This is a genomic window from Limnohabitans sp. Bal53 (assembly GCF_003063355.1).
Lineage (GTDB): Bacteria > Pseudomonadota > Gammaproteobacteria > Burkholderiales > Burkholderiaceae_C > Limnohabitans_A.
Window position 1 is genome coordinate 959448 of record NZ_NESH01000001.1, and the last position, 57671, is coordinate 1017118.

The window sequence follows — 57671 nt, forward strand, 5'->3', positions numbered from 1 at the left end:
ACCATGGTGAAGGTGTTGTACCCCTGACCAATGCCCAGCGAAATGGTCTCGCCACCGAACCACTTCTTTTGCTCGGGTCGCTTGAAGTAATTGCGCTTCCATTCGGTGCTGGGCAAGATGCCACGCACCTCACCGGGCAGGTCGATGCCAGTGATTTGGCCAAAGCCCAGGGGCTTCATGAAATCGTGGATTGCATCCACACCCATGTCATTGGCCAGCGAATAGTAATAAACGTTGCTCGACAGCACGATGGATCGCACCATGTCCACCGGCCCCAAACCTTGGTCGCCGTGGCTGCGGAAAGTGTGCCCACCATAAGTCCAGGAACCTGCATCGTAGGTAATGGCCGAGGCACTTCTTTTACCCGTCGCCAAAGCTGCCATCGCCATGAAAGGCTTGTAGGTGGAGCCCGGCGGGTAGGTGCCTCGCAAGGCCCGGTTGAGCAAAGGCTTGTCGATCGATTCGTTGAGCATCTGCCAGTTTTCAACATCGATGCCGTCCACAAACAAGTTGGGGTCGAAAGTGGGCTTGCTCACAAAGGCCAGCACCTCGCCATTGTTCGGGTCCAGCGCCACCAAGGCACCGCGCCGGTTTCCAAACAGGTCTTCGACCATTTTTTGCAACTGAATGTCGATGGACAAAACCACGTTTTGACCCGGTATGGCCGGACGGTTGGACAAGCTGCGCGTCGCCCGCCCCCCAGCGGAAGTCTCTACCTCGTTGACGCCCGTGATGCCATGGAGCTCGCGCTCGTAGCGCTGCTCTACCCCCAGTTTGCCGATGTACTCGGTGCCCCGGTAGTTGGCCGCATCGTCGTTTTCTTCCAGGCGATCCTTGTCGCGCTGATTGATGCGGCCGATGTAGCCAATGACGTGGCTGGCCAACTCGCCATACGGGTACTGACGAAACAAGCGGGCCTTGATCTCCACCCCCGGAAATCGGTAGCTTTGCGCGCTGAAGCGGGCCACCTCTTCGTCCGTCAAGCGATTGCGTATGGGCAGCGAGTCAAAGCTTTTGGACTCCTCGCGCAGGCGTTTGAAGCGGCGACGGTCGCGGGTCTGGATGTCCACCAACTCCGACAACTCGTTGATCGTGGCTTCCAGGTCCTTGACCTTGGAGGGCGTGATCTCCAAGGTGTAGGCCGAATAATTGCTGGCCAATACCACGCCATTGCGGTCCAAAATCGTGCCCCGCGGCGGCACTGTGGGCAAGATGGCCGTGCGGTTGTTTTCGGCTTGAGCCAACAAGTCCTCATGGCGCACCACTTGCAAATAAGCCAGTCGACTGGCCAGCAGCAAAAAGCAGCACAGCACCACCCATTGCACCACCACCACCCGGCCTTGAAAGCGCTGGATCTCGGCGCGGGAGTCGCGCAATTCCGCAAGCGAGGGCAGGTTCAATGACATGCTCAAAGCGGCCGGATGTCATCGCGATCGAACGCGCGCCGCTGCGGAGCCAAGAGCAAGGCGCCCAGCAAAGGCCACAAGGCCGCTTGCAGCAAAGGCGCAGGCAACTGACTCCATGCGGGCCACACACCGTGCGCCACCAAGCGGGTGAGCCACTCCACCACAGCCGCCACGACAAAGAGCGGCAAAATTTGCAACGCCTGTTCGCGCAAAGGAAACCACAGCATGCGCCGCTGCGCGACCGTGGCAAGCCACGACAGCACCACATAAGACAGCGCGTTTTGGCCCAGTAATGCCGACTCGTGCACATCCAGCGCCAAACCCAGCAAAAAGGCCAGCACCAACCCCACACGGCGCGGCTGGTGCACAGTCCAGAAGACCATCACAATCGCCAGCACATCCGGCACCCAATACCACCCCAGCAAGCCCAATAGCATGTGCAGCAAGATGGCTAGCACGAAGCTCAACGCGATGAATTGGGGGTTGGCCGGCAAGAGCAGGGGCCGCCCTGCGGGCATGATCATGGCTTGCCTCCTGTTGCGGGCATCGCGGGTGCTGCGCCCTTGGGTTTGGCCCCTTTGCCCACTTCCGGCGCTGGAGGTGCTGGCCAATCCTTGAAAGGCAGCAACACCAGCAAATGACGTCCCCGCTCCGTGGCCATGGGCTCGGCATGCACCCGGGCAAACGACGAGTCCACGCGACGGTCAATGCGGGCAATGCGCCCCACGTGCAAACCAGCTGGATACACCCCATCGATACCGCTGGTGGTCAGCAAGTCGCCTTTTTGCATGTCTGCGCCCGCGGGCACAAACTTCAAGTCGAGTGAGCCACCGAGAGTTTGCGGGTCCCCATTGGCCACATACCGGCTGCCGGTGCGGGCATTCATGACCGGGATGCTTTGCGCTCTGTCGGTCAGCAGCGTGACCTCGCTGACCAAGGGGTAAACACGGGTGACCTGCCCCACCACCCCGGCCGTATCAATGACCGCCGAGCCTTGCGCGATGCCGGCCAGGAGCCCTCTGTCCACCACCACGCGGCGGGTGTAGGGGTCGGAAGTGTCGTAGAGCACCTGAACAGCTTTGGCCGGGCCCGCCACTTGGGCGCGCAAATCGAGCAACTGCCGCAAATGGGCGTTTTCCTGGCTGAGCTGCTCCACCTGCTGCAAACGTTGGGCCTGACCGATGGTGCGGGTCTGAAAAGTCAAGGCCGCATCCTGAGCTTCTTCAAGATCGCCAAAGTAACGCGCCAGCGCATTGACAGCATTGACCGGCTGCAGCGACAGCCATTGCAAGGGCGACAGAACCAAAGCCACACCCGAGCGAATCGGCTGAGAGATGTGCATCCGGTGGTCTGCCGCCATCAGCAACACGGCCAGAAGCCCCAGCAACAGCATCTTGGAAGTCGCAGACAGGCCTTGCCGAAAGATCGGTGGCGCACTGCGTTCAAGCGTATCCAGGGCCATGGTTCAACTGCACCGGATGGTGGTGAAATGAAAGGGTGAGGATGCGGCCTCGCCGCACCCGACAAGGGCTTATTCGCTGGTGAAAATGCTGCCCAGCTGGTCCATGCGCTCCAGCGCCATACCGCACCCACGCGCCACGCAGGTCAGCGGGTCTTCAGCCACCAGCACCGGCAAGCCGGTCTCTTCAGCCAAAAGGCGGTCCAGGTCGCGCAACAAAGCGCCGCCACCCGTGAGCATCATGCCGCGCTCAGCAATGTCAGCGCCCAACTCCGGTGGGGTGTGCTCCAGGGCGGTTTTGACGGCCGAGACGATCTGGTTGAGCGGATCGGTCAGGGCTTCGAGGATTTCGTTGGAGCTGATGGTGAAGCTGCGCGGCACGCCTTCGGACAGGTTGCGACCCTTGACTTCCATCTCCTTGACTTCGCTGCCGGGGAAGGCCGAGCCAATGTTCTTCTTGATCGATTCAGCCGTAGGCTCTCCGATCAACATGCCGTAGTTGCGGCGGATGTAGCTGATGATGGCTTCATCAAACTTGTCGCCACCCACGCGCACACTGCCTTTGTAGACCATGCCACCCAGCGAGATCACGCCGACTTCGGTCGTGCCGCCGCCGATGTCGACCACCATCGAACCCGATGCCTCCGACACGGGGAGGCCCGCACCGATGGCTGCGGCCATGGGCTCTTCAATCAGGTACACATCCGAGGCACCGGCACCCAGCGCCGATTCGCGAATCGCACGGCGCTCCACCTGGGTCGAGCCACAAGGCACACAAATGATGATGCGAGGGCTGGGGCGGAAGGTGCTGCGGGGGTGCACCATGCGGATGAACTGTTTGAGCATCTGCTCAGTCACAGTGAAGTCGGCGATCACGCCGTCTTTCATCGGGCGGATGGCTTCGATGTTGCCGGGCACCTTGCCCAGCATGGCCTTGGCTTCATGGCCAACGGCTTGCAAGGTCTTTTTGCCCTGGGGGCCACCTTCATGGCGAATGGCCACCACCGATGGCTCATCGAGCACGATGCCCTTGTCACGCACAAAAATCAGGGTATTGGCAGTGCCCAGGTCGATGGCCAGGTCACTGGAAAAATAACGACGGAATGAGGAAAACATGGGAGTCCTTTGGTGCTCCAACCCGGGGCAGCCAAACAAAACTGCAAGGGGGCGGCACAGCGGTCAAATGAGGTGTATCGAAATGGGTGCTTAGCAGGGCATTCTGAGCCCTTCAGCAAACACAGGATAATACCCGATACCCCCGTCATTGGACTGGCCAAAGCCTGCCCAATGCACCGAAATACACCCCATCAAAAGCCTTTTTTAACCATGTCGTTGACCCCACAGGATATTGCCCGGATTGCGAATCTCGCGCGTCTGGAACTCAAGCCCGAAGAAAGTGAGCGCATGCTCACGCAAATCAATGGCTTTTTCGGCATCGTGCAAGCCATGCAGGCTGTCGACACCACCGGCATCACCCCCATGGCCCACCCTGTGGCAGCCATTCAGGACATCACGCTGCGCCTGCGACCCGACGTGGGCAGCGAGCCCAACCAACGCGACCTGAACCAGCAAAGCGCCCCAGCCGTTGAGCGCGGCTTGTTCCTGGTCCCCAAAGTCATCGAGTAAGCCATGAGTGAACTGCACAACCTCAGCGTGAAAGCGCTGGCCAGCCTTTTACAAACCAAAGAAGTCAGCGCCGTCGAAGTAGCGACCCGCTTTTTGGCCCGCATGGGCGGCAACCCGCACAACGCCTATCTGGACATCGACAGCGAAGTCACGCTGGCCCAAGCCCGCGCCTCGGACGCCAAACTGGCGGACGGCACCGCCGGCCCACTGGAAGGCGTGCCTGTAGCGCACAAAGACGTGTTCGTCACCCGCGATTTCGCCACCACCGCCGGCTCCAAAATCCTGAGCGGCTACCGCTCACCCTTTGACGCCACCGTGGTGCAGCGCCTGCGCTCGGCGGGCATGGTCAGCTTGGGCAAGCTCAACTGCGACGAGTTCGCCATGGGCTCGGCCAACGAAAACTCGGCCTACGGACCGGTGCAAAACCCTTGGGACACGGCCCGCGTGCCCGGCGGGTCTTCTGGCGGCAGCGCAGCGGCTGTGGCCGCTGGCCTGGCGCCTGCAGCCACAGGCACGGACACCGGCGGCTCGATCCGCCAGCCGGCCAGCTTTTGCGGCATCACTGGCATCAAACCCACTTATGGCCGCGCCAGCCGTTACGGCATGATCGCCTACGCCTCCAGCCTGGACCAAGCTGGCCCCATGGCCCGCAGCGCCGAAGACTGCGCTTTGCTGCTCAGCGCCATGTGCGGCGCTGACCTGGACCGCGACTCGACGTCGCTGGACATGCCCACAGAAGACTTTGCAGCATCGCTGAACAACTCGATTGAAGGCCTGCGCATTGGCATTCCCAAAGAGTTTTTTGGCGAAGGCCTGGCCGCCGATGTGCGTGCCGCCGTGGATGGCGCTTTGCGCGAATATGAAAAGCTCGGCGCCAAACTCGTGCCCATCAGCCTGCCGCGTACCGAGTTGTCAATTCCCGTCTACTACATCATTGCCCCGGCCGAAGCCAGCTCGAACCTCAGCCGCTTTGACGGCGTGAAGTTCGGCCACCGCGCGAAGGACTACACCGACTTGGTGGACATGTACAAAAAAACCCGCGCCGAAGGCTTTGGCAACGAGGTCAAACGCCGCATCATGACGGGCGCTTATGTGCTCTCGCACGGCTATTACGACGCCTATTACCTGCAAGCGCAAAAAATCCGCCGCATGATCGCCGACGACTTCCAAAACGCGTTCAAGGAATGCGACGTGATCGCTGGCCCCGTGGCGCCATCTGTGGCCTGGAAGTTTGGTGAAAACGCCAACGACCCGGTGGCCGACTACCTGGCCGACATTTTCACCTTGCCCGCCTCGCTGGCCGGCCTGCCCGGCATGAGCGTGCCCGCAGGCTTTGGCGCAGGTGGCATGCCTGTGGGCTTGCAGCTGATCGGCAACTACTTCAAAGAAGCCCAGTTGCTGAACGCCGCACACCGACTGCAACAAGCCACCGATTTCCACCTGCGCAAGCCGCAAGGCATTTGAGCCATGCCCTGCCCCCTCTCAGCGTTCGCCCGCCCATCGATGACTGCTTCGTCATCGCGAGCGAAGCGTGGCGATCCATGGACTGCCGCGTCGCATGCGCTCCTCGCAATGACGGCCAATGGCCACTTGTGATTCACCGGATAAACACACCATGAGCAAACTCGTACAAGGCTACGAAGTCGTCATCGGCTTTGAAACACACGCCCAACTCTCGACCCACAGCAAAATCTTCAGCCGCGCGCCCACCGCCTTTGGTGCAGAAGCCAACACACAAGCCTGTGCGGTGGACATGGCCCTGCCCGGCACGCTGCCCGTGATGAACATCGGTGCCGTCGAACGCGCCATCGAGTTCGGGCTGGCCATCAACGCGCACATCGCCGAGCGCAGCATCTTTGCGCGCAAAAACTACTTCTACCCCGACCTGCCCAAGGGCTACCAGATCAGCCAGTTCGAGATCCCGGTGGTGCAAGGCGGTGAGGTGTCTTTCTTCCTTGAAGAAGGCAAAGAGACGGTGCGTAAAACCGTGCGCTTGGAGCGCGCTCACTTGGAAGAAGACGCGGGCAAATCGCTGCACGAAGATTTCATTGGACAAAGCGGCATTGACCTGAACCGTGCAGGCACCCCGCTGCTGGAGATCGTGACCCAACCCGACATCCGCAGCAGCGACGAAGCCGTGGCCTACGCCAAAGAGCTGCACAAGATCGTGACCTGGATCGGCATTTGCGACGGCAACATGCAAGAAGGCAGCTTCCGCTGCGACGCCAACGTGTCGGTGCGCAAGCCTGGCGCTCCTTTGGGCACCCGCCGCGAGATCAAGAACCTCAACAGCTTCAAGTTCATGCAGCAGGCGATTGACTTTGAAGTGCGCTGGCAAATCGACCAGATCGAAGACGGCCACACCATCCAGCAAGCCACCGTGCTGTTCGACCCCGACACGGGCGAGACCCGTGCCATGCGCACCAAAGAAGACGCCGCCGACTACCGCTATTTCCCAGACCCCGATCTGCCGCCCCTGGTGATCGACCGTGACTGGGTTGAACGTGTCAAAGGTGAGATGGCCGAGCTGCCTCGTGTGATGGCCGAGCGCTTCGTCAAAGACTACGCACTGCCCGAATACGACGCCACCCAGCTGACGCAAAGCAAGGCGGTCGCGGCCTACTTTGAAGCCACGGCCAAAGCCTGCGGCCAAGCCAAACTGGCCAGCAACTGGATCATGGGCGAAGTCTCACGCCGCTTGAACGCCAGCGAGTTGAGCATCGATCAATCGCCCGTCAGCGCCACCCAACTGGCGGCATTGATTGGCCGCATCAGCGACAACACCATCAGCAACAACGCAGCGCGTCAGGTGTTTGAAGGTCTGTGGAACCAAGAAGGCGAAGTCGACGCCCTCATCGAAGCCAAAGGCCTCAAGCAGATGAACGACACCGGCGAGCTGGAAAAAATCATCGACGAGGTGCTGGCCGCCAACCCCAAGAACGTGGAAGAGTTCAAGGCCGGCAACGCCAAGGCCCTGAACGGCTTGGTCGGCCCGATCATGAAAGCCAGCAAGGGCAAGGCCAATCCGGGGCAGGTGAATGCCTTGTTGATGAAGAAGCTGGGCTAACCGATATCTTCACCATGGGCCGTTTGCGCTTCAATCGTGAAGCGTAAATGGCTTTTTTACGCTTCACGCTGCTTCAATAACGCGTCACGGCTGAACCAATGGCACGATTTCCTGCTCAATCGCCCCAAACAAGCTCTCCCCGTTTTGGCCCTTCATCTCGATGCGGATCGTGTCACCGTACTTCATGAATTCGGTGCTGGGTTTGCCGTCCAGGATGGTTTCGATGGCGCGTTTTTCGGCGATGCAGCTGTAACCTTTGGGCCAAGTTTTTTGACCGTTGACTTCTTCGCTTTTGTTGCTCACCGTGCCGCTGCCCACAACGGAGCCAGCACGCACATTGCGGGTTTTGCAGATGTGGGCGATCAGTTGGCCGAAATGAAAAGTCATCTCGGGGCCAGCTTCGCACATGCCCACTTTGCGGCCGTTCCAGGTGGACTGCAGCGTCAGGTGCACGCGGCCGCCTTGCCAGGCGTCGCCCAGTTCGTCGGGGGTGATGGCCACGGGGCTGAAGGCGGTGGCGGGTTTGCTCTGGAAGAAACCAAAGCCTTTGGCCAGCTCGTTCGGAATCAGGTTGCGCAGGCTCACATCGTTGGCCAGCATGAGGAGGCGCACGGCCTCGATGGCGTCGTCGGCGCTGGTTTGCATGGGCACGTCGCCGGTGATGACGGCGATTTCGGCCTCGAAGTCGATGCCAAAAGCTTCACTGGCACAGACCACCGGGTCGCAAGGGCCAATGAAGTCATCGCTGCCGCCTTGGTACATGAGCGGGTCGGTGTAGAAGCTGCTGGGCACTTCGGAGTTGCGCGCCGCACGGACCAGCTCCACATGGTTGATGTAGGCTGACCCATCGGCCCACTGGTAGGCGCGGGGCAGCGGGGCCATGCAGCGCTCTGGGTCGAAAGGAAAAGCGTGCCGTGCTTTGCCTTGGTTGAGGGTGCTGTACAGGTCTTCCAACTGGGGGGCTAGAAAGTTCCAGTCGTCCAGCACTTGCTGGAGTTTGCTGGCGATGCCGGTCGCATAATGTGCGGTGCTCAGGTCGCGCGAGACCACCACCAGTTGTCCGTCGCGTGAGCCGTCTTTGTAGGTCGCCAATTTCATGATGTTTGCCTGTTTGTCCCGTGATTCAAAGCCGCATGCAGCGGGGCCGAGCCATGCATTCAATGGGGCATCAAATTACGCATTGTTAAACTCGTTTAACTAAACGAAACCTGATTCTAGAGCATATGGCCACCGAAAGCACCTTGGACACGACCCCGGATGGGGACAAAGCACGCGCGGGCATCCAGTCTGTGGAGGTGGGTTTTGCCCTGCTGGACGTGCTGGCTCAGGCCCCTGGCCCCTTGATGCTGCGCGACCTGGCCAGTGCCGCCGGCATGAGCGCCGCCAAGGCGCACCGCTACCTGGTGAGCTTCCAGCGCCTGAACTTGGTGGTGCAGGACGCCAATACCCGCTATGAACTGGGCCCGGCCACTTTGCGGCTGGGCTTGGCCACGCTGTCCAGGCTGGACGCTGTCAAACTGGCGCGTGAGCGCTTGCCAACTTTGATGGACCAAACCGGCCACACTCTGGCACTGGCCGTCTGGGGCAACCGGGGCCCGACCTTGGTGCACTGGCAGGAGACGCCGCTGGCCATGCCCGTCAGCCTGCGTTTGGGCGATGTGATGCCGCTTTTATCCTCAGCCACCGGCCGGTGTTTTGCCGCCTTCATCAGCCATGGTGGTGCGGCCGACAAGGCTTTGCCCATGATCGAAGCCGAGCTGGCCCTGGCCCGCAAACTGGGCCGCAGCGATTTGCCATCCACACCAGCGCAGGTGCAAGCCATGATCAGCGAGTCCCGTGCGCAAGGTCTGGGCCGTGTGGTCAATGTGCTGCTGCCGGGCATTTCAGGCCTGTGTGCGCCCGTGTTCGATGCAGACGGACACCTGGCTTTGGGGGTGGTGTCGTTGGGATCGTCGGCCACCTTGGACGCCGATTGGCAAGGCCCAGTAGCCCGGGCGCTGCGCGCATTTGCCGGGCAGTTGTCGGCAGACTTGGGTTGGCGACCGGCCTGAATGGGCCCGTGTGCGACCCCGCCCAAGTGACCCTTCATGGTGTCCCGCCTGCCCTCACCCTAGACCCTCCACTTGACCAACGCTTTGTGACCCCATGAGCACGGCCTCTCCTGCGCAACACACGGCATCTCTGTCCGGTCGGCCTCAGACGCGCAGCTTGCTGCGTTGGGGAGCGCTGGTGTTGTTGCTGCACTTGCTTGTGCTGCTGAGTCTGACGGGCACACTGAACTGGCAGCTGAGCCCGTCCCAGACGCTGCGCACGGGGCCGATGCAGACACGCACCATCGCATCACCTGCGGCTGCGCCCATGGCAAGCGAGCTGAAACCCACACCTGCAGCAAGCACCCGCGTCGCCTTGGTCGAAAAACCCAAACCCGCAACAAACCAGAAGCCCACCACACCAACAACGGTGACGGCCCCTCAAAAGCCCCCAACCGTTGCCGCCATCGAAACCGCCCCCCCGGCCGAACACAGCACCGACAACCCTCTTGCTGCCGCCCCTGGCCCGCAGACCTCGGGCACACTTTTGGCCAAAGCGCCAGCGCCCACAACCCCAACAGAATCAACGGCACAGGCATCACCAGATACCGCACCTTCTGTTTCAGCGCCTGACGCAGCGGCCCCATCAAACGGGGACCCAACGCTCACCCCCACGCCGCTGCCCAGCGGCGAACCCCAGCTCAGCAACAGCACCGCGCCCAGCCCGACAGCGGCCAACCCACCAACGCCCCCTGCAACAGAGCCGGCGAGCTTCGACTCCACAGCGCCCGACGCCACCGGCGACGCCGCCGACAAAACTGCCACGCCCACGCCCACGCCCGCGCCCACGCCCACGCCCACGCCCGCGCCCGCGCCCACGCCCACGCCCGAGCGCATCGCCAGCGCCACCTTGGCTTTGCCCGAGCTGGCCTTGGCCTCGCTGCCGCCTTCGGTCTTGCTGAGCTACAGCCTCAGTGGCCAAGAAAAGGGCCTCAACTACCAAGCGTCGGGCGAGCTGCGCTGGCAACGCAATGACAACGCATATGCCATGAGCCTGTCGGTCAAAGCTTTTTTGCTGGGCTCCCGCCATTGGCGCAGCGTGGGCCAGATCAACACCACCGGACTGGCGCCGACCCGCTTTTCAGACAGCTGGCGCAGCGAACGAGCCGCCCACTTTGACCGACCGAACCAGCGCATTGTGTTCAGCAACAACGCACCCACGGTGCCTCTGCAGCCCGGCGCGCAAGACCAGGTCAGCCTGTACGTCCAGCTGGCCGCCGCCATGGCCCAGTCAGGCCAGCAGATGCCGCCCGGCACACGCTTGCAAATCCAGACGGCGACCGTGCGTGACGCTTTGCCCTGGCTCTTGACGCTGGACAAACTGGAAACTTTGCAAGTGGGTGGCCAAAGCCTTCAAACGGTCAAATGGGTGTGTCAGCCGCGCAACCGTTTCGATGCACAGGTCGAGTTCTGGGTCTCGGCCGCGCACGACTGGCTGCCCGCACGCATCCGGATCACACAAGTCAGCGGTAGCTTCATCGACCTGCAACTGACGGGGCGTGAAGCCTTGACCGATTTGTCGCCCGCCCAATGATTCGGCCCCCAGGTGAAAAACCGACAAAAACCACACCCACTTGAAGTTGTTACATGTGAACCCACTTGCAGGCCACAAGTTGAGGGAGAATGAACGCATGAACCTGTTGTACGAATCTGAAACCTTTGCCGTGATGCACATGCTGGCCAATGCGCCGATCGAAGCATCGGCCGCCAGCAGCCCACCCCAGTTGGAGCGTCATGGTTTCGAAATCGTGGACAAACGCTCTGGCAAAGAGGTTTACCTGGACGGCTCTTGGGCCGAGATGTTCCAGCAGCAAATTCAGGCCTGGCAGCAGCACACGCCCACGCAGGAAGAAGTCGAAGACACGCTCGAAGGCTACACGGGCCTGGCCCAGCAACCTGTCGTGGTCCACTGAATCCACCGTAGCCTGCGCATCGGCAAACGACCTGCTGATTGCCGACAAAAACACGACCCTGCACCCCCTCCTCCAGCCCGATTGCAAACTTGCACCCTCATAATCGGGTCGCATGGACAAGCTCAAAGCCTTCGAAACCTTTGTCTCGGTTGCCACCAAAGGCAGCCTGACCGCTGCGGCACGGGCGGAGGGCGTGGCCCCGGCCATCATCGGCCGCAGGCTCGATGCACTGGAAGAAAGCCTGGGCGTGAAGCTGCTGGTGCGCACCACACGGCGCATCACCCTGACCCATGAAGGCAGTGCTTTTCTGGAAGATTGTCAGCGCTTGCTCTCTGATGTGGCCAATGCAGAAGCCAGTGTGTCAGCGGGCGGCGTGAAGGCCAGCGGTCATTTGCGCATCACCGCCCCGGCCGGGTTTGGCCGCCGCCATGTTGCTCCGCTGGTGCCACGCTTTCGCGAACTGCATCCCGATGTGTCAATTTCGCTCAATTTGAGCGACCGGGTGGTGGACCTGGCCGCCGAAGGCTTTGACTGCGCGGTGCGTGTGGGCGACCTGCCCGACAGCTCACTGGTGAGCGTACGCATGGCCGACAACCGTCGCCTGTGCGTGGCCACCCCGGCCTATTTGGCGCGGCGCGGCACACCTGTGCAGCCTTCCGATTTGCTGCAGCACGATTGCCTGACTTTGTCGAGCGACGCCTCGCAGACCCGGGGCTGGGCTTTTCGCAATCTGGCCGACGGCGGCCAGGATGTGATGCACCTGCGCCCGGGCGGGCCGCTCGACTGCTCGGACGGACAGGTGCTGCACGAGTGGTGCCTGGCCGGATACGGCATCGCCTGGCGCAGCACCTGGGAGGTGGAGGGCGAAATCCGCTCGGGTCAATTGGTGGCTGTCTTGGAAGACTTTGCAGCGCCGCCCAACGGGATTTTTGTGGTTTTCCCTCAGCGCAAGCATTTGCCACTGCGGGTGCGGCTGTGGATCGACCACCTCAAACACCACTACGCGCAGCCCGGTTATTGGCAAACGGCCCACCACTGAACCCGAAAGCCATGGCGACCGGCACTGGCACCCAGCGTCCTCGGGTCCAAGCCGTAAAATTGCGCCCTATGCTTTCTGCCAAACAACATTTGCTCGCGGCCCTGGCCGCTGAGCTTGAAAAACTCCAAACCGGCGCGGGTGCGCGTGCGGCCTTCGAATCCCCCAAAGTGGCCGCCCATGGCGACTTGGCCTGCACCGCCGCGATGCAGCTGGCCAAAGCCCTCAAGCAAAACCCTCGGCAGCTGTCCGAAACCTTGCGCAGCGCCTTGCTGGCCACGCCCGCTTTTGAGCGCTGGGTCGACGCCATCGAGATCGCCGGGCCCGGCTTCATCAACATCCGCTTGAAAGACGCAGCCAAACAGGCCGTGGTGCACGAAGTGCTGCAAGCGGCCGAATGCTTTGGCGAGCAGCCCGCCCAGCCCAACAAAGTGCTGGTTGAGTTCGTCTCGGCCAACCCCACTGGCCCCTTGCATGTGGGTCACGGCCGCCAAGCGGCTTTGGGCGACGCCATTTGCAACCTCCTCGCCACACAAGGCCAGCAGGTCTACCGCGAGTTCTATTACAACGACGCTGGCGTGCAGATCGGCACCTTGGCCAAGAGCACGCACATGCGGGCCCAAGGTATCCAACCCGGCGATGCCACTTGGCCCACCGACCCGGACAACCCCGAAAGCAAGGCTTTCTACAACGGCGACTACATCCAGGACATCGCCACCGATTTTCTGGCGGGCAAAACCGTGCAGTCCGACGACCGCAGCTGCACCGCCAGTGGCGATGTGAACGATGTGGACGGCATGCGCGAGTTTGCCGTGGCCTACTTGCGCCGCGAGCAAGACTTGGACCTCAAAGCCTTTGACGTGCGGTTTGACAATTACTACCTGGAGTCGAGCCTCTACACCAGCGGCAAGGTCGATGCGGCCGTGCAAAAGCTCAAGGACGCGGGCAAGACCTACGAGCAAGACGGCGCCCTGTGGCTCAAATCCACCGACTACGGCGACGACAAAGACCGCGTCATGCGCAAAGGTGACGGCACATACACCTACTTTGTGCCCGATGTGGCCTACCACATCGCCAAATGGGAGCGCGGCTTTTCGCGCGTGGTGAACATCCAGGGCACCGACCACCACGGCACGATTGCCCGCGTGCGTGCGGGATTGCAAGCGGCCAATGTGGGCATCCCCGAGGGCTACCCCGACTACGTGCTGCACACCATGGTGCGCGTGATGCGTGGCGGTGAAGAGGTCAAAATCTCCAAGCGTGCTGGCAGCTACGTCACGCTGCGCGACCTGATCGAGTGGACCAGCAAAGACGCGGTGCGTTTCTTCTTGCTCTCGCGCAAGCCCGACACCGAATACATCTTTGACATCGACTTGGCGCTGGCCCAGAACAACGACAACCCGGTGTACTACGTGCAATATGCCCATGCCCGCATCTGCTCGGTTCTGGCGGCTTGGAAAGAAAAAGACGGCGGTGACACCGCCAGCCTGACACACGCCGGCCTGTCACCGCTGCAAAGCCCGCAGGCCCACGCGCTCATGCTGGCCCTGGCCAAGTATCCCGAAATGCTGACGTCAGCCGCCAACGACTTTGCGCCGCACGACGTGACGTTTTACTTGCGCGACCTGGCCTCGCTGTACCACAGCTACTACGATGCCGAACGCATTTTGGTCGATGACGAAGCGGTCAAAAAAGCACGCCTGGCTTTGGTCGCGGCCACCGCGCAGGTGCTGCGTAACGGGCTGAAGGTGCTGGGCGTGTCGGCCCCACAAAAAATGTAAAGGGACGGGTCATGCAACTCCACAGCCAACGCGGCGGTACTTTTCTGGGCTTCATCATCGGCTTGGTGCTGGGATTGGGCGTGGCCTTGGCCGTGGCCGTTTACGTGACCAAGGTGCCCACACCCTTCTCCAACAAAAACCAGCCCCGCACCAACGCACAAGACGTGCAGGAAAGCGAAAAAAACAAAGGCTGGAACCCCAACAGCGTGCTGCAACCCAAAGCACCGGCTGAGCCGCCTGTGGCGCCGGATGCCAGTGCGGCAGTGACCACGCCCCAGGCCACGGACAATGCAGTCACACCGCACCGCCCCGCTGTAACGGCCGACCCCTTGGGCGATTTGGCCAAGGCCAAATCGGGGCTGAGCACTTCCGCTTCGCCTGCGGCGCCCGCCGATGCCAACGACCCTTTTGACTATGTGGTGCAGGCCGGCGCTTACCGCACCAGCGCCGATGCCGACGCCCAAAAAGCCAAGCTGGCCTTATTAGGCCTGGACGCCAAGGTTTCTGAGCGCGATCAAGCCGGGCGAGTCGTATACCGCGTACGCTTGGGGCCTTTCAGCGACAAGAACGCTGCCGAACGCCTGCGCGCACAGCTCGAGAGCAACGGCATCGAGAACACCCTGGTTCGCATGCAACGCTGACCACACCCTCCGCATCCTCCGGGGTGCACCGTCTAAGGAGCTTTCATGAAACGACGCCTTTTCTCTACCGCCATGCTGTCTGCAACCGCCTTGCTGGGCGCTGCATCTTCTTGGGCACAACAAGCTTTCCGCTCGGGCAAGGACTACATCACCCTGGACCGCCCCGTGGCCACCGAAGCGGGCAACGGCAAGATCGAGGTGCTGGAGTTCTTCTGGTACAGCTGCCCCCACTGCAATCAATTTGAACCAGCGTTCGAGCAGTGGGCCAAAAATGCGGCCAAAGATGTGGTGATCCGCCGCGTCCCTGTGGCCTTCCGGGACGACTTCGTGCCGCAGCAGCGCCTGTACTTCACACTCGAAGCCATGAACTTGGTGGAGAAGATGCACAACCGCGTGTTCACCGCCATCCATGGCGAAAAACAAATGCTCAATACCGACGCGGCTGTGCTGGCCTGGGCTGCAAAGCAAGGCATCGACAAAGCCAAATTTGAGCAAACCTACAAGTCCTTTGGCGTGGCGACCAAGGCCAAACGTGCCGTACAGCTGCAAAACGACTTCAAGATCGAAGGCGTGCCCTCGCTGGGCGTGGCAGGCCGTTACTACATTGACGGCACCCTCGCTGGCAGCATGCCTCGTGCCTTGCAAGTGGCAGATGCACTGATCACTCAGACCCGCCAGGGCCGCTGAGCCACGGGGCATTGCGTACCCCGCAGGCCCCTGTTGCTTGAAGCATCCCTGAAGCCCGCCGCTGACCCGTGCGGGCTTTTTTGTGATCACCCTTTGCTTTTTTGCCGCGCTGCGGGCGCCAGGCGTGACGCTTGCACCTACAATGGAACGGATTCACAGCAAGATTCATGCCCCATAAAACCAAATCCTTCCTTCGCTTGACCCTTGGGTGCCTATTGGCCGTTTGCGCCAACTTGCTGGCCCTGCCCAGTCAGGCCGAAAAAGCAGACCGCGACCAGCCCATGCAAATCGAAGCCGACAGCATGCGCCACGACGAAGCGCGACAGCTGACCCAGTTCACCGGCAAGGTGCAAGCGACCAAAGGCACCCTGTTCTTGCGTGCTGCCCGCATGGAGGTTCAGCAAGACGCGCAAGGCCGTCAAGTGGCCCGGCTCTGGGCGGCCCCGTCCGATCGGGTTTTTTTCAGGCAAAAGCGTGAAGGCGTGAACGAATTCACCGAAGGCGAGGCCGAACAGGTCACGTACGACAACCAGACAGACATCATCACACTGAGCCAACGCGCCGAAGTGCGCATCTTGCGAGGCAACCAGGTGGCAGACCAACTGAACGGGCACACCATCGTGTTCAACAACACCAGCGAAGTCATGACCGTGGACGGCCAGGCCACCAACGAATCGGGCCAACGCGTGCGCGCCATCCTCACGCCCCGCAACACGACGCCAGCGCCAGCAGCCAACTCAGCCAGCGCTCCCGCCTTGCGCACCAGCCCCGGCCTCAAGCCCAGCCAAAAGCCATGAGCACAGCCGCTGCCACCGACAGCCGCCTGCAAGCGCGGCACCTGAAAAAAGCCTACGGCAGCCGCAAGGTGGTGCTCGACGTGTCGGTGCAGGTGGACAAGGGTGAAGTTGTGGGCTTGCTCGGCCCCAACGGCGCGGGCAAAACCACCTCGTTTTACATGATCGTGGGCCTGGTGCGCGCCGATGGTGGGCAGATCCTGATCGACGGCGAAGACGTCACCCGCATGCCCATCCACAAGCGCTCGCGCATGGGCTTGTCTTACCTGCCGCAAGAGGCGTCCATCTTTCGCAAGCTCTCGGTGGCCGACAACGTGCGCGCCATTTTGGAATTGCAGACCGACGCACAAGGCCGCGCCCTGAGCCGATCTGAAGTGGAAAAACGCCTGAGCGAACTGCTGGCCGATTTGCGGGTGGACCACCTGCGCGACTCACCTGCAGTGGCACTGTCGGGCGGTGAACGCCGCCGCGTCGAGATTGCCCGTGCCTTGGCCACCGACCCACGTTTCATTTTGCTGGACGAGCCCTTTGCCGGCATCGACCCCATCGCTGTGATCGAGATCCAGCGCATCATCGCCTTCCTCAAGCAGCGCGGCATCGGTGTGCTGATCACCGACCACAACGTGCGCGAGACGCTGGGCATTTGCGATCACGCCTACATCATCAGCGAAGGCCGGGTTCTGGCCGAAGGCACGCCCGACGAGATCGTGGCCAACGCCGATGTGCGCCGGGTGTACCTGGGCGAACACTTCCGGATGTGATGAACACCACCCACATCTTTGACATGAGAGCACAGCCATGAAACCCGGTCTGTCACTGCGCATGTCCCAGCACCTGGCGCTCACGCCCCAGCTGCAACAATCGATTCGCCTGCTCCAGTTATCCACGCTGGAGTTGTCGCAAGAAGTCGACCAGATGCTGGACGACAACCCGTTTCTGGAACGCGCCGAAGAAGAAGCCGCAGCCGAAGCCTTTGGTTTAGACCAAACCGACACCCCTATGAGTTTGGGCGACCGGGTCAGCGAAAGCGCCAGCACGTCCAGCAGCAGCGACGACAGCGCCAGCGAAACCCGCGACGAAGCCGTGACCGATGTGGCCGAAAGCTGGGATGGCGACGGCAGCGTGGACATGCGCCCCGATGACAGCGAATGGGGCGGCGATGCCACCCCACGCCAAAACAACGGCGAGGAGACCGCAGACGCCATCGACCTGGCCCGCAGCAGCGGGTCTCTGACCGACTTTTTGCACCGCCAGGCGCTGTCGCTGCGCTTGTCCGAAGTGGACCGCGCCGCACTTCGCTTTTTGATCGAGTCGCTCAATGACGATGGTTACCTGACCGACACCCTGCCCGAGCTGGCCGCGAGTCTCGCGGGCAGCGACGACTACGAGCAAATCGACGAGTTGGTGCACCGCTTCACCGTGGCGCTGGGTTTGCTGCAATCGCTTGAGCCCGTGGGCGTGGGCGCACGCGACTTGGCCGAGTGCCTGCGCATCCAGGTCAAAGCCTGGCTGCAGGATGACCCTCAAGATGAAGTGGCCCAAGCCGCGCTGGCCATTTGCACCCAGCCGCTGGAGATGTTGGCCAAACGCGACTACAAGCGTTTGGCGCTGGCCTGTGGACTGAGCGAAGCCTTGGTCAAGGCCGCCATCCCCTTCATCGCACGGCTCGAACCCAAACCCGGCCGCCCCTTTGTGCAGGCCGAGCAAAACATCATCATCCCCGACGTGCTGGTCATCAACACCAGCAAGTCGGCCACGCCCAAATTCCGCATCCAGCTCAACCCCGACGTGATGCCCAAGCTGCGCGTGCACGACATTTATGCCAACGCCATGCGCGGCGGCAAGGGCGACAACCATGCGGGCCTGCAGCAGCGCCTGCAAGAAGCGCGCTGGTTCATCAAGAACATCCAGCAGCGCTTTGACACCATCTTGCGCGTGTCCACCGCCATCGTGGAGCGGCAGAAAAACTTCCTCACGCACGGCGAGCTGGCCATGCGCCCTCTGGTGCTGCGCGAGATCGCCGACGAGCTGGGCATGCACGAGTCCACCATCAGCCGCGTGACCACCGCCAAATACATGTCCACGCCGCAAGGCACCTTTGAGCTGAAGTACTTCTTTGGCTCGGGCCTGGGCACCGACAGCGGCAGCGCCGCGTCCAGCACAGCCGTGCGCGCCCTCATCAAACAATTTGTGGCTGCCGAAAAACCCGCCAAACCCCTGTCGGACAACCAAATTTCCGAGATGCTGAAAGAGCAAGGCATCGACTGCGCCCGCCGCACGGTAGCCAAGTACCGCGAAGCCCTGAAGATCGCGCCTGCGAACCTGCGCAAAACCCTTTGAGAGTATTTGAGTGAATTCACTGAACCTGTTCATGCCTTGCGCCGCTGGCGTTGAGGGCTTTTTGGCCGACGAGGTCCACGCCATCACGGGCCTGACAGGCCACGACCTGATGACCGGACGCGGCGGTGTGATGGCCCGCGCCTCTTGGCGCGACGCCATGCGCATCAACCTGCACAGCCGCTTGACGCAGCGCGTGCTGGTGCAGCTGTCGGTCACCGACTACCGCAACGAAAACGACCTGTACAACGCCGCCAGCGAAGTCGCCTGGGAAATCTGGTTCACCCCCAAGCAGACTTTCAAGATCGACATCACCGCGCAGCACAGCCCGTTGACCAGTCTGAACTTTGCAGCGCTCAAAATCAAAGACGCGGTGGCCGACCGCTTTCGCGCCAAACGTGGCGAGCGCCCCAGCGTGGACACCAGCTGGCCCGATGTGCGCATCTACGCGCACCTGACGCCCGAAACGGCCACGCTCTACATCGACACCTCGGGCGAGCCACTGTTCAAGCGCGGCTGGCGCACCGACAAGGGCGACGCGCCCCTGAAGGAAACCCTGGCCGCGGCCATGATCGCGGCCAGTGGCTGGGACGCCACCGTGCCCCTGTACGACCCCTGCTGCGGCAGCGGCACCATCCCGATCGAAGCGGCGCAAATCGCCTGCGGCATCGCGCCCGGTTTGCAGCGCCGCTTTGGTTTCGAAAAACTGCTGCCCTTCCAGAACCACGTCTGGCAAGGCCTGATCGAAGAAGCCCGTGACCTCGAACACGAACCCACCGCGCCGGTTTTTGGCAGCGACGTGGCCTTCCGCATGGTCGACTTTGCCGAGCGCAATGCCGAACGCGCAGGCGTGTCGGGTGTGATCGAGTTCAGGGGCGGCGATGCGCTGCAACGCATGCCCCCCAGCGAGACCCCTGGCGTCATGCTGCTCAACCCGCCTTATGGCGAGCGCATTGCCGCAGCGGGTGTGGCCGGGCGTGGGCGTGACAACTTCCAGCCGGGGGCGCTGGCAAGCTCCCGAGCTGCCGCCCCAAGCCACCACCGCGAAACCGCCCAAACCGACGACGGCGGCGACTTCTTTGCCCAACTGGCCAGCCACTGGAAGAAAAATTACAGCGGCTGGAGCGCCTGGATGCTCACGCCCGATCTGAAGCTGCCCAGCAAAATGCGCCTCAAAGAATCGCGCCGTGTGCCCATGTGGAACGGCCCCATCGAATGCCGCCTGTTCCGCTTTGACATGATCAAGGGCAGCTTAAAACGCGTGGCTGGTGACAGCACCAACACCCCAGCGGGCACGCCCGGCACCGACACATCGGGAACGTCTGCAGCATGAGCCTGGACGAGGGCGCGCAGGGGCGCATGGAGTTGGGTACGGCCGTCAATGGAGGTACGGGCGCAGACTTGGCCCAAGCCCCCGTGCGTCGCGTGCTCGACACCAACATCGTGCTCGACCTGTGGGTGTTTGACGAACCCAAAGCCCAACCACTGCGCACCAGCGTGGAAAGCGGCAGCACGCAGTGGCTGGCCACCGCCGCCATGCGCGAAGAGCTGGCCCGCGTGCTGGCCTACCCACAAATCGCCAAACGCCTGACGTACCGCCAACTGCCCGCCAGCACCGTACTGGGCCACTTTGACCACTGGGCCCAACTGCAACCCGACGCCCCCAAAGCCCCCTACGCCTGCAAAGACGCCGACGACCAAAAGTTCATCGACTTGGCCGTCCAGCATACCGCCGCCCTGCACAGCAAAGACGCGCAAGTGCTGTGCATGAAAAAGCGCTTGGAGCGCTGCGGCGTGGCGCTGAACCCGACCGTCTGCTGACAACTAGCCAATCGGCTGTTCAGTGGGAGGCCGCCCCTGCGGCCGAATGCCCTTTGTGGCAGCGGCACACATTCGCGAGCAGGGGCTCGCTCCCACTTGTTAGACAAGCACTGTGTGGGCGGAGGCATGGCGGTCCAGCGCTCCTCCTTACAATCTCCGCATTGCAATAGGAACACCGCATGAACACGACCGCTGGCTTGGAAGCCGAAGACTTTGACACCCTGGACAACATCCTGGACGACCTGCGCGAGCGCTTTGAAGAAACGCCGCAGTGGGAGTTTTGCGAGGGCTTCATGGCGGCGCTGGTGTGCTGCCGGCGTGCCATTCCCGACAGCGAGTGGCTGCCCATGTTGTTGGGCATTGACCCGGACGAGGCCGAAGGTGGCAGCTTTGCCGACGACGCCCAGCGCCAGCAGTTCATGGCCTTGTGGCAGCGCCGTTTTGACGAAATCAAACTCGCACTCGACACCCCTGTTGAGGCGCTGGACGATGACAAGGCCTACGCCCCCGAAGTGATGGATGTGCGCGGCGCCATCGCATCATTGCCGCCAGAAGAGCGCGAAGAAATCGAAGACAGTGAGATCCCTTCGTTTGCGCAGGTTTGGGCGCTGGGCTTCATGTTTGCGGTGGAAAACTGGCCCGAAGAATGGGCCACACCCAAAGACAAAGACGCTGCCAAGTGGTACGACCTGTCCCTCGAAGCCATCGTGGCCTTGACCGAAGACGACGACGCGGTGCCCACCCTCTCGGCTTTGTCTGAAGACGGCCCGCCCAGTGTGAGCGAGGAGCGCTTGAACGCCTACGGCGAAGCACTTTGGGCGGTGTATGACCTGCGCGAGATCTGGCGCAACATCGGCCCGCGTGTGGCCCAAGTTATCAAAGAAGCCACGCCCGGTCGCAACGATGCTTGCAGCTGCGGCAGCGGGAAAAAGTACAAGAAGTGCTGCGGAGCTTGAAGTCGCCGCAGATCACCAGCCAACGCGCACAGGGTGCGCTCCTACAAAAACCTGTCCTGTCCTTGTAGGAGCCCAACCCTTTGGGCGATCGGGCCGCCTGCTGCAGGTCGTGCTTCGCGCACGGGGTGCGCTCCTACACAGTCATCCACTTCAGACCATCCACTGGACCAGCGCATCGCTGGTGGCTTCGGGCAACTCTTCCGGGATGAAGTGGCCCGAGGTCATGACCTGACCTGCCACTCGCCCCGCGCATTGCGCTTGCCACAGCTCAACCGGCTTGAACATGCGGTTGACCACCCCGCGATCACCCCAGAGCACCAAGGTGTCGCAGACGATTTGGTCGCCGCGCTCGCGGCCTTCGCGGTCGTGCTGCAAGTCAATGCCTGCGCTGGCACGGTAGTCCTCAGCCGCGCTGTGGATGGCGGCTGACCAGCCCTTGTCGTTCAGCGCAGGATTGCAAAAGGCGCGCTCGTATTCAGCCAAGGCCTCAGCCTCGATGTAGCCCAAGCCTTGACTGCCCCAGCCGCCCAGTTTGGCGTGCAAGTAGGCCTTCGGGTTGCCGCCAATCATGAACTCGGGCAGCGGTGCAGGCTGCGTCAGGTGGAACCAGTGGTAGTAGGCCTGCGCAAAGGCAAAGTACGGGTCGGCCACAGGGCCGGTGACCTCAGGTGTTTTGCCCCACAGACCGCTGTACATGTCTAAGGTCGGCGCGATGTCGATGACACACAACTTCTTCACGCGCTGGGCATGGTCCAGCGCCAAACGGTGCGCCACGCGACCACCCCGGTCATGGCCGCACAGGAAAAAATCACCCACGCCCAAGGCGTCGAGCAAGCCCACCACTTCTTGCGCCATAGCGCGTTTGCTGTAGTGCGCGTGCTGGGCATCGCCCACGGCGTGCGACGAATCGCCATAGCCCCTCAGATCGGGCATGACGAGGCGGTAGCGGTTCTTGAGACGCTGCGCCACGCGATGCCACATGACATGGGTTTGCGGAAAGCCGTGGAGCAGCACCATCACAGGCAGGTGCGCTTGCGCAGCCCAATCGGCCGATTGCCGAAAGCAGACTGGCAAGCCCGCCACTGTGAGCGTTTTCTGCTCGAAGCCTTCAAACCAGGCCATCAGTCGACCTTGGCGCCCGAGGCTTTGACGACCTCGGCCCACTTCTTGTGCTCGCGGTCAATGTGCTCGACAAATTGCGCTGGCGTGTTGCCGCTGGGAATAGCGCCCAAAGTAGCCAGGCGTTCCTTCATGGCCGGGGTGGCGAGCGACTTGGCCACTTCTTGCTGGATACGGCTGACCACATCAGGCGGTGTGCCAGCGGGGGCCAACAGACCAAACCAGCTGCTGGCCTCAAAGCCTTTGAGACCAGCAGCTTCTTCGACGGTGGGCAACTCAGGCATAGCCGCCGAGCGCTGGGAACTGGTCACGGCCAGGGCCTTGAGCTTGCCGCCTTTGATCAGGGGCATGGCAGAGGGCAGATTGTCAAACATCACGTCCATGGTGCCGCCCGACAAATCCAGCAGCGCAGGGGCCGAACCCCGGTAAGGAATGTGCGCCATGAAAGTGCCGGTCTGCGACTTGAACAACTCGCCCGCCAAGTGGATGGAGGTGCCGTTGCCGCTCGATGCCATGTTCAGCTTGCCGGGGTTGGCTTTGGCGTATTGGATGAAGTCGTTGACGGTGTTGATTTTGTTGGCCGCGGCTTTTTCGGCGTTGACCACCATCACGTTAGGCACGCCCGCCACGAGCGAGATGGGGGCAAAGTCTTTGAAGGGGTCGTAGGGGAGCTTGCTGTACAGCGCGCGGTTGATGCCGTGTGTGCCCACGGTGCCCATGAGCAGCGTGTAGCCGTCACCTGCCGACTTGGCCACTTGTTCGGCGCCCAGGTTGCCACCTGCACCGCCCTTGTTTTCGATGACGAATTGCTGACCAAACGCTTTGCTCAGGTCCGGTGCAATGGCGCGGGCCAAGATGTCGGTGGTGCCGCCGGGTGCAAAGGGCACCACGATTTTGACCGGCTTGTTGGGCCAGGCGGTTTGCGCCCATGCTGCAGTGGTGGTGGACAACACCACGGCCGCAACCATGCCCAGCACTGGGCGGCGTGTGAATGACTTCGAAAAATGAACCATGCTTGTCTCCTCGTAAAAGATGCAAACGATGATGCCACCAGCCTGCGCAATCACTGTCACGCAGGCGAAGAAAAGCCCATTTTTAAGGGTTTATCCCTGTCACATGTGAAGGGTTGGCCCCTACCAACTGGGCCTGTAAGGCGGGCTTGAGCACTTTGCCCAAAGCGCTCTTAGGCAAGCTGTCCATGAAGACCACGCGGCGCGGCAGTTTGAAGCGGGCAATACGCGACTGTAGGTGGGCCAGCACGGCTTCGGCGCTCAGGTCTTGCCCTGCGGGGTCGGGGCTACGTACCAAAACCGCCACGGGCACTTCGCCCCAGCGGGCATCGGCCACACCGACCACCGCGTTCTCGGCCACGCCGGGCAAGGTGACGAGCTGGTTTTCAATTTCGGCCGGGTAAATGTTCTCACCGCCCGAGATGATCATGTCTTTGCTGCGGCCGACGATGGTGACGCAGCCGTCTTCAGCACGCTGGCCCAGGTCACCGGAATGGAACCAGCCGCCTTGCAGACCCATGTTGGGCTCGCCGTCCGCACGCCAGTAGCCGCGCATCAGGTTGGCGGCGCGGATGCAGACTTCACCCGTTTCACCGGGGCCGACTTCCTGGCCTTGCGCGTCGATGAGTTTGACCTGCGCCTGCGGGTGCGGCCAGCCCGATGCGCCCACGCGGGCCATGGCATCGGGCAAACGCAGCACGATGGACACGGGGCCGGTTTCGGTGGTGCCATAGACCTGGCCCACGGGCACACCGCGTGCGTGCAGCGTTTCGAGGTAAGCCACAGGCACAGTGGACGAGCCGGTCATGATGCCGCGCAGGCAAGCGAGCGAGGTGTCGGCCCAGCGCGAATGCTCAAACACCGCGCGCATGGTGGCGGGCACCAGCAGCGACAACGTGGGGCGGCTCGTGTGCATTTCGTCCAACCAAGCCGATGGGTCAAAGCGCGGGTGCAGCACCACCTCCGCCCCAGCCAGCAGCGCGGGCAGTGTCTGGATGCACAGGCCACCCACATGGAACAGGGGCAGCGTGGACAGCACCTTGTCGCCGGACACGAAATCATGCGCCCAGGCACTGGCGCGGGCATTGGCCAGCAGCGCCGCCTGCGTGTGCACTGCGCCCTTGGGCACACCCGTGGTGCCTGAGGTATAGACCAGCAGCAGAGGCAGCTCGCCATGCACGGCGGGCAGTGGCAAGGCGCGAGGCGAGGCGGTGGCGATCAGGCTGTCGTGGTGGGTGTGTTGCAGGTATGCACCTTGCAGCGCACGGGCTGTATCAGCATGGTGGCTGTCGTGCACCAGCAGGCGCGGCAGTGCGTCTTGCATGACCTGCTGCAGCTCGGGCACGGCCAAGCGAAAGTTGAGCGGCAAGAACACCGCACCCAAACGGGCGCAGGCCATCAGCGTGACCAACTGCAGCTCGTGGTTAAACCCGAGCCAAGCCACGCGGTCGCCCGGCTGCACGCCCCAGGTCGACTGCAGGTGGGCCGTGACGCGCTCGACGCGCCGCCAGAACTTAGCAAAGTCGTAGGCGAAGGTGCTGTCACCCGTCTGGGTGGCTTTGCGCTCATCGCCCCGGAAGGTCATGGCGGGCAACGTGCCGCAATCCTGCGCCAGCTGCGCAAAGCGGGCCGCGAGGGGGCTGGTTTCTTCCGCCCCCATCACTCGTCTTTTTCGCCGGGTTCGTACAGGGCTTCGCGGCCGATGCGGTCCATGCACAGCTCGGCCGTCCAAGGCAGCATGAGCGAGCCGCAACGCGCATCGCGGTACAGGCGCTCGAGCGGCAGGCTTTTGAGCATGGACTGACCGCCACAGGTGCGGATCGCCAAACGGGCGATGTCTTGCGCGTTTTCCATGATGGTGTACTGCGCGGCATAGGCCCGCAGGCGGGTGGATTTGCTCGGGTCGACCTTGGCGTCTTCAATGGCGCGCAAAAACAGGTTGCGGGTTTGTTCGAGCTTGATGAACATCTCGGCCACGGCGATTTGTTTGGTCGCAAACTGGCGGCGCTTGACGGGGCCCGTGCCCGCAATCTCGCCGCGCAGATAGGCGACGGTGAAGTCGTACGCCGCCTGCGCAATACCCATGTAGGTGGGCGAGAGCGTCATGAACATGTGCGGCCAGCGGCTGGCGGCCTGGAAGTACAGGCCTTGCGGCATGAGCGCCGCGTCGTCGGGCACGAACACGTCTTTGAAGATGAGGTTGCGCGACACGGTGGCGCGCATGCCCAGCGGGTCCCAATCGCCTTCGATCGTCAGGCCCGGCGCGGTGCGGGGTATGGCCAGGTACAAGGTGTCGCGGCGCGAAAGGTCAGCGCCCTCTTTCTTTTCGGTGCAGAGCACGCCAAAGTAATCGGCAGCATCTGACAGGGATGCGAAGATTTTTTTGCCGTTGATCTTCCAGCCGCCATCGACCTTGACGGCGAGAGTGCCAAAGGGCTGAGCGCCTGACGCTGCTGCACCGCCTTCCGAGAAAGGTTGTGCGTAAATCGCGCCGTCTTTCACCACCCGTGCAAAGTGGGTGGCCTGGTGCTGGCGGTGTGAGGCGCGTTGCTCGGGCGTCATGTCCAGGTCTTCAGACAACAAGCCGCTCCAGAGCATGGTGCAGACATGCATGTTGAAGGTGAGCGCGGTGGCGCCGCAGTAGCGACCAATCTCGGCCGACACCATCGCATAGGTGGCGTAATCGGCACCCTGGCCGCCATGCGCTTCGGGCACACACAGCGCCAGCAGGCCCGAGTCGCGCATGTCGTCGTAGTTGGCAAACGGGAACTGCGCGTCGCGGTCGAGCTGCGCAGCGCGGGGGGCAAACTTCTCGCGGCCGAGCTGGCGGGCCAAGGCCATCAGCTTTTGCTGTTTTTCGGTCAGGGGGTAATCGTCGCCACAGATGGGCATGACGTCTGATTTAGAGGGAGTTTGCACGTCGGTCATGGTTTCACATCCTTCAGAAATTTTTCGAGTTCGGCGTTGAACGCCTCGGGCTGTTCGTAATGCAGCAAATGTCCTGCTCCGGCCAGGCAGGCGTAGCGCGCACCGGGGATCTTTTGCGCCATGCGTTCCATCACAGAGGGCGGTGCGGTGCGGTCATGTTCTGCGGCCAGGCACAGCACGGGCACCGTGAGGGTGGGCAAGGCGGCGCGTTGCTCAAACTTCACCAGCGCATGCAGCGCGGCGCGGTAAGTGGCTGGCGGCACGGCCGACATGCTTTGGTGCGCCGGGATCAACTGGGCGGCATCACCACCGGGTGCTGCCATGGTGGGGATCAGCTTGTCGGCGATGTCGCCCATGGTTTTGCCCGCTTCCAGTGGAGCCAAGCGCTGCGCCAAAAACTGTTTTTGAAAATCACCATCGGAGTTACCAAAAGCCGGACTGCTGGCGGCCAGCAGCAGGCCACGGATGCGCTCAGGTTTTTGCGTCCAGGCTTGCAGGGCGACCATGGCCCCCATGCTGTGGCCCACCAACACGGCTTGGTCGATGTGCGCCGCGTCCAGCATCTGCCAGAGGGCTTGCGCCAGGTGCGCAAAGTCATAGGGGGTGACCATGGGGCTGTCGCCATAACCGGGCATGTCCCAAGCCAGGCTGCGCCAGCCCAAAGCGGCCACATGCGTTTGCTGCGGTGACCAGCCGTGTCGGCCGCCGCCCACGCCGTGCAAAAACACCACGGCGGGTTGTGTGGGCAAACCCACGTCGGTGAAGGCGGAGGCCTTCATGCCAGCGCCGCGCTCACAACTTGGCCCGCATCGACCACCACCGTGTCGTCCAGCCGGATGGTGCAGCCGCGCATGGGCAGGTCAAAGTGGCCCAGCGTGTGGCGGCCTGCCACCTCGTTCGCCCCGGTCGAATACAAAAAGTTGCCCGCAAAAGCGCGCAGCTCGGTGCCGTTGCAGTCGCGCTTGTCGTAAAACGCCATGGCGTCCCAACGCGCTGCCGGGTTCAGGCCAAAGCCCACATGCGAGACGGCATAAGCGGCGCGGTGGCCCTCGGCGTCTTCCCAGGCTTTCCAGTAGCCGCGCATCATGTCCACGTCCACGCCCTGCCCCTCGATGGCGACCACGCTGTCGTTCTCAATGGTCAGGCGGATCGTGTCGCGCAAATAGCTTTTGAAGGTCAGATTCACATCACCCGGGGCCATGACCAGCGTGCCGTTGACACTGCCCGCTGCGGGGAACGCCAGCGCCAGCCCAGCGGGCCAGTGCGACACCATGCCCGGCTTGGGGCAAAAGCCCCACACACCACCGACCACCGCTTGTTTGTCGCCATGTTTCAGGTTCACGCACAGGTCGGTGCCTGCGGCAGACGTGACGTGCATTTGCTGTGCGCCACGCAGCTTCTTCATGGCCGAGCGCACCACGCCTTCGAGCGCCGGATCGGGCACAGTGCGCTCCAAAATTTCGGGGTGCTCGTTGGACACCATGAGCAGGCGCGGCATGTGGCCGTCCACCCCCTTCATGATGGTGGGCAACTCGGGCGCGTGCAGCAGGCCTTCCACGGTGCAGTCCACCACCATGTCGGCGCGGGCCAATGCAGCCACCACGGGGCCGAGTTGCCCAATGGCGTCGCTGGCGCCTGTGGAGCGCACGGGCGCAGGCGCTGTCAGTGCGGGCGTTGTCAACGTCACTTCGAACACGCGGGCGCCCATGGCCTCCAGTGCGAGGCGGGCCAAGTCCACGTTGACCCGGCGTGATTGGGTTTCGGCCAAAATGGCCACCACCTCACCGGGCTGCACCTTGCACAGCGTGAAGGTGCGGGTAAAGGCCGCGAGCCACCTGTTTTCGATTCGTTCCACCAGCATGCTTGTCTCCTTGGCCTGCAGCTCCGAACAGTTCTCCTGCAGACATGAATGGTCAGTTTATATGAAAATTCATGTAATTCAACTATCATCCACCCATGCACCAAGCCCCCCCATCTCACATCAAAGCGCTGAGTCCAGACTTTGAAACGCCGCATTTCAAGCAAGCCCTGTCGCGCTTTGCCACGGGGGTGACCGTCATCACCACGTTCGCGCCGGGTGCGCAAAAAGGCGATTCGGCCAGCGGCAGCTTTGTGGGGATCACCGCCAGCTCATTCAACTCGGTGTCGCTCACGCCGCCGCTGGTGCTGTGGAGCTTGGGGCAAGGCGCCAGCAGCGCACCGCTGTTCCATGCGGGCACGCATTACGTGGTGAATGTGCTGGCCGCCGATCAGCTGGATGTCTGCAACCGTTTTGCCTTCGGCAAGGGCGACCGCTTTGCCGACACCGCCTACAAGCTGGGCGAGTCGGGTTTGCCCATTTTGGAGGGGGCGCTGGCCTGGTTTGAATGCCACAACCGCAGCCGCCACGAAGAAGGCGACCATGTGATTTTTGTGGGCGAGGTGGAACGCTGCGGCTTCAGCGATGAAACGGCACCGCTGATCTACCAAGGCGGTCAGTTCAGCACCACCATGCCTCTAGCATGAGCAACCCGGCAGGCTTTGTCGACGACTACCTGGCCTATTTGCTGGCCCGCGCCAGCCATTTGATTTCGAGTGAATTCCATGCCGTGGTCGAGGCCAGCGGCCTCTCCCTGATGGAGTGGCGCGTCATGGCCAGCTTGTCGGGCAAAGACGCATTGAGTGTGGGCGATTTGGCCGACATCGTGCTGGCCAAGCAACCCACTGTCACCAAGCTGGTGGGCCGCATGGCTGAAGCAGGTTGGGTCAATCGCGTTGACGCCCCGCACGACAAGCGCCAGTCACTGGTCAGCCTCACAGCCACGGGGCAACGCAAGGTCAAGCCTTTGCTGGCTCAGGCACGGGCTCATGAAACGCAGATCATGAAAGACATGGGATCGGACCAAGTTCATCAGCTCAAGCAAGCGCTGGAGCAGTTGATCGAGGCGCGGGCTTAGCGCGTTTTAATCCGGCACCACCGCCGTGACCTCAATCTCAACCAGCGCCCGGTCTTCCACCAGATCAGCCACCTGCACCAGCGTCATGGCCGGGTAGTTTTTGCCAATGACTTCCTGATAGACCTTGCCCAGCTCTCGGCCACGGGCCAGGTATTCCTGCTTGTCCTTGACATACCAGGTCATGCGGGCCATGTGCTGTGGGCCTGCGCCTGCGCAAGCGAGCGTGTCGACGATGTTTTGAAGGGCCTGGCGGCACTGGGCCACAAAGTCGTCGGTCTCGAATTGGGCTTGGCCGTTCCAGCCGATCATGCCCGCGACGAACACCATGCGGCCACGCGCTTCGATGCCGTTGGCATAGCCTTTGGCGGGTGCCCAGCCTTCGGGTTGCAAGACGTTGAACATGAAAAATTCCTCAATAATGGGTGGCTGTGTACGACGCGAAACATGTTAAGCCGTTGATGGATGGCCGCGCTGCGCTCGCCATGACGGTCAGCACAGTAGACGCAGCTTGAAGCGCTGCAGTTTGCCGGTTTCGGTGCGGGGCAAGGCGTCTAAAAAGACCACTTTGCGCGGGTACTTGAAAGGGGCGATGGTTTGCTTGACGTGCTCTTGCAAGGCTTTTTCCATGGCCGCATCGCCCGTGTGGCCGGGCTTGAGCACCACATAAGCCTGCACGATGTGGCCACGGTCTTCGTCGGGCATGCCGACCACGCCGCATTCGGCCACGGCCGGGTGTTGCAGCAAAGCGCCTTCCACCTCGGGGCCAGCGATGTTGTAGCCCGCCGAGATGATCATGTCGTCGTTGCGCGCCTGGTAGCTGAAGTACCCGTCCAAGTCCATGACGAAGGTATCGCCGGGCAGGTTCCAGCCGTCTTTCACATAGTCTTGCTGGCGCGGGTCGGCCAGGTATTTGCAGCCTGTGGGGCCGCGCACCGCGAGCCGCCCTACGGTGCCGGGCGGCACGGGCTGCATGTCGTCGTCCACGATCTGCGCCACATAGCCGGGCACCACTTGGCCAATGCTGCCGGGGCGCACTTGCGCGCATGCACTCGAGATGTAGATGTGGATCACTTCGGTGCCGCCAATGCCGTCGGTCATCTCGATGCCCGTGGCCTGCTTCCACAGCTGGCGGGTGGCGTCGGGCAAGGCCTCGCCAGCCGAGACGGGGTGCTTGAGGCTCGACAGGTCAATGCCTTTGGCCAGCGTCGCCATCTGGCGGTACATGGTGGGCGCGGTGTAGCACTGCGTGGCGCGGTACTTGGCAATGGTCTGCATCAAGGTCTCGGGCGTGTGCTTTTCAAGCAGCACAGTGCTCGCGCCATAGCGCAGCGGAAACGCCAGCAGACCACCCAATCCGAAAGTGAAGGCAATGGGCGGCGTGCCGCACACCACATCATTTCCGTTCATCTGCAAGATGTGGCGCGGGAACAAATCGCACATGGCCAGCACATCGCGGTGGAAGTGCATTGTGCCCTTGGGCTTGCCTGTGGTGCCGCTGGTGAACGCAATCAGGCACACGTCGTCGCGGCTGGTGGCGTGAGGCGTGTACGCGTCGCTTTGGCGCGCCATACGCTGCTCCAAGCCATCAGGGGCATCGCTGCGGAACTGCACCAGCTGCTGCAAGCTGGCCATGTGGCTGGCGTGACCGGGCGTCATGCAGTGCTGCAATTCATCGGCCAGCAGGCTGTCGCACAGGGCGGCGCTGACTTGGGCTTTTTCGATGATCTGTGCCAACTCGCCCGCACGCAGCAGCGGCATGGTGGGCACCGCCACCAGGCCCGCCTTGAGCGCGCCCAACAAGCAAGCGGCCATCATGGGGCTGTTGCCCCCGCGCAGCAAAATGCGGTTGCCGGGCACGAGGCCCATGTCATGGGTCAGCACCTGGGCGATGCGGTTGCTCTTGTCTTGTAACTGCCCATACGTCCAACTGAAGTCACCACCGCCCTTGTTCAAGTCGCTCACCCCATGCAGCGCGATGCGATCGCCTCGGCCTGCCTGCACATGGCGGTCCACCAATTCCACCGCGCAGTTGATCAGCTCCGGGTAATCCAACTCGGGCCGTTCTGCCATGAACACCGGCAGTTGATCCTGCGGCGGCAGCCGGTCCCGCGCAAAGCTGTCGGTGTGGCTGCTGGGCAGCAGTTCATTCCAGTCCTTCATGTCCTTGTCTCCTTTTTTGTTTCTTCTGTGCTGCGGTGTGCAGGTCTAGCGGCACCACGCTGTCGAGGAGCCCCGGGGGCGGGGGCCGATTTCTGCGTACCCCCGCAGCATGAGGCCCCCGCCCCCGGGGCTCCTCGGCAGCTCACCCAGTACTCCGGCACATTCCCATGCCCCTTGCCAGCTCACCCGATCAGCCAGAACGAACCATCAGCCCTTCAACACATCCTTGCCAATGATCAACTGCTGCACCTCCGTCGCCCCTTCGTAAATGCGCAGCGCCCGGATCTCGCGGTACAGCGACTCGACCATCACGCCTTTTTTGACGCCCATACCGCCGTGCATCTGCACCGCCATGTCGATGATCTTCTGGGCGTTTTCTGTGGCGGTCATCTTGGCCATGGCCGCCTCACGGGTGATGCGCCCGCCTTGGTCGCGCAGCCACGCTGCGCGATACGTCAAGAGCGTGGCCGCATCCAGCATCGTGGCCATCTGCGCGATCTTGGTTTGGGTGATCTGAAAGTCGCCCAAGCTCTGCCCAAACATCTTGCGTGAACGCGCCCAGCTGATGGACTCATGCAGCGCACGCCGCCCAAAACCCAAAGCGGCCGCCGCCACTGAGGTGCGGAACACGTCGAGCGTGGCCATGGCGACCTTGAAGCCTTGGCCTGCTTCACCAATGCGCTGGTTCGCAGCCACCTTGCAGTTGTCAAACTTGAGCGTGGCCAGCGGGTGGGGCGCGACCACATCGATGCGCTCTTCAATCGACAGTCCGTGCGTATCTGCATCGACAATGAAAGCTGTGATGCCGCGTGCGCCGGGCGCTTCGCCTGTGCGAGCGAACACCACATAAAAGTCGGCGATGCCGCCGTTGCTGATCCAGGTCTTGCGGCCGTTCAGCACATAACCGTCTGCCGTGGCCGTCGCGCTGCACTGCATGGCGGCCACGTCGGAGCCTGCATCGGGTTCGCTCAGGGCAAAGGCGCTCAAGGCCTGGCCCGACGCCACACGCGCCAGGTAGCGCTGCTTTTGATCGGCTGTGCCCATCAGGCTGATGGCGCCTGTGCCCAAGCCCTGCATGGCAAAGGCGAAGTCAGACAAGCCGTTGTGAAAAGCCAGCGTCTCGCGCAGCAGGCAGAGCTGGCGGGTGTCGATCACGTCCGACGCTGCGCCATAGGCCGTGCCCGAAACCGCGTGTTTGAGCCAGCCGCCTGCGCCCAGCAGGCGCACCAAGCGGATGCATTCGGCATCCACCGCATCTCGGCTTTCGTCGTGGTGCGCGTGGGCCAGGTGCTCGTTGCACCAAGCATCCAGCCGTACTTTGAAGTCACGATGGCTGTTGTCAAAGAAAGGCCAGTCGAGTTCTGGCGGGTGAGTGGCTGAGTGGTCTGACATAGCTCAGTCGCCTTCAAAGATGGGCGTTTGCTTGGCCACAAAGGCGTGGTACGCCCGGTGGAAGTCGTTGGTGGCCATGCAGATGGCTTGAGCTTGGGCTTCGGCCTCGATGGCTTCGTCCACGCCCATGTTCCATTCTTGTTGCAGCATCTTTTTGGTGATGCCGTTCGCAAAGGTGGGGCCTGCCACCAATTGGGCGGCCATGGCTTGCGCTTCGCTCAGCACCTCGTCTGCGCCGCACACCCGGTTGTAAAAACCCCAACGCTCAGCCTCCAGTGCGCCCAGACCGCGCCCGGTGAACAGCAGCTCGCTCGCACGGCCTTGACCAATGATGCGCGGCAACAAAGCGCAAGCGCCCATGTCGCAACCGGCCAGGCCGACCTTGTTGAACAAGAAATAGGTTTTGCTGCGCTCGGTGCCGTAGCGCAGGTCAGACGCCATGGCCAAGATGGCGCCTGCACCGGCGCACACGCCGTCGATCGCCGCGATGATGGGTTGTGGGCAGGCGCGCATGGCCTTGACCAAGTCACCTGTCATGCGGGTGAAGGCCAATAGGCCGGGCATGTCGAGTTGGGTGAGTGGACCAATGATTTCGTGCACGTCGCCGCCTGAGCAGAAGTTGCCGCCCTCGCCCGTGATGACCACCGCATGGATATCGGGCGCGTAGGGCAAGGCGCGGAAAAAGTCACGCAGCTCTGCGTACGAATCAAACGACAGCGGGTTTTTGCGCTCGGGGCGGTTCTGGCTGACTGTGGCCACACCGTCTTTGACGGACAGCAGAAAATGCTCGGGCTGGTAGAGCGCCATCGGTTGGTTGTGGCGAGGCAGTTGGTGAGGCTGACCGGGCAGGTAGCGTTGACTCATGTCTTCTCCTTCGGTTGTGTGGGGGGACCGGACTTCAAGGTGCCCAGCAGTTGGTGCAGTTGTGTTTGTTCTTGGTCGGCCAGCGGCGACAGCAGCTCGACCACCCAGCCCTCGTGGGCAAGGGCCATGGCGGCAAACGCTTCGCGCCCGGCGCTGGTCAAACTGACGGTGAAAGAACGCCGGTCGCCGACTTGTGTTTGGCGCAGCACCAGTTGTTCTTTTTCAAGCTGATCGACTATTGCTGTGACATTGCCACCCGTGACCATCATTCGGCGCGACAGCTCGCTCATTGACAGACCTTGCGGCTCGCGTTCAAGCTGGGCCATCAGGTCAAAACGCGGCAGCGTGATGTCAAACTGCTCTCGCAAGCGTTGGCGGATGGTGTCTTCGATGCGGGTGGTGCATGACAGCAAGCGCAACCACAGGCGCAGCGAGGCGTGGTGGTCGGCGTGGGCGCGCACCTCCATGTCGGTGTGATGCTTATTCATCCTGCCAGCTCTCCACCGTCGATGGCAATCGCCTGCCCGTTGATCGCGTCGCTGCCCGCCGCGCACAGCCACAGCACGGTTTGTGCCACTTCTTGCGGCTGCACCAAGCGCTGTTGCGGGTTGTTGGCTGCCAGGGCTTGCCGTGCCTCGGCCTCGCTCTTGCCGGTTTTGCCCACGATGTTTTGCACCGCTTCGCGCACGATGTCGGTCTCGGTGTAGCCGGGGCAAATGGCGTTCACGGTGACATTTTTGCGCGCTAACTCGAGCGCCAGTGCCTTGGTCAGGCCCACCACGCCGTGCTTGGCGGCCACATAAGCGCTCACATATGCGTAGCCTTTGAGCCCCGCTGTGCTGGCGATGTTGACGATGCGGCCTGGGGTACCAGTCTTTGCTGCTTCGAGCATGGCCGGTAGCACCGCCTGAATGCAATGGTAGGTACCCGTGAGGTTGACGTTGAGCATCTGCTGCCACAGCGCAGCATCGGTCTTGGCAAAGGGCTGGCTGCTCGCCTGGCCTGCGTTGTTGACCAAGATGTTGACGGGGCCAAAGCGGGCCTGAGCCTGCTGCACTGCTGCTTGCACGGCTTGCTCATCGCCCACATCCATGGGCGCGATCAGCACGGCCACATCGGGCACTTGCGCACGCAGGGCTTCGGCCTGATCTTGCAGTTTGTCTTGTGAACGGCCACACAGGGTCAAACGGCAACCTGCTTGCGCGAACTGCAGTGCGATGGCTGCGCCAATGCCTGTGCCCGCACCTGTGATGAGGGCATGACGATTGCTCAGCATGTTTTCCCACCTTTGTATGCCGCCCCTTCAACGCGATGGATCCCCGAGCGCGACCTGGGCTTCGCTCCTTCACTTGGATGCAACATCTCAATCCCCCTTTGTCGCAGCCTGCTGGGCACGCTCGCGGGCAAAACCTGCTTCGAGCTGCGGCTTGCCCGACACGTAAGCACGCGGCCAAGCGATGTCTTTGAAGCCGATGCGCGCGGCTTCGGTCAGCGTCCAGGCCGGGTTGGCCAAGTGTGGCCGAGCCACAGCGCACAGGTCAGCGCGGCCTGCGGCCAAGATGCTGTTGACGTGGTCGGCCTCACTGATGGCGCCCACTGCAATGGTGGCGATCCCCGCTACCTGACGGATGCGGTCGGCAAACGGGGTCTGGTACATGCGGCCGTAAGTGGGTTTTTGCTGTGCACTGACCTGGCCCGATGAGCAGTCGATCATGTCGGCGCCAGCGCCCTTGAAGGCACGGGCGATCTCCACCGCGTCAGTAGGCGTGATGCCCCCCTCAACCCAGTCGTGTGCCGAGATGCGCACCGACATGGGCAAGCCCTTGGGCCAAGCGGCACGCACCGCAGCAAATACCTCGAGCGGGTAACGCAAGCGATTGCTGAGTGAGCCGCCGTATTCGTCTGTGCGCTGGTTGGTGAGCGGGCTGATGAAGCTCGACAGCAAGTAGCCGTGGGCGCAGTGCAACTCCAACCAGTCAAATCCTGCTTGGGCCGCGCGCTGGGTGCTGGCCACGAATTCCGAGGTCACGCGATCCATGTCTTCACGCGTCATGGCCCGAGGCACATCGCCGTGGGGTAAATAGGGGATGGCTGAGGCCGCTATCAACGGCCAGTTGCCTTCTGCGTCGTCAGCGGGTACAGGCTGGTCCATGCCTTCGCCTTGCCAAGGGCGGCAGGTTGAGCCTTTGGGCCCGGCGTGACCGATCTGCAGACCGATCTTGGCGTCCGTCTTGGCATGAACCCACTCCACAATTTTTGCAAAGTCAGTGGTCTGTACGTCATTCCACAGCCCAGGGCAGCCATGCGTGATGCGGCCATCGGCGCTCGGCGCTGTCATCTCGACCATCACCAACCCTGCGCCGCCCATGGCGCGTGCGCCCAAGTGCACCAGATGGTCCTCACCCGCACGACCGTCCACCGCCATGTATTGCGCCATCGGTGACACCACCACACGGTTTTTGAGCGTGACCGAGCGCTGTGTATACGGGGTGAACATGGGGGGGCGAATACCCGGATTTGCTGTGCGGCCAGCGAACCACGCCTCGTAACCTTCCAGCCAGGATTTATCACGCAGACGCAAATTCTCGTGGCTGATGCGCTGGCTGCGGGTCAACATGGAGTACATGAACTGCTCTGGTTCAAGTTGGTCACAGTAACGCTCGCCACACACCTCAAACCACTCCATCGCGTTCCAAGCGGCGTTTTGTAAGCGGATCACATCTATCTCACGCACGGCTTGGTATTGTTTCAGCACCTCGGGTATCCGGTCGGCAGTGTCGCCCAGCGCCTTAAACTGGCGAACCAATTCAATGGCGTCTTCAAGCGCAAGCTTGGTGCCCGAGCCAATCGCAAAGTGGGCGGTGTGCACAGCGTCGCCCATCAACACCACATGGCTGTGTCCGTTGAAGTGAGACCAGTTGGCGCATTTGACACGTTGAAAATTGAGCCATGCGGAGCCACGCAGGTGACGTGCATTGGTCATCAGTTTCTCGCCTAGAAGATTCTTGGCAAAAAGCTTTTCACAGAAAGCGATCGACGCGTCTTGATCTGCTTTGTCCAGTCCGTGCGCCAGCCACACATGCTCGGGGCACTCAACGATGAAAGTTGAAGTTTGGCTATCGAATTTATAGACGTGCGCCTGAAACCAACCATGTTCGGTTTTTTCAAACAAAAAAGTGAAAGCGTCGTATTGACGGTTGGTCCCCAGCCAGATGAAGCGATTGGGTCGTGTGACGATGTCTGGCTTGAAGATTTCAGGTGTTCGGCTTCGCACTCGTGAGTTAACACCATCACTGGCAATGATGAGGTCGGCATCGGGAAAGTCCAAATCCGAGTTCACGTCTTGCTCGAACAGGAGTTTGACACCCACCTGCTCGCAACGGTCTTGCAAGATGTTGAGCAACTTCTTGCGTCCAATGCCCACAAAGCCGTGACCACCTGAGCGAATCACACGGCTTTTGAAATGCAGCTCGATGTCATCCCAATGATTAAAGGCTTGCTCGACCTCAGCAGCAGTTTCGATGTCCCACTGGCGCATGTTCTCCAAGGTTTGGTCAGAAAACACCACACCCCAACCAAAGGTGTCGTAGGGCTTGTTGCGCTCAACCACAGTGATGTCGTGCTGTGGGTTGAGCTTTTTCATCAGCAACGCAAAGTACAACCCCGAAGGTCCACCACCAATACAGACGATTTTCATGCTCATTCTCTTTGCTAAAGACCCATCAAGCCGTTGATTAAGGCCTATATATTTCAAACCTCAAGTATTAAGGCGAAAAAAGAGACGGTCAATCAGGGAGTAACCCGTAGCATACGAAAGAGAAAAGGAGGTGGAATTGGTGCGGAAATCGAACGCACAAAGCAAAACGCCCCACCGAACGGTGAGGCGTTTTGGGCTGTTAGAAGCCTGACGATGTCCTACTTTCACACGGGAACCCGCACTATCATCGGCGCTAAGTCGTTTCACTGTCCTGTTCGAGATGGGAAGGAGTGGGACCAACTTGCTATGGTCATCAGGCATAACTTGTTGTCATCTTGATCAAATCAAGACAACGAATTCATAGAGTTTCGAATCAGATTTCGGCTTTTCAGCCATTTTTGAATGCGTCAACTTGGCATAACTTCCTCGACCAATGCACACCTTTCGATGTGTGATCAAAGTTATAGGGTCAAGCCGCACGAGCAATTAGTATCGGTTAGCTTAACGCATTACTGCGCTTCCACACCCGACCTATCAACGTCCTGGTCTTGAACGACTCTTTAGGGGGCTCAAGGCCCCGGCAGATCTCATCTTGAAACGAGTTTCCCGCTTAGATGCTTTCAGCGGTTATCTCTTCCACACTTAGCTACTCGGCAATGCCACTGGCGTGACAACCGATACACCAGAGGTGTGTCCACTCCGGTCCTCTCGTACTAGGAGCAGGCTTCCTCAAATCTGCAGCGCCCACGGAAGATAGGGACCAAACTGTCTCACGACGTTTTAAACCCAGCTCACGTACCTCTTTAAATGGCGAACAGCCATACCCTTGGGACCGGCTACAGCCCCAGGATGAGATGAGCCGACATCGAGGTGCCAAACACCGCCGTCGATATGAACTCTTGGGCGGTATCAGCCTGTTATCCCCAGAGTACCTTTTATCCGTTGAGCGATGGCCCTTCCATACAGAACCACCGGATCACTATGTCCTACTTTCGTATCTGCTCGACTTGTCAGTCTCGCAGTTAAGCACGCTTATGCCATTGCACTATTATCACGATGTCCGACCGTAACTAGCGTACCTTCGAACTCCTCCGTTACGCTTTGGGAGGAGACCGCCCCAGTCAAACTGCCTACCATGCACTGTCCCCGATCCAGATAATGGACCTAGGTTAGAACCTCAAACACACCAGGGTGGTATTTCAACGTCGGCTCCATGAGAACTAGCGTCCTCACTTCAAAGCCTCCCACCTATCCTACACAGATCTGTTCAAAGTCCAATACAAAGCTACAGTAAAGGTTCATGGGGTCTTTCCGTCTTTCCGCGGGGAGATTGCATCATCACAAACATTTCAACTTCGCTGAGTCTCAGGAGGAGACAGTGTGGCCATCGTTACGCCATTCGTGCAGGTCGGAACTTACCCGACAAGGAATTTCGCTACCTTAGGACCGTTATAGTTACGGCCGCCGTTTACTGGGACTTCAATCAAGAGCTTGCACCCCATCATTTAATCTTCCAGCACCGGGCAGGCGTCACACCCTATACGTCCACTTTCGTGTTTGCAGAGTGCTGTGTTTTTATTAAACAGTCGCAGCCACCGATTTTTTGCAACCCCGTTGGGCTCCCTCTGTTCGAGTTCACCTACTTGGGGCATACCTTCTCCCGAAGTTACGGTATCAATTTGCCGAGTTCCTTCTCCTGAGTTCTCTCAAGCGCCTTAGAATACTCATCTCGCGCACCAGTGTCGGTTTGCGGTACGGTCAATGACAAGCTGAAGCTTAGTGGCTTTTCCTGGAAGCAGGGTATCACTCACTTCAGGTGCAAGCACCCTCGTTATCACCCCTCATCTAAGCCCGGCGGATTTGCCTACCGAGCACGACTACAGGCTTGAACCAACATATCCAACAGTTGGCTGAGCTAACCTTCTCCGTCCCCACATCGCACTTGTCATCGGTACAGGAATATTGACCTGTTTCCCATCAGCTACGCATCTCTGCCTCGCCTTAGGGGCCGACTCACTCTACGCCGATGAACGTTGCGTAGAAAACCTTGCGCTTACGGCGAGGGGGCTTTTCACCCCCTTTAACGCTACTCATGTCAGCATTCGCACTTCTGATACCTCCAGCAGGGTTTACACCACCACCTTCACAGGCCTACAGAACGCTCTCCTACCACTTGCAATAAATTGCAAATCCGCAGCTTCGGTAACTGGCTTAGCCCCGTTACATCTTCCGCGCAGGACGACTCGATCAGTGAGCTATTACGCTTTCTTTAAATGATGGCTGCTTCTAAGCCAACATCCTGACTGTTTTAGCCTTCCCACTTCGTTTCCCACTTAGCCAATTTTAGGGACCTTAGCTGGCGGTCTGGGTTGTTTCCCTCTTGAGTCCGGACGTTAGCACCCGGTGCTCTGTCTCCCAAGCTGTACTCATCGGTATTCGGAGTTTGCCTTGGTTTGGTAAGTCGCCATGACCCCCTAGCCAAAACAGTGCTCTACCCCCGATGGTAATACTTGAGGCACTACCTAAATAGTTTTCGGAGAGAACCAGCTATTTCCAAGTTTGTTTAGCCTTTCACCCCTATCCACAGGTCATCCGCTAATTTTGCAACATTAGTCGGTTCGGACCTCCAGTACCTGTTACGGCACCTTCATCCTGCCCATGGATAGATCACTTGGTTTCGGGTCTACACCCAGCGACTGATCGCCCTATTCGGACTCGATTTCTCTACGGCTTCCCTATTCGGTTAACCTTGCCACTGAATGTAAGTCGCTGACCCATTATACAAAAGGTACGCAGTCACCCCTTTCGAGGCTCCTACTTTTTGTAAGCATGCGGTTTCAGGATCTATTTCACTCCCCTCCCGGGGTTCTTTTCGCCTTTCCCTCACGGTACTTGTTCACTATCGGTCAATGATGAGTATTTAGCCTTGGAGGATGGTCCCCCCATATTCAGACAGGATTTCTCGTGTCCCGCCCTACTTGTCGTTAGCTCAGTACCACACATCTGTTTTCGCATACGGGGCTATCACCCACTATGGCCGGCCTTTCCATGCCGCTTTGCTAACAGTTGCGCTATCACTAACAGGCTCTTCCGATTTCGCTCGCCACTACTTTCGGAATCTCGGTTGATGTCTTTTCCTCGAGCTACTGAGATGTTTCAGTTCACCCGGTTCGCCTCGCATGACTATGTATTCATCATGCGATACCCCTAAGGGTGGGTTTCCCCATTCAGAAATCTCCGGATCAAAGCTTATTTGCCAGCTCCCCGAAGCTTATCGCAGGCTTTCACGTCTTTCGTCGCCTATCATTGCCAAGGCATCCACCACATGCTCTTATTCACTTGACCCTATAACTTTGAACTCTCTTGCGAGACTCCATCGTTGTTTTCAAGGAATGTCTGTCAGGTCTTTCACCTGACGCGTTATGCCGTAATATGAATAATTCCTCAACACAGGATGTTTCCATCCAATATCAAAAGAACAATTCGTCATTACTTGAATTTCAAACGTCGTTTGAATATTCGTTTTGACGCAATCAAAAAATTGTCACCAGGGGCACGGTCCGCACTAAACCTTTACGAATGTGCGGTTTCCCCTGGCAACTCTGATTCGACTCTATGAATTTTTAAAGAACAGCCGTGTGTCTTGCGACACTTGTTAATCGATCAATATCAATCAACACAAAAGCAGCCTCTGCAATCTCTTGCCAAGCAACTTTTGTTTTGAATGAAGATTTATCCAGGCCCTTGCAGGACCCGCTCAACATTTCGATAAGTGATGGTGGAGGATGACGGGATCGAACCGACGACCCCCTGCTTGCAAAGCAGGTGCTCTCCCAGCTGAGCTAATCCCCCGTTATCTTGTCCGGAGCACACAAGTAGCGCTCACTCTTCAGAAGGATTGGTGGGTCTGGTTGGTCTCGAACCAACGACCCCTGCGTTATCAACACAGTGCTCTAACCAACTGAGCTACAGACCCAAGCCGGTCACCAATGACTTGGGCTTACGCCTCAGCCGTCAGCGACAACCTTCCAACAACCGATAAGTGTGAGCGTTCAATTTAGATTGCAGTTTCCAGAAAGGAGGTGATCCAGCCGCACCTTCCGATACGGCTACCTTGTTACGACTTCACCCCAGTCACGAACCCCGCCGTGGTAATCGCCCTCCTTGCGGTTAGGCTAACTACTTCTGGCGAGACCCGCTCCCATGGTGTGACGGGCGGTGTGTACAAGACCCGGGAACGTATTCACCGTGACATTCTGATCCACGATTACTAGCGATTCCGACTTCACGCAGTCGAGTTGCAGACTGCGATCCGGACTACGACTGGTTTTATGGGATTAGCTCCCCCTCGCGGGTTGGCAACCCTTTGTACCAGCCATTGTATGACGTGTGTAGCCCCACCTATAAGGGCCATGAGGACTTGACGTCATCCCCACCTTCCTCCGGTTTGTCACCGGCAGTCTCATTAGAGTGCCCAACTGAATGTAGCAACTAATGACAAGGGTTGCGCTCGTTGCGGGACTTAACCCAACATCTCACGACACGAGCTGACGACAGCCATGCAGCACCTGTGTTACGGCTCTCTTTCGAGCACGAAGCTATCTCTAGCGACTTCCGTACATGTCAAAGGTGGGTAAGGTTTTTCGCGTTGCATCGAATTAAACCACATCATCCACCGCTTGTGCGGGTCCCCGTCAATTCCTTTGAGTTTCAACCTTGCGGCCGTACTCCCCAGGCGGTCAACTTCACGCGTTAGCTTCGTTACTGAGTCAGTGAAGACCCAACAACCAGTTGACATCGTTTAGGGCGTGGACTACCAGGGTATCTAATCCTGTTTGCTCCCCACGCTTTCGTGCATGAGCGTCAGTACAGGTCCAGGGGATTGCCTTCGCCATCGGTGTTCCTCCGCATATCTACGCATTTCACTGCTACACGCGGAATTCCATCCCCCTCTACCGTACTCTAGCTATGCAGTCACAAAGGCAGTTCCCAGGTTGAGCCCGGGGATTTCACCTCTGTCTTACATAACCGCCTGCGCACGCTTTACGCCCAGTAATTCCGATTAACGCTTGCACCCTACGTATTACCGCGGCTGCTGGCACGTAGTTAGCCGGTGCTTATTCTTACGGTACCGTCATGAGCCCCCCGTATTAAGAGAGACCTTTTCGTTCCGTACAAAAGCAGTTTACAACCCGAGGGCCTTCATCCTGCACGCGGAATGGCTGGATCAGACTTGCGTCCATTGTCCAAAATTCCCCACTGCTGCCTCCCGTAGGAGTCTGGACCGTGTCTCAGTTCCAGTGTGGCTGGTCGTCCTCTCAGACCAGCTACAGATCGTTGGCTTGGTGAGCCTTTACCCCACCAACTACCTAATCTGATATCGGCCGCTCCAATCGCGCGAGGTCTTGCGATCCCCCGCTTTCATCCTTAGATCGTATGCGGTATTAGCGTAACTTTCGCTACGTTATCCCCCACGACTGGGCACGTTCCGATATATTACTCACCCGTTCGCCACTCTCAAGGGGTTGCCCCCTCTACCGTTCGACTTGCATGTGTAAAGCATTCCGCCAGCGTTCAATCTGAGCCAGGATCAAACTCTATAGTTCGATCTTGATTTTTTTCGCTCTCTCGAGCAACTCATAAATTGGAATCGACGCGAACATCATCTCTGATATCCACATCTTTTTTACTTCATGAGCGTTTGTTAGCTAATTAAAGCTAAGTTCCGAAGAACTTGGCAATCACCATCAAACGCCCACGCTTATCGGCTGTATATTTTTAAAGAACCCAAGCAGCTTAGAGCCACTTCGTTTGCTTCGCTGCGATCAGCGAAGCCTTCCATTGTATCACGCTTTTGCGCTTTCTTTAAAAGATTTTTATGTCTTCTAAAGAAAACGCCCCACCGAACGGTGGGGCGTTTTGGGCTGTTAGAAGCCTGACGATGTCCTACTTTCACACGGGAACCCGCACTATCATCGGCGCTAAGTCGTTTCACTGTCCTGTTCGAGATGGGAAGGAGTGGGACCAACTTGCTATGGTCATCAGGCATAACTTGTTGTCATCTTGATCAAATCAAGACAACGAATTCATAGAGTTTCGAATCAGATTTCGGCTTTTCAGCCATTTTTGAATGCGTCAACTTGGCATAACTTCCTCGACCAATGCACACCTTTCGATGTGTGATCAAAGTTATAGGGTCAAGCCGCACGAGCAATTAGTATCGGTTAGCTTAACGCATTACTGCGCTTCCACACCCGACCTATCAACGTCCTGGTCTTGAACGACTCTTTAGGGGGCTCAAGGCCCCGGCAGATCTCATCTTGAAACGAGTTTCCCGCTTAGATGCTTTCAGCGGTTATCTCTTCCACACTTAGCTACTCGGCAATGCCACTGGCGTGACAACCGATACACCAGAGGTGTGTCCACTCCGGTCCTCTCGTACTAGGAGCAGGCTTCCTCAAATCTGCAGCGCCCACGGAAGATAGGGACCAAACTGTCTCACGACGTTTTAAACCCAGCTCACGTACCTCTTTAAATGGCGAACAGCCATACCCTTGGGACCGGCTACAGCCCCAGGATGAGATGAGCCGACATCGAGGTGCCAAACACCGCCGTCGATATGAACTCTTGGGCGGTATCAGCCTGTTATCCCCAGAGTACCTTTTATCCGTTGAGCGATGGCCCTTCCATACAGAACCACCGGATCACTATGTCCTACTTTCGTATCTGCTCGACTTGTCAGTCTCGCAGTTAAGCACGCTTATGCCATTGCACTATTATCACGATGTCCGACCGTAACTAGCGTACCTTCGAACTCCTCCGTTACGCTTTGGGAGGAGACCGCCCCAGTCAAACTGCCTACCATGCACTGTCCCCGATCCAGATAATGGACCTAGGTTAGAACCTCAAACACACCAGGGTGGTATTTCAACGTCGGCTCCATGAGAACTAGCGTCCTCACTTCAAAGCCTCCCACCTATCCTACACAGATCTGTTCAAAGTCCAATACAAAGCTACAGTAAAGGTTCATGGGGTCTTTCCGTCTTTCCGCGGGGAGATTGCATCATCACAAACATTTCAACTTCGCTGAGTCTCAGGAGGAGACAGTGTGGCCATCGTTACGCCATTCGTGCAGGTCGGAACTTACCCGACAAGGAATTTCGCTACCTTAGGACCGTTATAGTTACGGCCGCCGTTTACTGGGACTTCAATCAAGAGCTTGCACCCCATCATTTAATCTTCCAGCACCGGGCAGGCGTCACACCCTATACGTCCACTTTCGTGTTTGCAGAGTGCTGTGTTTTTATTAAACAGTCGCAGCCACCGATTTTTTGCAACCCCGTTGGGCTCCCTCTGTTCGAGTTCACCTACTTGGGGCATACCTTCTCCCGAAGTTACGGTATCAATTTGCCGAGTTCCTTCTCCTGAGTTCTCTCAAGCGCCTTAGAATACTCATCTCGCGCACCAGTGTCGGTTTGCGGTACGGTCAATGACAAGCTGAAGCTTAGTGGCTTTTCCTGGAAGCAGGGTATCACTCACTTCAGGTGCAAGCACCCTCGTTATCACCCCTCATCTAAGCCCGGCGGATTTGCCTACCGAGCACGACTACAGGCTTGAACCAACATATCCAACAGTTGGCTGAGCTAACCTTCTCCGTCCCCACATCGCACTTGTCATCGGTACAGGAATATTGACCTGTTTCCCATCAGCTACGCATCTCTGCCTCGCCTTAGGGGCCGACTCACTCTACGCCGATGAACGTTGCGTAGAAAACCTTGCGCTTACGGCGAGGGGGCTTTTCACCCCCTTTAACGCTACTCATGTCAGCATTCGCACTTCTGATACCTCCAGCAGGGTTTACACCACCACCTTCACAGGCCTACAGAACGCTCTCCTACCACTTGCAATAAATTGCAAATCCGCAGCTTCGGTAACTGGCTTAGCCCCGTTACATCTTCCGCGCAGGACGACTCGATCAGTGAGCTATTACGCTTTCTTTAAATGATGGCTGCTTCTAAGCCAACATCCTGACTGTTTTAGCCTTCCCACTTCGTTTCCCACTTAGCCAATTTTAGGGACCTTAGCTGGCGGTCTGGGTTGTTTCCCTCTTGAGTCCGGACGTTAGCACCCGGTGCTCTGTCTCCCAAGCTGTACTCATCGGTATTCGGAGTTTGCCTTGGTTTGGTAAGTCGCCATGACCCCCTAGCCAAAACAGTGCTCTACCCCCGATGGTAATACTTGAGGCACTACCTAAATAGTTTTCGGAGAGAACCAGCTATTTCCAAGTTTGTTTAGCCTTTCACCCCTATCCACAGGTCATCCGCTAATTTTGCAACATTAGTCGGTTCGGACCTCCAGTACCTGTTACGGCACCTTCATCCTGCCCATGGATAGATCACTTGGTTTCGGGTCTACACCCAGCGACTGATCGCCCTATTCGGACTCGATTTCTCTACGGCTTCCCTATTCGGTTAACCTTGCCACTGAATGTAAGTCGCTGACCCATTATACAAAAGGTACGCAGTCACCCCTTTCGAGGCTCCTACTTTTTGTAAGCATGCGGTTTCAGGATCTATTTCACTCCCCTCCCGGGGTTCTTTTCGCCTTTCCCTCACGGTACTTGTTCACTATCGGTCAATGATGAGTATTTAGCCTTGGAGGATGGTCCCCCCATATTCAGACAGGATTTCTCGTGTCCCGCCCTACTTGTCGTTAGCTCAGTACCACACATCTGTTTTCGCATACGGGGCTATCACCCACTATGGCCGGCCTTTCCATGCCGCTTTGCTAACAGTTGCGCTATCACTAACAGGCTCTTCCGATTTCGCTCGCCACTACTTTCGGAATCTCGGTTGATGTCTTTTCCTCGAGCTACTGAGATGTTTCAGTTCACCCGGTTCGCCTCGCATGACTATGTATTCATCATGCGATACCCCTAAGGGTGGGTTTCCCCATTCAGAAATCTCCGGATCAAAGCTTATTTGCCAGCTCCCCGAAGCTTATCGCAGGCTTTCACGTCTTTCGTCGCCTATCATTGCCAAGGCATCCACCACATGCTCTTATTCACTTGACCCTATAACTTTGAACTCTCTTGCGAGACTCCATCGTTGTTTTCAAGGAATGTCTGTCAGGTCTTTCACCTGACGCGTTATGCCGTAATATGAATAATTCCTCAACACAGGATGTTTCCATCCAATATCAAAAGAACAATTCGTCATTACTTGAATTTCAAACGTCGTTTGAATATTCGTTTTGACGCAATCAAAAAATTGTCACCAGGGGCACGGTCCGCACTAAACCTTTACGAATGTGCGGTTTCCCCTGGCAACTCTGATTCGACTCTATGAATTTTTAAAGAACAGCCGTGTGTCTTGCGACACTTGTTAATCGATCAATATCAATCAACACAAAAGCAGCCTCTGCAATCTCTTGCCAAGCAACTTTTGTTTTGAATGAAGATTTATCCAGGCCCTTGCAGGACCCGCTCAACATTTCGATAAGTGATGGTGGAGGATGACGGGATCGAACCGACGACCCCCTGCTTGCAAAGCAGGTGCTCTCCCAGCTGAGCTAATCCCCCGTTATCTTGTCCGGAGCACACAAGTAGCGCTCACTCTTCAGAAGGATTGGTGGGTCTGGTTGGTCTCGAACCAACGACCCCTGCGTTATCAACACAGTGCTCTAACCAACTGAGCTACAGACCCAAGCCGGTCACCAATGACTTGGGCTTACGCCTCAGCCGTCAGCGACAACCTTCCAACAACCGATAAGTGTGAGCGTTCAATTTAGATTGCAGTTTCCAGAAAGGAGGTGATCCAGCCGCACCTTCCGATACGGCTACCTTGTTACGACTTCACCCCAGTCACGAACCCCGCCGTGGTAATCGCCCTCCTTGCGGTTAGGCTAACTACTTCTGGCGAGACCCGCTCCCATGGTGTGACGGGCGGTGTGTACAAGACCCGGGAACGTATTCACCGTGACATTCTGATCCACGATTACTAGCGATTCCGACTTCACGCAGTCGAGTTGCAGACTGCGATCCGGACTACGACTGGTTTTATGGGATTAGCTCCCCCTCGCGGGTTGGCAACCCTTTGTACCAGCCATTGTATGACGTGTGTAGCCCCACCTATAAGGGCCATGAGGACTTGACGTCATCCCCACCTTCCTCCGGTTTGTCACCGGCAGTCTCATTAGAGTGCCCAACTGAATGTAGCAACTAATGACAAGGGTTGCGCTCGTTGCGGGACTTAACCCAACATCTCACGACACGAGCTGACGACAGCCATGCAGCACCTGTGTTACGGCTCTCTTTCGAGCACGAAGCTATCTCTAGCGACTTCCGTACATGTCAAAGGTGGGTAAGGTTTTTCGCGTTGCATCGAATTAAACCACATCATCCACCGCTTGTGCGGGTCCCCGTCAATTCCTTTGAGTTTCAACCTTGCGGCCGTACTCCCCAGGCGGTCAACTTCACGCGTTAGCTTCGTTACTGAGTCAGTGAAGACCCAACAACCAGTTGACATCGTTTAGGGCGTGGACTACCAGGGTATCTAATCCTGTTTGCTCCCCACGCTTTCGTGCATGAGCGTCAGTACAGGTCCAGGGGATTGCCTTCGCCATCGGTGTTCCTCCGCATATCTACGCATTTCACTGCTACACGCGGAATTCCATCCCCCTCTACCGTACTCTAGCTATGCAGTCACAAAGGCAGTTCCCAGGTTGAGCCCGGGGATTTCACCTCTGTCTTACATAACCGCCTGCGCACGCTTTACGCCCAGTAATTCCGATTAACGCTTGCACCCTACGTATTACCGCGGCTGCTGGCACGTAGTTAGCCGGTGCTTATTCTTACGGTACCGTCATGAGCCCCCCGTATTAAGAGAGACCTTTTCGTTCCGTACAAAAGCAGTTTACAACCCGAGGGCCTTCATCCTGCACGCGGAATGGCTGGATCAGACTTGCGTCCATTGTCCAAAATTCCCCACTGCTGCCTCCCGTAGGAGTCTGGACCGTGTCTCAGTTCCAGTGTGGCTGGTCGTCCTCTCAGACCAGCTACAGATCGTTGGCTTGGTGAGCCTTTACCCCACCAACTACCTAATCTGATATCGGCCGCTCCAATCGCGCGAGGTCTTGCGATCCCCCGCTTTCATCCTTAGATCGTATGCGGTATTAGCGTAACTTTCGCTACGTTATCCCCCACGACTGGGCACGTTCCGATATATTACTCACCCGTTCGCCACTCTCAAGGGGTTGCCCCCTCTACCGTTCGACTTGCATGTGTAAAGCATTCCGCCAGCGTTCAATCTGAGCCAGGATCAAACTCTATAGTTCGATCTTGATTTTTTTCGCTCTCTCGAGCAACTCATAAATTGGAATCGACGCGAACATCATCTCTGATATCCACATCTTTTTTACTTCATGAGCGTTTGTTAGCTAATTAAAGCTAAGTTCCGAAGAACTTGGCAATCACCATCAAACGCCCACGCTTATCGGCTGTATATTTTTAAAGAACCCAAGCAGCTTAGAGCTACTTCGTTTGCTTCGCTGCGATCAGCGAAGCCTTGAATTATGACACAGTTTTTAACTCTGCGTCAAGTTTTTGAAAATTTTCTTGATCAACAAGATCATTTCGCCAACTTCACCGCTGCACTTGCTTGGCTTCTTTCGAAAACTCACTTCACTGCAGCGAAGCCCTCGATTATTGCATAGATTTTTCGTCCTTGGTGGGTTTTTTGTATTCGTTGAGCATTTTTTGCTGATCCCACCCGGATAATGGGCCTATGGCTTTACTCACTCTATTAAACGCTTCTCTGGCTTTTGGCCATGTTGCACTCCTCGATCACGCGGACTTCTCCCTGGAGACATCCGAGCGCATTGGCTTGATCGGTCGTAACGGCACAGGCAAATCGTCTCTGCTCAAAATTTTGGCTGGGATGGAACGCCCAGATGACGGCGCGCTGCACATACAACAAGGCGTTCGCATCGCCTACGTAGCGCAAGAGCCCGTGTTGATCCCAGAGCACACCATTTTTGAGTCGGTTCGTGAAGGTCTGGCCGAAGTGGTGCAGTGGATCGACGACTACACCCACAGCCGTGGAGATCTGGACACCCTGCAAGGGCTGATCGAGTCGCGCGACGGCTGGGGTTGGGAGCAACGCTTGGAGGAAACCCTTCAACGCCTGAAGCTGGACCCGAACGCCATCGTGCAATCGCTGTCTGGCGGTATGCGCAAACGGGTGGCCTTGGCCCAGGCTTTGGTGACCCGCCCTGATGTCCTCTTATTAGATGAACCCACCAACCACTTGGACCTGAACGCTATCACCTGGCTGGAGGACCTGCTGATTGACTTTAAAGGCAGCGTGATCGCCATCACGCACGACCGGGCGTTTCTGGACCGCATCGCCACGCGCATTGTCGAATTGGATCGAGGCAAACTGCGCCCTTATCCAGGCAACTATGCCGCTTACCAGGTTCAAAAGGAAGAGCAGCTCGCACAAGAAGCCGTGATTCAGGCCAAAGCCGACAAGCTGCTCGCCCAAGAGGAGGTGTGGATTCGCAAAGGTGTGGAAGCGCGTCGCACCCGCAGCCAAAGCCGCATCACGCGCCTGCAAAACCTGCGCAGTGAACGCGCCGCTCGCCGTGAAAAGGTCGGCAACGTGAAAATGGAAGTTGCCTCGGGCGTGCCCAGCGGCAAGCTGGTGGCCGAGTTGACCGATGTGAGCAAGAGCTTCACCCAGCCGGACGGGTCGGTGCGCACCATCATCCAGAAGTTCACCGGCACCTTGCTGCGCGGCGACAAGATCGGCCTGCTGGGGCCCAACGGCGCGGGAAAGACCACCCTGCTCAAACTGATTCTGGGCGAACTCGAAGCCGACAGCGGCGAAGTGCGTCGCGGCACCAAGATGGAAGTGGCCTACTTTGACCAGATGCGCGACGCGCTGGATCTGGACGCGACGCTGGAAGACTTCATCAGCCCCGGCAGCGAATGGATCGAAATTGGCAACAAGCGCCAACACGTCAAAAGCTACCTGGGCGACTTTTTGTTCTCGCCCGCACGCGGCACCTCGCCAGTGCGCTCCCTGTCAGGGGGCGAGCGCAACCGCTTGCTGCTGGCGCGTTTGTTTGCCCGCCCCGCCAACGTGCTGGTACTGGACGAACCCACCAACGACCTCGACATCGAAACCCTGGAGTTGCTTGAAGAGTTGCTGCAGACTTACGAAGGCACCGTGTTCCTGGTCAGCCACGACCGCGCCTTCATGGACAACGTGGTCACCGGCATCATCGCCTGCGAAAGCGCCCCGGACCAACCGGGCCTGTGGCGCGAATACGAAGGATCGGTACAAGACTGGCTGGTGCAATCACAACGCGCTCAGGCCATCAGGGCCCAGGCCGCTCAGCGCAGTGGCTCAACGCCAGCGGCCACGGTACCCGCTTCCACGACGGCTGCCGCACCGGCCGCTGCGGCCCGCAGCAAGCTCAGCTACAAAGAGCAACGCGAACTGACCGAGTTGCCCGCCAAAATCGAAGCGCTGGAAAAAGAGCAAGCTTCAGCCCGCGCGCAGCTGGCGGACGGCAGCATTTACCAACGCGACCCGGGCTTGGCACAAAAACTGTTCAAGCGCGATACCGAAATCGACGAAGTGTTGCTGGCGGCCATGGAACGCTGGGAAATTTTGTCGGCCCGCTGAGCGCGGCTGCGCTCACAACAGTTCGGCGCGGGTCTTGGCCAGGGCTCTCCAGAACGTCTCCTGCTGGGTGCTGGCAAAGTTCACCCGCATCAAGGAGCCTGGCCTGCGGTCGGCATGGAACAAAGATCCGGGTGCCAAGAGGTACCCGGCATCGTGCATGCGCAGCGCCAGCGCATCGGTATCCACACCCACATCCACCCAGCCAAACAGGCCCTGAGGTGGCGCTACCAATTGGCAACCGTGTGCCAGCGCCATCTTCACACTGCGGCTGCGGGCGGCGTCCAACAGTTGTGACAAACGATCGGTATGCCGGCGAATAGCCCCTTGCTCCAAGCACAGGGCCAGCGCCTTTTCAAACAGTACCGGCGTCGTCAGCGTGGACAAGAGCTTGGTGTCCAAAAATGCGTCCTTCAAATTCACCGGAGCAGCCAGATAACCCACCCGCCAGCTCGGCGCGAGAATTTTGGCGTAACCGCTGACATAAATGGTTTTTTGCAAACCATCGAGCACCGACAAGCGCACCGCATGCGACGCAGCCATGTGCCCGTAGGTGTCGTCTTCGACCACATGGAAGTTGTAACGGTGCGCCAAATTGACCAGCTGGTGCGCTAAGGGCAACGACAAGCCGTAACCTGTGGGGTTATGCAAGACCGACACGCTCACCATCATCTTGGGCGCGTGCATTTGCGCATAACGCTCCACCACCTCCAAATCGGGACCCGTTTCCAGACGCGGCACAGGTAGGATGCGCACACCCAAATTTTGCAGCCGGGCAAATTCGATGGCCCAGCCCGGCTCTTCCACCATCACGCAATCGCCAGGGCGCAACAAGGTGCGGCTGATGATGTCCAGCGCATGGGTGGCTCCCACGGTGGTGATGAGCTGGTCTGGCGCGGCGTGCAAACCCATGCTGGCCAGCTTGGACGAGAGGGATTCGCGTAAACCGGTGTCCCCTTGCGGCTCGCCATAGCGCAAGGACGACTCGCGCAAAGCCGGGTTGGCCACCACCTTGCGCAAGGCCGCCGACAAGAAGTCAGCATCCAGCCAGTCCGGAGGGAACACGCCCATGCCGGGTTGTGGCTGGGCACTCGGCTGGTGGAACATGCCCCGGATCAAGCTCGCGGCATTCACAGGCGGCGGACTGGCCACACCGCCAACGGCAGCCACAGCGGGTGGCGGCGTGCGCTGCAACCGATCGCGCACAAAAAACCCCCGATTGGGACGCGCCTCTATCCAGCCTTGTGCCACCAACCAGTCGTATGCGGCCACCACGGTGGAGGCGCTCACACCATGCATCTGCGCGCATTGCCGCACCGAAGGCAAACGCGCACCCGAAACCAGCAACTGATCGCGCATGCGCGTCACAAAGCGCTGCGCAAGCTGGTCGGTCAGAGGTTGGCTGGATTCACGGCTGAGCAATGACATGGGGAGCGTTCAGACAAAAAGTGTGCCGACAAACGGAGCAATACAGTTTTAAAATGATCTTTCAAACTGTACCGATACTGTACTCATTTCGACACTACATTCAAAGTCATGACCTCTTCAGAACTCAGCGCCCTGTTGGTGCTGGCCACCGTGAGCAGCTTCACGCCCGGGCCCAACACCACGCTATCGACCGCCATGGCCGCCAACCACGGCCTGCGCCGTGCCATGCGCTTTGTGTGCGCGGTGCCCGTTGGCTGGGGCATCTTGTTCACCCTGTGCGCCACTGGTCTGGGTGGTTTGGTGGTGGCTTTTCCGCCATTGCGCTGGGGCATCGTGACGCTGGGCACCGGTTATTTGTTGTGGCTGGCCTCGCGTTTGTGGCAAAGCGGCCGCTTGCAGCAGGCCGACAGCACCCAACTGCAGGTGGGCTTTGTACAAGGCGTGGGTCTGCAGTTCCTCAACATCAAGGCTTGGATGCTGGCGCTCGCCATCGTGGCGGGCTGGGTGGCAGGGCGCGAAGATGCCACGGCCCGCACGCTGGTGCTGCTGCCCATCATGGTGGCCTATGGTTTTTTCAGCAACCTGACCTACGCAGTGGCCGGCTCTATGCTGCGGCACTGGCTGGCGCACGGCCGCCGCTTGCTGATGTTCAACCGTTGCATGTCGGTGGCGCTGGTGGCCACAGCCTTGTGGATTCTGAACGGCTTGCGCCAAAGCGCAGCTTGATGCCCGCATGAACAACACCCCTCAACACCGCGATAACCTGGGCCTTTGGTTGGGGCTTCTGGGCATCTTTATTTTTGCGCTGACCTTGCCCATGACCCGTCTGGCCACGGGCACGGTAGAGGCACCGCAAATGTCGCCCTGGTTTGTCACCTGGGCGCGGGCCGCGCTGGCGGGCGGGCTGTCGGCCATATACCTATTGGCCGTGCGGGCCCCATGGCCTTTGGCTGATCAACGCGGGCCTTTGTTTTTGTCGCTGGCAGGCAACGTGATCGGTTACCCCTTGCTGCTGGGCTGGGCGCTGCGCCACGTCACGGCCAGTCATGCGGCAGTCATCACCTCGCTGATGCCGCTGGCCACGGCCGCCGCTGCCGCCTGGCTGATGCACCAACGCGCACGCTTGGGGTTTTGGGTATTTGCCGCCTTAGGCAGCGCCCTGGTGGCGGTCTACAGCCTGCTGCGTGCATCACAAATGGCCGATGCTGTGGCGCAGGGCTTTGGCCTGACCTGGGCCGACACCCTGCTGGTGGGGGCTGTCGTAGCCGGATCGCTGGGCTATGTCGCCGGCGCCAAGGTCACGGTCAGCCTTGGTGCAGAAAAAGTCATCAGCTGGGTGTGTGTCATGGCCTTGCCCATCACGCTGCCAGGCGCCTGGCTCACATGGCCAGAACACGCTGTGGCACCCACATCGTGGCTGGCCTTGCTGTACGTGGGCGTGTTTTCCATGTGGGCGGGGTTTTTTGCCTGGTTTCGCGGCCTGTCGCTGGGCGGCCCACTGCGGGTGAGCCAACTGCAATTGCTGCAACCTTTCATCACCATTTTGGCGGCCGTGCCTTTGCTGGGAGAATCGCTGGATGCCATGACCTTGGGCTTTGCCCTGCTGGTGGTGACCACGGTTTTCATGGGGCGACGCATGGCCAACGCCCCCAAAGCCAACTGACAATCGAACTGAACAAAAAATTGAGGAACAGAACATGCAATGGCAAATGGCTCAACGCGCCGAAAAAATGAACCCCTCGGTGATCCGCGAGATCCTGAAAGTCACTGAAAAGCCCGGCATCATCAGCTTTGCGGGAGGCCTGCCCTCGCCCCAGACCTTCCCGATCGACGCCATGCGCGAAGCCAGCGAGCGCGTGCTCAGGGACGACGGCAAGGCCGCCTTGCAATACGCGGCCAGCGAGGGCTACGCCCCCTTGCGCGAATGGGTCGCGCAAGACCTCCTCAAGCAAGGCATGAACGTCAGCCCTGACCAAGTGCTGATCACCACTGGCAGCCAGCAAGGCCTGGACCTGATCGCCAAGATCCTGATCGATGCGGGCAGCCGCATTTTGGTGGAAACGCCCACTTATCTGGGCGCACTGCAGGCCTTCACCCCGATGGAGCCTGTGGCCGTGGGTGTGAACAGCGACGACCACGGTGTGGATGCCGACGACCTGCGCGCCAAGGTCGGCACGGGTGCGGACAAAGCCCGCTTTGTGTACCTGCTGCCCAACTTCCAGAACCCCACCGGCCGCACCATGACCGAAGCGCGCCGCGCCGCCGTGGCGCAGGTGGCTGTCGAATGTGGCTTGCCGATCATCGAAGACAACCCTTATGGCGACCTGTGGTTTGACACGCCGCCCGCGCCATCGCTGAGCTCGCGTCATCCTGAGGGCAGCGTGTACCTGGGTTCGTTCTCCAAAATCCTGGCCCCCGGACTGCGTTTGGGTTATTTGGTCGCCCCCACTGCGCTCTACCCCAAACTGCTGCAAGCCAAGCAAGCGGCCGACCTGCACACGCCCAGCTTCAACCAGCGCGTGGTGGCTGAAGTGCTCAAAGACGGTTTCATCGAACGCCATGTGCCGACCATCCGCGCCCTGTACAAACAACAGTGCGAAGCCATGCTGGCCGCGCTCGACCGCGAAATGGCGGGCCTGGGCCTGAGTTGGAACCGACCTGTGGGCGGCATGTTCTTGTGGGTGCAACTGCCCAAAGGCCTCAAAGCCATTCCCTTATTGGCCAAGGCGGTCGAAAAAGGCGTGGCCTTTGTGCCCGGCTCGGCTTTTTACGCCGAGGGTGCCGATGAAAGTACGCTGCGCCTGTCTTTTGTGACCGCCACGGTGGACCAGATCAACACCGGCATGAAGGCACTGGCCGCAGCGATCCAAGAATCGCTTTGATCAACCTGGATTAAGACGCCACCATGAAAACCCGCGACTTCCAACAAGTCGACGTCTTCACCGACACCGCTTTTCTGGGCAACCCGCTGGCCGTGGTGCTGGACGGAGAGGGCCTAAGCGATGCGCAAATGCAGGCCTTTGCCCGCTGGACGCAGCTGAGCGAAACCACCTTTGTGCTGCCGCCCACGCCAGAAGGGGTTGCGGGCGGTGCTGACTACCGGGTGCGCATCTTCACACCCGGCGCTGAGCTGCCGTTCGCGGGCCACCCGACGCTGGGCACCGCCCATGCTTGGCTGAAGGCAGGCGGGCAGCCCCGGCAAAGCGGCCAACTGGTGCAGGAATGTGGCGTCGGTCTGGTCAACTTGAAATCTGTCGATGGCCGCTGGGCTTTTGCCGCGCCGCCCTTGCAGCGCCAAACGCCTGCGCCAGCGCTGCTGGCCGAGGTGCTGGCCGCTTTGGGCCTGCAGCCCAACGAGGTGCTGGCCGCACAAGACTTGAACAACGGCCCACACTGGCTCGGCATTTTGATTGACTCGGTGGACAGCCTTCTCGCGCTGAAACCGGACCATGCTGCGCTCAAACGCCTCAACACCAAAGTGGGCGTCGCGGCCAAACGCGAGGCCCCCGCAGGCAGCCTGATCCGACGCGCCAACCGCGAGGCCCGCGCTTTTGCGCCCTCCACCCGCATCCCCCACGACCCGACCGATCTGGAAGTGCGCGCCTTTGCCGCACCGGTGGGCATCGCCGAAGACCCGGTCACCGGCAGCTTGAACGCGTCGCTCGCCCAATGGCTGATGGCCGAGGGCCACATGCCGGGCCGCTACAGTGCCCGCCAAGGCACAGCATTGGGCCGAGCCGGTCAGGTATTTTTGTCGCAAGACGACAACGGCCAAGTCTGGGTGGGTGGCGATGTGGTCGGCTGCATCCAAGGCAATGTCAGTTTGTAAGCCCCTGAACCCCAAGCCCTGAACTGCCGGAGCCCCCATGCACACCGATCTGCCCACCTTGGACCAAATCAAAGAGGCAGCGCACACCGTTTATGCAGCCTTTGGCCCCACGCCACAGTACCGCTGGACCAAGCTAAGCCAGCGGCTGGGCACCGACTGCTGGGTCAAACACGAAAACCACACCCCAGTTGGTGCCTTCAAGGTACGCGGCGGCTTGACCTATTTTGAACATTTGGCCCGATCAGGCCTGATGCCTCAAGAAGTGATCAGCGCCACGCGAGGCAACCACGGGCAAAGCATCGCTTATGCGGCCGGACGTCACGGCGTGGCCTGCACCATTGTGGTCCCGCAGGGCAACTCCACCGAAAAAAATGCCGCCATGCGGGCGCTGGGTGCTGAGCTCATCGAACATGGTCACGACTTCCAGGCCGCACGCGAACACGCCATAAGCCTGGCCCAGACAAGAGGCGCGCACATGGTGCCCAGCTACCACCCGGCATTGGTGCTCGGCGTGGCCACCGGATGGCTCGAATTCTTCGAGGCAGTTCCTTCTTTGGACGTGCTCTATGTGCCAATAGGCCTTGGCTCGGGCGCCTGCGCTGCGTTGGCCGCCAAACAAGCATTGAGGCACCCTGTCAAGGTGGTTGGCGTGGTGAGTGCACACGCCACGACCTACGCCGACTCGATGGCGGCAGGTTGCGTGGTCGAGGCACCGGTCAGCACAGCGCTGGCCGATGGCATGGCAGTGCGCCGTGCTGACCCCCATGCGCTGGCCATCTTGCAGCATGGATTGGAACGCATCGTGCAAGTCACCGACACGCAAGTGGCTCAAGCCATGCGCGACCTGTACACCGACACCCACAATCTGGCTGAAGGTGCCGGCGCAGCGAGCTTTGCTGCGGCCTGGGCTGAGCGCGAGCAATTGCGCGGACAAGTGGTGGGCACCACCTTGTGCGGTGGCAATGTGGACGCCAGCACCTTGTGCCAAGTGCTGCAGAACCGCGAC

At 59.6% G+C, this 57671-nt stretch carries 43 protein-coding genes, 4 tRNA genes and 6 rRNA genes (2 of these 53 cut by a window edge); 24 read left to right on the forward strand and 29 right to left on the reverse strand.

From position 1 onward, the window contains the following. From mrdA to B9Z50_RS04665, 4 genes are all read right to left on the reverse strand, one after another. Positions 1-1406, reverse strand: the 5' portion of a protein-coding gene (gene mrdA, locus B9Z50_RS04650; protein ID WP_108362418.1) for a penicillin-binding protein 2. Its footprint begins 592 nt before the window's first position; 1406 of the gene's 1998 nt are visible here — the first part of the coding sequence; the start codon lies at positions 1404-1406; its stop codon lies off the left edge, out of view. A gap of 2 nt (positions 1407-1408) precedes the next feature. Next, positions 1409-1930: a rod shape-determining protein MreD gene (gene mreD, locus B9Z50_RS04655; protein WP_108362419.1), complete on the reverse strand. Its 522-nt coding sequence runs from the start codon at positions 1928-1930 to the stop codon at positions 1409-1411. Next, the gene (mreC, locus tag B9Z50_RS04660) at positions 1927-2868 is read right to left on the reverse strand and encodes a rod shape-determining protein MreC (protein ID WP_108362420.1); all 942 of its coding nucleotides are present in this window, start codon (positions 2866-2868) and stop codon (positions 1927-1929) included. Before mreC ends, mreD begins: the two co-directional genes overlap by 4 nt. Before the next feature lie 69 nt (positions 2869-2937). Beyond that, complete coding sequence (locus tag B9Z50_RS04665; protein WP_108362421.1) at positions 2938-3981, reverse strand: rod shape-determining protein; 1044 nt, start codon at positions 3979-3981, stop codon at positions 2938-2940. A gap of 210 nt (positions 3982-4191) precedes the next feature. On the opposite strand from B9Z50_RS04665, the gene gatC reads away from it, so the two are divergent. From gatC to gatB, 3 genes are all read left to right on the forward strand, one after another. Next, positions 4192-4491: an Asp-tRNA(Asn)/Glu-tRNA(Gln) amidotransferase subunit GatC gene (gene gatC / locus B9Z50_RS04670; protein WP_108362422.1), complete on the forward strand. Its 300-nt coding sequence runs from the start codon at positions 4192-4194 to the stop codon at positions 4489-4491. A 3-nt stretch (positions 4492-4494) separates the two neighbouring features. Further along, positions 4495-5955: an Asp-tRNA(Asn)/Glu-tRNA(Gln) amidotransferase subunit GatA gene (gene gatA, locus B9Z50_RS04675; RefSeq protein ID WP_108362423.1), complete on the forward strand. Its 1461-nt coding sequence runs from the start codon at positions 4495-4497 to the stop codon at positions 5953-5955. A 151-nt stretch (positions 5956-6106) separates the two neighbouring features. Continuing rightward, the gene (gatB, locus tag B9Z50_RS04680) at positions 6107-7558 is read left to right on the forward strand and encodes an Asp-tRNA(Asn)/Glu-tRNA(Gln) amidotransferase subunit GatB (protein ID WP_108362424.1); all 1452 of its coding nucleotides are present in this window, start codon (positions 6107-6109) and stop codon (positions 7556-7558) included. Between the two features lie 84 nt (positions 7559-7642). Here the strand turns inward: gatB and B9Z50_RS04685 are convergent, their stop codons facing one another. After that, on the reverse strand, positions 7643-8656 hold the full coding sequence (locus B9Z50_RS04685) for a fumarylacetoacetate hydrolase family protein (protein WP_108362425.1): 1014 nt from the start codon (positions 8654-8656) through the stop codon (positions 7643-7645). Between the two features lie 125 nt (positions 8657-8781). Here B9Z50_RS04685 and B9Z50_RS04690 point away from each other — a divergent pair, with 125 nt between their 5' ends. The 13 genes from B9Z50_RS04690 (at position 8782) to B9Z50_RS04750 (ending at position 21614) form a co-directional block, all read left to right on the forward strand. After that, complete coding sequence (locus B9Z50_RS04690) at positions 8782-9609, forward strand: IclR family transcriptional regulator (RefSeq protein WP_108362426.1); 828 nt, start codon at positions 8782-8784, stop codon at positions 9607-9609. A 94-nt stretch (positions 9610-9703) separates the two neighbouring features. After that, on the forward strand, positions 9704-11182 hold the full coding sequence (locus B9Z50_RS04695) for a DUF3108 domain-containing protein (RefSeq protein WP_233249756.1): 1479 nt from the start codon (positions 9704-9706) through the stop codon (positions 11180-11182). A gap of 97 nt (positions 11183-11279) precedes the next feature. Beyond that, on the forward strand, positions 11280-11561 hold the full coding sequence (locus B9Z50_RS04700; RefSeq protein ID WP_108362427.1) for a DUF3567 domain-containing protein: 282 nt from the start codon (positions 11280-11282) through the stop codon (positions 11559-11561). Between the two features lie 112 nt (positions 11562-11673). Continuing rightward, on the forward strand, positions 11674-12600 hold the full coding sequence (locus tag B9Z50_RS04705) for a LysR family transcriptional regulator (RefSeq protein WP_108362428.1): 927 nt from the start codon (positions 11674-11676) through the stop codon (positions 12598-12600). 68 nt (positions 12601-12668) lie between these two features. Next, a complete protein-coding gene (argS, locus tag B9Z50_RS04710) occupies positions 12669-14378 on the forward strand; it encodes an arginine--tRNA ligase (RefSeq protein WP_108362429.1) in 1710 nt (569 codons plus the stop codon). A gap of 11 nt (positions 14379-14389) precedes the next feature. Then, a complete protein-coding gene (locus tag B9Z50_RS04715) occupies positions 14390-15019 on the forward strand; it encodes an SPOR domain-containing protein (RefSeq protein WP_108362430.1) in 630 nt (209 codons plus the stop codon). 45 nt (positions 15020-15064) lie between these two features. Continuing rightward, the gene (locus B9Z50_RS04720) at positions 15065-15706 is read left to right on the forward strand and encodes a thiol:disulfide interchange protein DsbA/DsbL (RefSeq protein WP_108362431.1); all 642 of its coding nucleotides are present in this window, start codon (positions 15065-15067) and stop codon (positions 15704-15706) included. Between the two features lie 167 nt (positions 15707-15873). After that, positions 15874-16503: a lipopolysaccharide transport periplasmic protein LptA gene (gene lptA / locus B9Z50_RS04725; RefSeq protein ID WP_108362432.1), complete on the forward strand. Its 630-nt coding sequence runs from the start codon at positions 15874-15876 to the stop codon at positions 16501-16503. After that, positions 16500-17261: an LPS export ABC transporter ATP-binding protein gene (lptB, locus tag B9Z50_RS04730; RefSeq protein WP_108362433.1), complete on the forward strand. Its 762-nt coding sequence runs from the start codon at positions 16500-16502 to the stop codon at positions 17259-17261. The genes lptA and lptB overlap by 4 nt, the downstream gene beginning before the upstream one ends. A gap of 37 nt (positions 17262-17298) precedes the next feature. Further along, entirely contained in the window at positions 17299-18840 is a 1542-nt protein-coding gene (locus B9Z50_RS04735; RefSeq protein ID WP_108362434.1) for an RNA polymerase factor sigma-54, read from the forward strand. Between the two features lie 10 nt (positions 18841-18850). Then, positions 18851-20170, forward strand: coding sequence for a class I SAM-dependent RNA methyltransferase (locus B9Z50_RS04740; RefSeq protein ID WP_233249757.1), 1320 nt, complete (start codon positions 18851-18853; stop codon positions 20168-20170). Between the two features lie 92 nt (positions 20171-20262). Beyond that, positions 20263-20658, forward strand: a complete 396-nt coding sequence (locus B9Z50_RS04745) for a putative toxin-antitoxin system toxin component, PIN family (RefSeq protein ID WP_233249771.1) — start codon at positions 20263-20265, stop codon at positions 20656-20658. Positions 20659-20837: 179 nt separating this feature from the next. Next, positions 20838-21614 carry a YecA family protein gene (locus tag B9Z50_RS04750; RefSeq protein ID WP_108362435.1) on the forward strand — a complete coding sequence of 259 codons (777 nt, stop codon included), beginning with the start codon at positions 20838-20840 and terminating at the stop codon, positions 21612-21614. 150 nt (positions 21615-21764) lie between these two features. Here the strand turns inward: B9Z50_RS04750 and B9Z50_RS04755 are convergent, their stop codons facing one another. The 6 genes from B9Z50_RS04755 to B9Z50_RS04780 all read right to left on the reverse strand — a co-directional run bounded on the left by B9Z50_RS04755 (position 21765) and on the right by B9Z50_RS04780 (position 28532). Continuing rightward, entirely contained in the window at positions 21765-22736 is a 972-nt protein-coding gene (locus B9Z50_RS04755; protein WP_108362436.1) for an alpha/beta fold hydrolase, read from the reverse strand. Then, a complete protein-coding gene (locus B9Z50_RS04760) occupies positions 22736-23746 on the reverse strand; it encodes a tripartite tricarboxylate transporter substrate binding protein (protein ID WP_108362598.1) in 1011 nt (336 codons plus the stop codon). The genes B9Z50_RS04755 and B9Z50_RS04760 overlap by 1 nt, the downstream gene beginning before the upstream one ends. 82 nt (positions 23747-23828) lie before the next feature. Further along, positions 23829-25403, reverse strand: coding sequence for a class I adenylate-forming enzyme family protein (locus tag B9Z50_RS04765; protein ID WP_108362437.1), 1575 nt, complete (start codon positions 25401-25403; stop codon positions 23829-23831). After that, the gene (locus tag B9Z50_RS04770; protein WP_370463055.1) at positions 25403-26671 is read right to left on the reverse strand and encodes an acyl-CoA dehydrogenase family protein; all 1269 of its coding nucleotides are present in this window, start codon (positions 26669-26671) and stop codon (positions 25403-25405) included. The genes B9Z50_RS04765 and B9Z50_RS04770 overlap by 1 nt, the downstream gene beginning before the upstream one ends. Continuing rightward, the gene (locus B9Z50_RS04775) at positions 26668-27450 is read right to left on the reverse strand and encodes an alpha/beta fold hydrolase (protein WP_108362438.1); all 783 of its coding nucleotides are present in this window, start codon (positions 27448-27450) and stop codon (positions 26668-26670) included. The genes B9Z50_RS04770 and B9Z50_RS04775 overlap by 4 nt, the downstream gene beginning before the upstream one ends. Then, entirely contained in the window at positions 27447-28532 is a 1086-nt protein-coding gene (locus B9Z50_RS04780) for a peptidase M29 (protein ID WP_108362439.1), read from the reverse strand. Before B9Z50_RS04780 ends, B9Z50_RS04775 begins: the two co-directional genes overlap by 4 nt. Positions 28533-28627: 95 nt before the next feature. On the opposite strand from B9Z50_RS04780, the gene B9Z50_RS04785 reads away from it, so the two are divergent. Continuing rightward, positions 28628-29176 (forward strand): flavin reductase family protein, encoded by a 549-nt coding sequence (locus tag B9Z50_RS04785; RefSeq protein ID WP_108362440.1) that lies wholly within the window; start codon positions 28628-28630, stop codon positions 29174-29176. Beyond that, a complete protein-coding gene (locus tag B9Z50_RS04790; RefSeq protein ID WP_108362441.1) occupies positions 29173-29607 on the forward strand; it encodes a MarR family winged helix-turn-helix transcriptional regulator in 435 nt (144 codons plus the stop codon). Before B9Z50_RS04785 ends, B9Z50_RS04790 begins: the two co-directional genes overlap by 4 nt. Before the next feature lie 6 nt (positions 29608-29613). On the opposite strand, the gene B9Z50_RS04795 is transcribed toward B9Z50_RS04790, so the two are convergent. The 17 genes from B9Z50_RS04795 to B9Z50_RS04875 all read right to left on the reverse strand — a co-directional run bounded on the left by B9Z50_RS04795 (position 29614) and on the right by B9Z50_RS04875 (position 49054). Beyond that, positions 29614-30009, reverse strand: a complete 396-nt coding sequence (locus tag B9Z50_RS04795) for a RidA family protein (protein ID WP_108362442.1) — start codon at positions 30007-30009, stop codon at positions 29614-29616. Between the two features lie 87 nt (positions 30010-30096). After that, positions 30097-31749, reverse strand: a complete 1653-nt coding sequence (locus B9Z50_RS04800) for an AMP-binding protein (protein WP_199221670.1) — start codon at positions 31747-31749, stop codon at positions 30097-30099. A gap of 225 nt (positions 31750-31974) precedes the next feature. Next, positions 31975-33159, reverse strand: a complete 1185-nt coding sequence (locus tag B9Z50_RS04805; protein WP_108362444.1) for an acyl-CoA dehydrogenase family protein — start codon at positions 33157-33159, stop codon at positions 31975-31977. Between the two features lie 3 nt (positions 33160-33162). Then, positions 33163-34023: an enoyl-CoA hydratase family protein gene (locus B9Z50_RS04810; RefSeq protein ID WP_108362445.1), complete on the reverse strand. Its 861-nt coding sequence runs from the start codon at positions 34021-34023 to the stop codon at positions 33163-33165. Continuing rightward, positions 34020-34511 (reverse strand): MarR family winged helix-turn-helix transcriptional regulator, encoded by a 492-nt coding sequence (locus B9Z50_RS04815; RefSeq protein ID WP_108362446.1) that lies wholly within the window; start codon positions 34509-34511, stop codon positions 34020-34022. The genes B9Z50_RS04810 and B9Z50_RS04815 overlap by 4 nt, the downstream gene beginning before the upstream one ends. Next, positions 34508-35299 (reverse strand): SDR family NAD(P)-dependent oxidoreductase, encoded by a 792-nt coding sequence (locus tag B9Z50_RS04820; RefSeq protein WP_108362447.1) that lies wholly within the window; start codon positions 35297-35299, stop codon positions 34508-34510. Before B9Z50_RS04820 ends, B9Z50_RS04815 begins: the two co-directional genes overlap by 4 nt. An 87-nt stretch (positions 35300-35386) precedes the next feature. Further along, positions 35387-37720, reverse strand: a complete 2334-nt coding sequence (locus B9Z50_RS04825; protein ID WP_108362600.1) for a bifunctional salicylyl-CoA 5-hydroxylase/oxidoreductase — start codon at positions 37718-37720, stop codon at positions 35387-35389. A 205-nt stretch (positions 37721-37925) separates the two neighbouring features. Continuing rightward, positions 37926-38038 (reverse strand): 5S ribosomal RNA (gene rrf / locus B9Z50_RS04830). A gap of 147 nt (positions 38039-38185) precedes the next feature. Further along, a 23S ribosomal RNA gene (locus tag B9Z50_RS04835) occupies positions 38186-41065 on the reverse strand. Positions 41066-41496: 431 nt separating this feature from the next. Beyond that, a tRNA-Ala gene (locus tag B9Z50_RS04840) sits at positions 41497-41572 on the reverse strand. Between the two features lie 47 nt (positions 41573-41619). Next, a tRNA-Ile gene (locus B9Z50_RS04845) sits at positions 41620-41696 on the reverse strand. Positions 41697-41795: 99 nt separating this feature from the next. Next, positions 41796-43326 (reverse strand): 16S ribosomal RNA (locus B9Z50_RS04850). Positions 43327-43653: 327 nt separating this feature from the next. After that, positions 43654-43766: ribosomal RNA gene (rrf, locus tag B9Z50_RS04855) — 5S ribosomal RNA — on the reverse strand. Between the two features lie 147 nt (positions 43767-43913). Then, positions 43914-46793 (reverse strand): 23S ribosomal RNA (locus tag B9Z50_RS04860). Between the two features lie 431 nt (positions 46794-47224). Further along, positions 47225-47300 (reverse strand) — tRNA-Ala (locus B9Z50_RS04865). 47 nt (positions 47301-47347) lie between these two features. Then, positions 47348-47424: transfer RNA gene (locus B9Z50_RS04870), tRNA-Ile, on the reverse strand. Positions 47425-47523: 99 nt separating this feature from the next. Next, a 16S ribosomal RNA gene (locus B9Z50_RS04875) occupies positions 47524-49054 on the reverse strand. The 16S, 23S and 5S rRNA genes sit together here with 4 tRNA genes alongside, the layout of an rRNA operon. Before the next feature lie 449 nt (positions 49055-49503). Between B9Z50_RS04875 and B9Z50_RS04880 the strand changes: the two genes are divergently transcribed. Beyond that, complete coding sequence (locus tag B9Z50_RS04880) at positions 49504-51411, forward strand: ATP-binding cassette domain-containing protein (protein ID WP_108362448.1); 1908 nt, start codon at positions 49504-49506, stop codon at positions 51409-51411. Between the two features lie 12 nt (positions 51412-51423). Here B9Z50_RS04880 and B9Z50_RS04885 read toward each other — a convergent pair whose 3' ends face one another. Then, entirely contained in the window at positions 51424-52830 is a 1407-nt protein-coding gene (locus B9Z50_RS04885) for a PLP-dependent aminotransferase family protein (RefSeq protein ID WP_108362601.1), read from the reverse strand. Between the two features lie 114 nt (positions 52831-52944). Here B9Z50_RS04885 and B9Z50_RS04890 point away from each other — a divergent pair, with 114 nt between their 5' ends. The 5 genes in view from B9Z50_RS04890 to B9Z50_RS04910 are tightly spaced (at most 37 nt apart) and all read left to right on the forward strand, a layout consistent with a single transcriptional unit that may run on beyond the window. After that, positions 52945-53562 carry a LysE family translocator gene (locus tag B9Z50_RS04890; RefSeq protein WP_108362449.1) on the forward strand — a complete coding sequence of 206 codons (618 nt, stop codon included), beginning with the start codon at positions 52945-52947 and terminating at the stop codon, positions 53560-53562. Positions 53563-53569: 7 nt separating this feature from the next. Continuing rightward, on the forward strand, positions 53570-54499 hold the full coding sequence (locus B9Z50_RS04895) for a DMT family transporter (RefSeq protein ID WP_108362450.1): 930 nt from the start codon (positions 53570-53572) through the stop codon (positions 54497-54499). Positions 54500-54533: 34 nt separating this feature from the next. Continuing rightward, positions 54534-55718 (forward strand): PLP-dependent aminotransferase family protein, encoded by a 1185-nt coding sequence (locus B9Z50_RS04900; protein WP_108362451.1) that lies wholly within the window; start codon positions 54534-54536, stop codon positions 55716-55718. Positions 55719-55741: 23 nt separating this feature from the next. Further along, positions 55742-56665 (forward strand): PhzF family phenazine biosynthesis protein, encoded by a 924-nt coding sequence (locus B9Z50_RS04905; RefSeq protein WP_108362452.1) that lies wholly within the window; start codon positions 55742-55744, stop codon positions 56663-56665. A gap of 37 nt (positions 56666-56702) precedes the next feature. Next, positions 56703-57671, forward strand: the 5' portion of a protein-coding gene (locus B9Z50_RS04910) for a threonine dehydratase (RefSeq protein ID WP_108362453.1). It continues 3 nt past the right edge of the window; the window shows 969 of its 972 coding nt (coding positions 1-969); the start codon lies at positions 56703-56705; the stop codon falls past the right edge of the window.

Bases quoted from the DNA above. Each gene is read 5' to 3' on its own strand.
- B9Z50_RS04715 (WP_108362430.1), top strand. From the start codon at position 14,390: ATGCAACTCCACAGCCAACGCGGCGGTACTTTTCTGGGCTTCATCATC.
- B9Z50_RS04810 (WP_108362445.1), bottom strand. From the start codon at position 34,023: ATGAGTCAACGCTACCTGCCCGGTCAGCCTCACCAACTGCCTCGCCAC.
- B9Z50_RS04905 (WP_108362452.1), top strand. From the start codon at position 55,742: ATGAAAACCCGCGACTTCCAACAAGTCGACGTCTTCACCGACACCGCT.
- B9Z50_RS04805 (WP_108362444.1), bottom strand. From the start codon at position 33,159: ATGTCAGACCACTCAGCCACTCACCCGCCAGAACTCGACTGGCCTTTC.
- argS (WP_108362429.1), top strand. From the start codon at position 12,669: ATGCTTTCTGCCAAACAACATTTGCTCGCGGCCCTGGCCGCTGAGCTT.
- gatA (WP_108362423.1), top strand. From the start codon at position 4,495: ATGAGTGAACTGCACAACCTCAGCGTGAAAGCGCTGGCCAGCCTTTTA.
- B9Z50_RS04695 (WP_233249756.1), top strand. From the start codon at position 9,704: ATGAGCACGGCCTCTCCTGCGCAACACACGGCATCTCTGTCCGGTCGG.
- B9Z50_RS04735 (WP_108362434.1), top strand. From the start codon at position 17,299: ATGAAACCCGGTCTGTCACTGCGCATGTCCCAGCACCTGGCGCTCACG.
- B9Z50_RS04790 (WP_108362441.1), top strand. From the start codon at position 29,173: ATGAGCAACCCGGCAGGCTTTGTCGACGACTACCTGGCCTATTTGCTG.
- B9Z50_RS04665 (WP_108362421.1), bottom strand. From the start codon at position 3,981: ATGTTTTCCTCATTCCGTCGTTATTTTTCCAGTGACCTGGCCATCGAC.
- B9Z50_RS04750 (WP_108362435.1), top strand. From the start codon at position 20,838: ATGAACACGACCGCTGGCTTGGAAGCCGAAGACTTTGACACCCTGGAC.
- B9Z50_RS04795 (WP_108362442.1), bottom strand. From the start codon at position 30,009: ATGTTCAACGTCTTGCAACCCGAAGGCTGGGCACCCGCCAAAGGCTAT.
- B9Z50_RS04895 (WP_108362450.1), top strand. From the start codon at position 53,570: ATGAACAACACCCCTCAACACCGCGATAACCTGGGCCTTTGGTTGGGG.
- B9Z50_RS04705 (WP_108362428.1), top strand. From the start codon at position 11,674: ATGGACAAGCTCAAAGCCTTCGAAACCTTTGTCTCGGTTGCCACCAAA.
- gatC (WP_108362422.1), top strand. From the start codon at position 4,192: ATGTCGTTGACCCCACAGGATATTGCCCGGATTGCGAATCTCGCGCGT.
- B9Z50_RS04685 (WP_108362425.1), bottom strand. From the start codon at position 8,656: ATGAAATTGGCGACCTACAAAGACGGCTCACGCGACGGACAACTGGTG.
- B9Z50_RS04815 (WP_108362446.1), bottom strand. From the start codon at position 34,511: ATGAATAAGCATCACACCGACATGGAGGTGCGCGCCCACGCCGACCAC.
- B9Z50_RS04760 (WP_108362598.1), bottom strand. From the start codon at position 23,746: ATGGTTCATTTTTCGAAGTCATTCACACGCCGCCCAGTGCTGGGCATG.
- mreD (WP_108362419.1), bottom strand. From the start codon at position 1,930: ATGATCATGCCCGCAGGGCGGCCCCTGCTCTTGCCGGCCAACCCCCAA.
- B9Z50_RS04780 (WP_108362439.1), bottom strand. From the start codon at position 28,532: ATGCTGGTGGAACGAATCGAAAACAGGTGGCTCGCGGCCTTTACCCGC.
- B9Z50_RS04765 (WP_108362437.1), bottom strand. From the start codon at position 25,403: ATGGGGGCGGAAGAAACCAGCCCCCTCGCGGCCCGCTTTGCGCAGCTG.
- B9Z50_RS04900 (WP_108362451.1), top strand. From the start codon at position 54,534: ATGCAATGGCAAATGGCTCAACGCGCCGAAAAAATGAACCCCTCGGTG.
- B9Z50_RS04690 (WP_108362426.1), top strand. From the start codon at position 8,782: ATGGCCACCGAAAGCACCTTGGACACGACCCCGGATGGGGACAAAGCA.
- B9Z50_RS04820 (WP_108362447.1), bottom strand. From the start codon at position 35,299: ATGCTGAGCAATCGTCATGCCCTCATCACAGGTGCGGGCACAGGCATT.
- B9Z50_RS04785 (WP_108362440.1), top strand. From the start codon at position 28,628: ATGCACCAAGCCCCCCCATCTCACATCAAAGCGCTGAGTCCAGACTTT.
- B9Z50_RS04770 (WP_370463055.1), bottom strand. From the start codon at position 26,671: ATGACCGACGTGCAAACTCCCTCTAAATCAGACGTCATGCCCATCTGT.
- lptB (WP_108362433.1), top strand. From the start codon at position 16,500: ATGAGCACAGCCGCTGCCACCGACAGCCGCCTGCAAGCGCGGCACCTG.
- lptA (WP_108362432.1), top strand. From the start codon at position 15,874: ATGCCCCATAAAACCAAATCCTTCCTTCGCTTGACCCTTGGGTGCCTA.
- B9Z50_RS04755 (WP_108362436.1), bottom strand. From the start codon at position 22,736: ATGGCCTGGTTTGAAGGCTTCGAGCAGAAAACGCTCACAGTGGCGGGC.
- mreC (WP_108362420.1), bottom strand. From the start codon at position 2,868: ATGGCCCTGGATACGCTTGAACGCAGTGCGCCACCGATCTTTCGGCAA.
- B9Z50_RS04880 (WP_108362448.1), top strand. From the start codon at position 49,504: ATGGCTTTACTCACTCTATTAAACGCTTCTCTGGCTTTTGGCCATGTT.
- B9Z50_RS04890 (WP_108362449.1), top strand. From the start codon at position 52,945: ATGACCTCTTCAGAACTCAGCGCCCTGTTGGTGCTGGCCACCGTGAGC.
- B9Z50_RS04775 (WP_108362438.1), bottom strand. From the start codon at position 27,450: ATGAAGGCCTCCGCCTTCACCGACGTGGGTTTGCCCACACAACCCGCC.
- B9Z50_RS04720 (WP_108362431.1), top strand. From the start codon at position 15,065: ATGAAACGACGCCTTTTCTCTACCGCCATGCTGTCTGCAACCGCCTTG.
- gatB (WP_108362424.1), top strand. From the start codon at position 6,107: ATGAGCAAACTCGTACAAGGCTACGAAGTCGTCATCGGCTTTGAAACA.
- B9Z50_RS04825 (WP_108362600.1), bottom strand. From the start codon at position 37,720: ATGAAAATCGTCTGTATTGGTGGTGGACCTTCGGGGTTGTACTTTGCG.
- B9Z50_RS04700 (WP_108362427.1), top strand. From the start codon at position 11,280: ATGAACCTGTTGTACGAATCTGAAACCTTTGCCGTGATGCACATGCTG.